60 protein-coding genes (1 of these 60 cut by a window edge) are annotated in these 54,997 nt (G+C 74.1%); 32 read left to right on the top strand and 28 right to left on the bottom strand.

Going from position 1 to position 54,997, the window contains the following annotated elements; all coding sequences use genetic code 11:
* From ABD994_RS13245 to ABD994_RS13230, 4 genes are all read right to left on the bottom strand, one after another.
* Positions 1-162, bottom strand: partial view of a GntR family transcriptional regulator gene (locus tag ABD994_RS13245; RefSeq protein WP_345415016.1) — the 5' end (the start) only. 513 nt of this gene lie to the left of the window's left edge; the window shows 162 of its 675 coding nt (coding positions 1-162); its start codon is at positions 160-162; the stop codon falls past the left edge of the window.
* 94 nt (positions 163-256) lie between these two features.
* Complete coding sequence (locus tag ABD994_RS13240; protein ID WP_345415014.1) at positions 257-1,591, bottom strand: MFS transporter; 1,335 nt, start codon at positions 1,589-1,591, stop codon at positions 257-259.
* A gap of 27 nt (positions 1,592-1,618) precedes the next feature.
* On the bottom strand, positions 1,619-2,440 hold the full coding sequence (locus tag ABD994_RS13235) for an IclR family transcriptional regulator (protein WP_345415012.1): 822 nt from the start codon (positions 2,438-2,440) through the stop codon (positions 1,619-1,621).
* Between the two features lie 96 nt (positions 2,441-2,536).
* Positions 2,537-3,715 carry a cytochrome P450 gene (locus tag ABD994_RS13230; protein WP_345415010.1) on the bottom strand — a complete coding sequence of 393 codons (1,179 nt, stop codon included), beginning with the start codon at positions 3,713-3,715 and terminating at the stop codon, positions 2,537-2,539.
* A 135-nt stretch (positions 3,716-3,850) separates the two neighbouring features.
* Here ABD994_RS13230 and ABD994_RS13225 point away from each other — a divergent pair, with 135 nt between their 5' ends.
* Both ABD994_RS13225 and ABD994_RS13220 read left to right on the top strand, forming a co-directional pair.
* Positions 3,851-5,056 carry an aromatic ring-hydroxylating dioxygenase subunit alpha gene (locus ABD994_RS13225; RefSeq protein ID WP_345415008.1) on the top strand — a complete coding sequence of 402 codons (1,206 nt, stop codon included), beginning with the start codon at positions 3,851-3,853 and terminating at the stop codon, positions 5,054-5,056.
* Positions 5,053-6,024: a PDR/VanB family oxidoreductase gene (locus ABD994_RS13220; RefSeq protein WP_345415006.1), complete on the top strand. Its 972-nt coding sequence runs from the start codon at positions 5,053-5,055 to the stop codon at positions 6,022-6,024. The genes ABD994_RS13225 and ABD994_RS13220 overlap by 4 nt, the downstream gene beginning before the upstream one ends.
* Here ABD994_RS13220 and ABD994_RS13215 read toward each other — a convergent pair whose 3' ends face one another.
* The gene (locus ABD994_RS13215; RefSeq protein ID WP_345415004.1) at positions 6,025-7,224 is read right to left on the bottom strand and encodes a PucR family transcriptional regulator; all 1,200 of its coding nucleotides are present in this window, start codon (positions 7,222-7,224) and stop codon (positions 6,025-6,027) included.
* A 97-nt stretch (positions 7,225-7,321) separates the two neighbouring features.
* On the opposite strand from ABD994_RS13215, the gene ABD994_RS13210 reads away from it, so the two are divergent.
* Positions 7,322-8,650: an MFS transporter gene (locus ABD994_RS13210; RefSeq protein WP_345415002.1), complete on the top strand. Its 1,329-nt coding sequence runs from the start codon at positions 7,322-7,324 to the stop codon at positions 8,648-8,650.
* On the opposite strand, the gene ABD994_RS13205 is transcribed toward ABD994_RS13210, so the two are convergent.
* The 3 genes from ABD994_RS13205 to ABD994_RS13195 form a co-directional block, all read right to left on the bottom strand.
* Positions 8,647-8,967: a hypothetical protein gene (locus ABD994_RS13205; RefSeq protein WP_345415000.1), complete on the bottom strand. Its 321-nt coding sequence runs from the start codon at positions 8,965-8,967 to the stop codon at positions 8,647-8,649. The genes ABD994_RS13210 and ABD994_RS13205 overlap by 4 nt on opposite strands.
* 80 nt (positions 8,968-9,047) lie before the next feature.
* Positions 9,048-9,662 carry a hypothetical protein gene (locus ABD994_RS13200; RefSeq protein WP_345414998.1) on the bottom strand — a complete coding sequence of 205 codons (615 nt, stop codon included), beginning with the start codon at positions 9,660-9,662 and terminating at the stop codon, positions 9,048-9,050.
* Positions 9,663-9,665: 3 nt separating this feature from the next.
* Complete coding sequence (locus ABD994_RS13195; RefSeq protein ID WP_345414996.1) at positions 9,666-10,172, bottom strand: hypothetical protein; 507 nt, start codon at positions 10,170-10,172, stop codon at positions 9,666-9,668.
* A 112-nt stretch (positions 10,173-10,284) separates the two neighbouring features.
* Between ABD994_RS13195 and ABD994_RS13190 the strand changes: the two genes are divergently transcribed.
* A complete protein-coding gene (locus tag ABD994_RS13190; RefSeq protein ID WP_345414994.1) occupies positions 10,285-10,563 on the top strand; it encodes a hypothetical protein in 279 nt (92 codons plus the stop codon).
* A 4-nt stretch (positions 10,564-10,567) separates the two neighbouring features.
* Here ABD994_RS13190 and ABD994_RS13185 read toward each other — a convergent pair whose 3' ends face one another.
* The 7 genes from ABD994_RS13185 to ABD994_RS13155 form a co-directional block, all read right to left on the bottom strand.
* Positions 10,568-11,632: a uroporphyrinogen decarboxylase family protein gene (locus tag ABD994_RS13185; protein WP_345414992.1), complete on the bottom strand. Its 1,065-nt coding sequence runs from the start codon at positions 11,630-11,632 to the stop codon at positions 10,568-10,570.
* Positions 11,632-12,516 (bottom strand): dioxygenase family protein, encoded by an 885-nt coding sequence (locus ABD994_RS13180; RefSeq protein ID WP_345414990.1) that lies wholly within the window; start codon positions 12,514-12,516, stop codon positions 11,632-11,634. Before ABD994_RS13180 ends, ABD994_RS13185 begins: the two co-directional genes overlap by 1 nt.
* Before the next feature lie 7 nt (positions 12,517-12,523).
* Positions 12,524-13,366 carry a citryl-CoA lyase gene (locus ABD994_RS13175; protein WP_345414988.1) on the bottom strand — a complete coding sequence of 281 codons (843 nt, stop codon included), beginning with the start codon at positions 13,364-13,366 and terminating at the stop codon, positions 12,524-12,526.
* Entirely contained in the window at positions 13,353-14,528 is a 1,176-nt protein-coding gene (locus ABD994_RS13170; protein WP_345414986.1) for a CaiB/BaiF CoA transferase family protein, read from the bottom strand. Before ABD994_RS13170 ends, ABD994_RS13175 begins: the two co-directional genes overlap by 14 nt.
* An 81-nt stretch (positions 14,529-14,609) precedes the next feature.
* Positions 14,610-14,813, bottom strand: a complete 204-nt coding sequence (locus tag ABD994_RS13165; RefSeq protein WP_345414984.1) for a ferredoxin — start codon at positions 14,811-14,813, stop codon at positions 14,610-14,612.
* A gap of 31 nt (positions 14,814-14,844) precedes the next feature.
* The gene (locus tag ABD994_RS13160) at positions 14,845-16,032 is read right to left on the bottom strand and encodes a cytochrome P450 (protein WP_345414982.1); all 1,188 of its coding nucleotides are present in this window, start codon (positions 16,030-16,032) and stop codon (positions 14,845-14,847) included.
* A gap of 91 nt (positions 16,033-16,123) precedes the next feature.
* On the bottom strand, positions 16,124-16,867 hold the full coding sequence (locus ABD994_RS13155) for an alpha/beta hydrolase (protein ID WP_345414980.1): 744 nt from the start codon (positions 16,865-16,867) through the stop codon (positions 16,124-16,126).
* Positions 16,868-17,025: 158 nt separating this feature from the next.
* On the opposite strand from ABD994_RS13155, the gene ABD994_RS13150 reads away from it, so the two are divergent.
* Positions 17,026-18,006 carry a VOC family protein gene (locus tag ABD994_RS13150; RefSeq protein WP_345414978.1) on the top strand — a complete coding sequence of 327 codons (981 nt, stop codon included), beginning with the start codon at positions 17,026-17,028 and terminating at the stop codon, positions 18,004-18,006.
* A gap of 7 nt (positions 18,007-18,013) precedes the next feature.
* On the opposite strand, the gene ABD994_RS13145 is transcribed toward ABD994_RS13150, so the two are convergent.
* Entirely contained in the window at positions 18,014-18,832 is an 819-nt protein-coding gene (locus ABD994_RS13145; RefSeq protein ID WP_345414976.1) for an IclR family transcriptional regulator domain-containing protein, read from the bottom strand.
* A gap of 240 nt (positions 18,833-19,072) precedes the next feature.
* On the opposite strand from ABD994_RS13145, the gene ABD994_RS13140 reads away from it, so the two are divergent.
* Complete coding sequence (locus ABD994_RS13140) at positions 19,073-20,500, top strand: amidohydrolase family protein (protein WP_345414974.1); 1,428 nt, start codon at positions 19,073-19,075, stop codon at positions 20,498-20,500.
* A 38-nt stretch (positions 20,501-20,538) separates the two neighbouring features.
* Here the strand turns inward: ABD994_RS13140 and ABD994_RS13135 are convergent, their stop codons facing one another.
* Both ABD994_RS13135 and ABD994_RS13130 read right to left on the bottom strand, forming a co-directional pair.
* Positions 20,539-21,717 (bottom strand): FAD-dependent monooxygenase, encoded by a 1,179-nt coding sequence (locus ABD994_RS13135; RefSeq protein ID WP_345414972.1) that lies wholly within the window; start codon positions 21,715-21,717, stop codon positions 20,539-20,541.
* An 85-nt stretch (positions 21,718-21,802) separates the two neighbouring features.
* A complete protein-coding gene (locus tag ABD994_RS13130) occupies positions 21,803-22,798 on the bottom strand; it encodes an AraC family transcriptional regulator (RefSeq protein ID WP_345414970.1) in 996 nt (331 codons plus the stop codon).
* 138 nt (positions 22,799-22,936) lie between these two features.
* Between ABD994_RS13130 and ABD994_RS13125 the strand changes: the two genes are divergently transcribed.
* From ABD994_RS13125 to ABD994_RS13115, 3 genes are all read left to right on the top strand, one after another.
* The gene (locus tag ABD994_RS13125) at positions 22,937-23,734 is read left to right on the top strand and encodes an alpha/beta fold hydrolase (protein WP_345414968.1); all 798 of its coding nucleotides are present in this window, start codon (positions 22,937-22,939) and stop codon (positions 23,732-23,734) included.
* Between the two features lie 2 nt (positions 23,735-23,736).
* A complete protein-coding gene (locus ABD994_RS13120) occupies positions 23,737-24,894 on the top strand; it encodes an LLM class flavin-dependent oxidoreductase (RefSeq protein ID WP_345414966.1) in 1,158 nt (385 codons plus the stop codon).
* Positions 24,895-24,992: 98 nt separating this feature from the next.
* Entirely contained in the window at positions 24,993-26,285 is a 1,293-nt protein-coding gene (locus tag ABD994_RS13115) for an MSMEG_0569 family flavin-dependent oxidoreductase (protein ID WP_345414964.1), read from the top strand.
* Between the two features lie 133 nt (positions 26,286-26,418).
* On the opposite strand, the gene ABD994_RS13110 is transcribed toward ABD994_RS13115, so the two are convergent.
* Positions 26,419-27,654, bottom strand: a complete 1,236-nt coding sequence (locus tag ABD994_RS13110; protein WP_345414962.1) for a fatty acid desaturase family protein — start codon at positions 27,652-27,654, stop codon at positions 26,419-26,421.
* 49 nt (positions 27,655-27,703) lie between these two features.
* Positions 27,704-28,828 (bottom strand): ferredoxin reductase, encoded by a 1,125-nt coding sequence (locus ABD994_RS13105; RefSeq protein WP_345414960.1) that lies wholly within the window; start codon positions 28,826-28,828, stop codon positions 27,704-27,706.
* A 169-nt stretch (positions 28,829-28,997) separates the two neighbouring features.
* Here ABD994_RS13105 and ABD994_RS13100 point away from each other — a divergent pair, with 169 nt between their 5' ends.
* From ABD994_RS13100 to ABD994_RS13090, 3 genes are read left to right on the top strand one after another with little or no spacing between them, the layout of a single operon-like run.
* Positions 28,998-29,777 carry a MerR family transcriptional regulator gene (locus ABD994_RS13100; RefSeq protein WP_345414958.1) on the top strand — a complete coding sequence of 260 codons (780 nt, stop codon included), beginning with the start codon at positions 28,998-29,000 and terminating at the stop codon, positions 29,775-29,777.
* The gene (locus ABD994_RS13095) at positions 29,774-30,787 is read left to right on the top strand and encodes a sigma-70 family RNA polymerase sigma factor (RefSeq protein ID WP_345414956.1); all 1,014 of its coding nucleotides are present in this window, start codon (positions 29,774-29,776) and stop codon (positions 30,785-30,787) included. Before ABD994_RS13100 ends, ABD994_RS13095 begins: the two co-directional genes overlap by 4 nt.
* The gene (locus ABD994_RS13090) at positions 30,784-31,617 is read left to right on the top strand and encodes a class I SAM-dependent methyltransferase (RefSeq protein ID WP_345414954.1); all 834 of its coding nucleotides are present in this window, start codon (positions 30,784-30,786) and stop codon (positions 31,615-31,617) included. The genes ABD994_RS13095 and ABD994_RS13090 overlap by 4 nt, the downstream gene beginning before the upstream one ends.
* A 9-nt stretch (positions 31,618-31,626) precedes the next feature.
* On the opposite strand, the gene ABD994_RS13085 is transcribed toward ABD994_RS13090, so the two are convergent.
* Positions 31,627-32,439, bottom strand: coding sequence for an SDR family NAD(P)-dependent oxidoreductase (locus ABD994_RS13085; protein WP_345414951.1), 813 nt, complete (start codon positions 32,437-32,439; stop codon positions 31,627-31,629).
* 140 nt (positions 32,440-32,579) lie between these two features.
* On the opposite strand from ABD994_RS13085, the gene ABD994_RS13080 reads away from it, so the two are divergent.
* The 5 genes from ABD994_RS13080 to ABD994_RS13060 are packed head-to-tail and all read left to right on the top strand — an operon-like array spanning position 32,580 to position 35,831.
* The gene (locus ABD994_RS13080) at positions 32,580-33,488 is read left to right on the top strand and encodes a VOC family protein (protein WP_345414949.1); all 909 of its coding nucleotides are present in this window, start codon (positions 32,580-32,582) and stop codon (positions 33,486-33,488) included.
* Entirely contained in the window at positions 33,485-33,949 is a 465-nt protein-coding gene (locus ABD994_RS13075) for an SRPBCC family protein (RefSeq protein ID WP_345414947.1), read from the top strand. Before ABD994_RS13080 ends, ABD994_RS13075 begins: the two co-directional genes overlap by 4 nt.
* Positions 33,950-33,970: 21 nt before the next feature.
* Positions 33,971-34,375: a nuclear transport factor 2 family protein gene (locus tag ABD994_RS13070; RefSeq protein ID WP_345414944.1), complete on the top strand. Its 405-nt coding sequence runs from the start codon at positions 33,971-33,973 to the stop codon at positions 34,373-34,375.
* Entirely contained in the window at positions 34,372-35,034 is a 663-nt protein-coding gene (locus ABD994_RS13065) for a class II aldolase/adducin family protein (protein WP_345414942.1), read from the top strand. Before ABD994_RS13070 ends, ABD994_RS13065 begins: the two co-directional genes overlap by 4 nt.
* A gap of 23 nt (positions 35,035-35,057) precedes the next feature.
* Positions 35,058-35,831 carry a GntR family transcriptional regulator gene (locus ABD994_RS13060; RefSeq protein WP_345414940.1) on the top strand — a complete coding sequence of 258 codons (774 nt, stop codon included), beginning with the start codon at positions 35,058-35,060 and terminating at the stop codon, positions 35,829-35,831.
* On the opposite strand, the gene ABD994_RS13055 is transcribed toward ABD994_RS13060, so the two are convergent.
* From ABD994_RS13055 to ABD994_RS13040, 4 genes are all read right to left on the bottom strand, one after another.
* Entirely contained in the window at positions 35,788-36,678 is an 891-nt protein-coding gene (locus ABD994_RS13055) for a VOC family protein (protein WP_345414938.1), read from the bottom strand. The genes ABD994_RS13060 and ABD994_RS13055 overlap by 44 nt on opposite strands.
* On the bottom strand, positions 36,666-37,583 hold the full coding sequence (locus ABD994_RS13050) for a fumarylacetoacetate hydrolase family protein (protein ID WP_345414936.1): 918 nt from the start codon (positions 37,581-37,583) through the stop codon (positions 36,666-36,668). Before ABD994_RS13050 ends, ABD994_RS13055 begins: the two co-directional genes overlap by 13 nt.
* Positions 37,584-37,591: 8 nt before the next feature.
* On the bottom strand, positions 37,592-38,710 hold the full coding sequence (locus ABD994_RS13045) for an alcohol dehydrogenase catalytic domain-containing protein (RefSeq protein ID WP_345414934.1): 1,119 nt from the start codon (positions 38,708-38,710) through the stop codon (positions 37,592-37,594).
* 75 nt (positions 38,711-38,785) lie between these two features.
* Positions 38,786-39,382 (bottom strand): dihydrofolate reductase family protein, encoded by a 597-nt coding sequence (locus ABD994_RS13040; protein WP_345414932.1) that lies wholly within the window; start codon positions 39,380-39,382, stop codon positions 38,786-38,788.
* A 114-nt stretch (positions 39,383-39,496) separates the two neighbouring features.
* On the opposite strand from ABD994_RS13040, the gene ABD994_RS13035 reads away from it, so the two are divergent.
* Entirely contained in the window at positions 39,497-40,708 is a 1,212-nt protein-coding gene (locus ABD994_RS13035; protein ID WP_345414930.1) for a pyridoxal phosphate-dependent aminotransferase, read from the top strand.
* 139 nt (positions 40,709-40,847) lie between these two features.
* Here the strand turns inward: ABD994_RS13035 and ABD994_RS13030 are convergent, their stop codons facing one another.
* On the bottom strand, positions 40,848-41,720 hold the full coding sequence (locus tag ABD994_RS13030; RefSeq protein WP_345414928.1) for an AurF N-oxygenase family protein: 873 nt from the start codon (positions 41,718-41,720) through the stop codon (positions 40,848-40,850).
* Positions 41,721-41,815: 95 nt separating this feature from the next.
* Between ABD994_RS13030 and ABD994_RS13025 the strand changes: the two genes are divergently transcribed.
* The gene (locus ABD994_RS13025; RefSeq protein ID WP_345414926.1) at positions 41,816-42,454 is read left to right on the top strand and encodes a TetR/AcrR family transcriptional regulator; all 639 of its coding nucleotides are present in this window, start codon (positions 41,816-41,818) and stop codon (positions 42,452-42,454) included.
* 27 nt (positions 42,455-42,481) lie between these two features.
* Here ABD994_RS13025 and ABD994_RS13020 read toward each other — a convergent pair whose 3' ends face one another.
* Positions 42,482-42,910 carry an ester cyclase gene (locus tag ABD994_RS13020; protein WP_345414924.1) on the bottom strand — a complete coding sequence of 143 codons (429 nt, stop codon included), beginning with the start codon at positions 42,908-42,910 and terminating at the stop codon, positions 42,482-42,484.
* 234 nt (positions 42,911-43,144) lie between these two features.
* On the opposite strand from ABD994_RS13020, the gene ABD994_RS13015 reads away from it, so the two are divergent.
* The 9 genes from ABD994_RS13015 (at position 43,145) to ABD994_RS12975 (ending at position 50,467) form a co-directional block, all read left to right on the top strand.
* Positions 43,145-43,321 (top strand): hypothetical protein, encoded by a 177-nt coding sequence (locus tag ABD994_RS13015; RefSeq protein ID WP_345414922.1) that lies wholly within the window; start codon positions 43,145-43,147, stop codon positions 43,319-43,321.
* A 16-nt stretch (positions 43,322-43,337) separates the two neighbouring features.
* Positions 43,338-43,988: a hypothetical protein gene (locus tag ABD994_RS13010; RefSeq protein WP_345414920.1), complete on the top strand. Its 651-nt coding sequence runs from the start codon at positions 43,338-43,340 to the stop codon at positions 43,986-43,988.
* A 19-nt stretch (positions 43,989-44,007) separates the two neighbouring features.
* Positions 44,008-44,460, top strand: a complete 453-nt coding sequence (locus ABD994_RS13005; RefSeq protein ID WP_345414918.1) for a hypothetical protein — start codon at positions 44,008-44,010, stop codon at positions 44,458-44,460.
* A gap of 103 nt (positions 44,461-44,563) precedes the next feature.
* A complete protein-coding gene (locus ABD994_RS13000; RefSeq protein ID WP_345414916.1) occupies positions 44,564-45,220 on the top strand; it encodes an HAD family hydrolase in 657 nt (218 codons plus the stop codon).
* Positions 45,221-45,288: 68 nt separating this feature from the next.
* The gene (locus tag ABD994_RS12995; RefSeq protein WP_345414914.1) at positions 45,289-46,488 is read left to right on the top strand and encodes a sedoheptulose 7-phosphate cyclase; all 1,200 of its coding nucleotides are present in this window, start codon (positions 45,289-45,291) and stop codon (positions 46,486-46,488) included.
* Entirely contained in the window at positions 46,485-47,321 is an 837-nt protein-coding gene (locus tag ABD994_RS12990; protein WP_345414912.1) for an O-methyltransferase, read from the top strand. Before ABD994_RS12995 ends, ABD994_RS12990 begins: the two co-directional genes overlap by 4 nt.
* Complete coding sequence (locus ABD994_RS12985) at positions 47,311-48,648, top strand: ATP-grasp domain-containing protein (protein ID WP_345414910.1); 1,338 nt, start codon at positions 47,311-47,313, stop codon at positions 48,646-48,648. Before ABD994_RS12990 ends, ABD994_RS12985 begins: the two co-directional genes overlap by 11 nt.
* A 1-nt stretch (position 48,649) precedes the next feature.
* On the top strand, positions 48,650-49,678 hold the full coding sequence (locus ABD994_RS12980; RefSeq protein ID WP_345414908.1) for a D-alanine--D-alanine ligase family protein: 1,029 nt from the start codon (positions 48,650-48,652) through the stop codon (positions 49,676-49,678).
* Positions 49,679-49,852: 174 nt separating this feature from the next.
* Positions 49,853-50,467, top strand: a complete 615-nt coding sequence (locus ABD994_RS12975) for a superoxide dismutase (RefSeq protein ID WP_345414906.1) — start codon at positions 49,853-49,855, stop codon at positions 50,465-50,467.
* Between the two features lie 100 nt (positions 50,468-50,567).
* Here the strand turns inward: ABD994_RS12975 and ABD994_RS12970 are convergent, their stop codons facing one another.
* Positions 50,568-51,587, bottom strand: a complete 1,020-nt coding sequence (locus tag ABD994_RS12970; RefSeq protein WP_345414904.1) for an acyl-CoA dehydrogenase family protein — start codon at positions 51,585-51,587, stop codon at positions 50,568-50,570.
* A 58-nt stretch (positions 51,588-51,645) separates the two neighbouring features.
* Here ABD994_RS12970 and ABD994_RS12965 point away from each other — a divergent pair, with 58 nt between their 5' ends.
* From ABD994_RS12965 to ABD994_RS12950, 4 genes are all read left to right on the top strand, one after another.
* Positions 51,646-52,365: a metal-dependent transcriptional regulator gene (locus ABD994_RS12965; protein ID WP_345414902.1), complete on the top strand. Its 720-nt coding sequence runs from the start codon at positions 51,646-51,648 to the stop codon at positions 52,363-52,365.
* Between the two features lie 78 nt (positions 52,366-52,443).
* Positions 52,444-52,674, top strand: coding sequence for a FeoA family protein (locus ABD994_RS12960; protein ID WP_345414900.1), 231 nt, complete (start codon positions 52,444-52,446; stop codon positions 52,672-52,674).
* 4 nt (positions 52,675-52,678) lie between these two features.
* A complete protein-coding gene (locus ABD994_RS12955) occupies positions 52,679-53,518 on the top strand; it encodes a FeoB small GTPase domain-containing protein (protein WP_345414898.1) in 840 nt (279 codons plus the stop codon).
* Positions 53,515-54,924 (top strand): nucleoside recognition domain-containing protein, encoded by a 1,410-nt coding sequence (locus ABD994_RS12950; RefSeq protein WP_345414896.1) that lies wholly within the window; start codon positions 53,515-53,517, stop codon positions 54,922-54,924. Before ABD994_RS12955 ends, ABD994_RS12950 begins: the two co-directional genes overlap by 4 nt.
* Positions 54,925-54,997 lie beyond the last annotated feature (73 nt).

Raw genomic sequence — 54,997 nt, 5'->3', positions numbered from 1 at the left:
CGCCTCGCGCACCGGCGTCGGGCTGACCCCCAGCTCGACGGCCAGCCGGTCGGGCCGCAGGAACGTGCCCGGCCGCAGCACACCGGACAGGATCCGCTCGCGCAGCTGCCGCGCCACCTGCTCCGGCAGCGCCGGGGCGTCGCCGAGCAGCGGGGCTGTCACGGCATCGACCATATCCTATGGGATCTGTCGCACCCACCCATGTGAGCAGTTGCGTCCCCCATAGGGGCCGCAACTGCTCACGAAGGGGTCGGGGTCAGGCGGCGGTCGCCACGGGCTCGCGGGCGGCGGCGCGGCGCACGAGCCGGTTCGCGGCCAGGGCGCCCAGGCCCGAGAGCAGGGTGATCACGACGAGGTAGGCCGAGGCGCCGGGCATGCCCAGCGGCGAGGCGAGCAGGAGCGTCGTGATGATCGGGGCGAGCGCGCCGCCGGCGATGGAGCCGAGCTGGTAGCCCACCGACGCGCCGCTGTAGCGCACCTCGGTCGGGTAGCACTCGGCGGCCAGCGCCCCGGACGGTCCCCACATCGGCGCCGACGCCCAGCGCGCGGCAGCCACGGCGAGGGCCACGAGCGCCAGCGCACCGGAGGCGAGCAGGGGCAGGAAGACGGCGGCGACGACCGCGGTGGCGATGCTGCCCGCGACGATCGTGCGGCTGATCCCCCAGCGGTCCGCGGCGGCGGAGAACCACAGGATGATCGGCACCTCGAGCACGGCCACGACGAGCACGATCGCGATCAGCGCCGCGCGCGGGAGCCCGAGGGTGCTGGTGCCGTACTGGATGGAGTAGGTCGCGGCCATGTAGCCGATGCCGGTGATGCCGGTGAACATCGCGATGCCGCAGAGCACCTGCGGGAAGTGGTGGCGCAGGACCGACACCAGGGGCAGGGCCATCGAGCCGGAGCGACGGACGGCGACGAACTCCGAGCTCTCCTCGATCCGCAGCCGGACCCACAGGCCCACGAGCACGAGCACGGCGCTGAGCAGGAACGGGATGCGCCAGCCCCACGTGCCGAACGCGCCGGCCGGGAGCGCCGCGGCCAGGACCAGGAAGACCGCGTTCGACGCGATGAGGCCGATCGGCACGCCGAGCTGCGGGAAGCTGCCGTAGAAGCTGCGCTTCGACTCCGGCGCGTGCTCGACCGAGATGAGCACCGCGCCGCCCCACTCGCCGCCGACCGCAAAGCCCTGGACGAGGCGCAGGACGACGAGCAGCACCGGGGCGAGCGCGCCGACGGCGGCGTAGGTCGGGAGCACGCCGATGAGGGTGGTGGCGACGCCCATGGTGACCAGCGTCGTGACGAGCGTGGCCTTGCGGCCGATGCGGTCGCCGAGGTGGCCGAAGATGACGCCACCGATCGGGCGGGCGATGAACCCGACGGCGAACGTCGCGAAGGCCGCGAGCGTGCCGGTCAGCGACGAGACCTGCGGGAAGAACTGCGGCGCGAACACCGTCACGGCCGCGAGGCCGTAGATGTAGAAGTCGTACCACTCGATCGACGTGCCGACGAGGCTCGCGAGCGCGACCTTGCGGACCTCCCGGCCCGAGCGCTCGGGGCTCTCCGGGGTGGTCGCGGGCGGGTCGTGGGACATGGGTTCTCCAGGGGTGCGGTGGTCGGGTCAGCGGGGGCGGGGCACGCGGCGGGCGCGGCCGGCGGCGAGCGCGTGCGAGACGCCCCCGGCGCTGGTGCGCACCAGGGGCGAGAGCACCGAGACGGGCGGGTTGCCGTGGTGGGCGACGACGGAGAGCGCCGCCACGACCTCGCCGGAGGCGTCGCGCACCGGCGCGGCGACCGAGGTCGCGTCGGAGGTGATCTGGCGGTCGCTGACGGCGTAGCCGCGCGTGCGCACGGCGGCGAGGGCCTCGCGGATCCTCGCCGGGTCGGTGAGCGTCCACGGGGTGTGGCGCGGGAACGGTCCCTCGAGGACGCGCTCCACCAGGTCCGGCGGCGCGTAGGCGAGCAGCACGAGCCCGACCCCGGTCGCGGTCATGGCCCACCGGCCGCCGACCCGGATGTGCACCTCGACGGCGCGGGTGCCCGCCAGGCGCTCGACGTAGACGATCTCGTCGTCCTCGCGCACGGCGAGCTGGACGTTCTCGCGGGTGACGGCGCAGAGGTCCTCCAGGTAGGGCAGCGCCCGCTCGCGCAGGCCCGGGCCGCGCGGTGCGAGCGCGCCGACCTCCCAGAGCCGCAGCCCCACCTGGTAGCGGCCGTCGCCGTCGCGCTCGAGCGCGCCCCAGGCCTCGAGCTCGGCGACGAGCCGGTGGGCCGTCGAGAGCGGCACACCGGACCGGCGCGAGATCTCGCTGAGGGTCAGGGTCGGGCGCTCGTCGGAGAACGCCTCGAGCAGGCGCAGCGCCCGGGCCACGACCGGCCCGGTCGACGGTCGCTCCGGGGGGAGCGCGGGGCCGGTCGGCACATCGGGGTGGGAGACGGCCATGTCCCCTCCGGTGGCGTCGGCGTACGGATCGCGGCGAGTGTGCGAGGCGTCACCCGACGCGACCAACGTCCGTTTCCGCATGCCGGAAGACCGGTGTCAGGCGGGTGTGAGCCGGACCGGGACCGTCGCGAACCCCCGCAGCCAGTTCGAGAGGCGGGGACGCGACGGGCCCGCGGGCTCGAGCCGCCCCACCCGGCGCGCGAGGGCGCCCAGCAGGGCCTCGGCCTCCATCCGCGCGATCACCTGTCCGACGCAGTTGTGGACGCCGCCGCCGAACGCGGTGTGGCCGGCGGCACGGCGGTGCAGGTCGAAGTCGTCCGGGGTGTCCCACCGCCGGGGGTCGCGGTTGGCGGCGCCGAGCATCATCAGCACCTTCTCGTCGGGCCGGACGACCGCGCCGGAGACCTCGACGTCCGTCGTCGCCGTGCGGCCGATGACCGGGCTCGGGGTGTGCAGGCGCAACCCCTCCTCGAACGCCGCGCGCGCCAGCCCCGGCTCCGCGCGCAGCGCCGCCCACTGGTCGGGGTGGCGGGCGAGTTCGTGGATGGTCGAGGCGAGGGCGAGGATCGTCGTGTCGATGCCCGCCGAGAGGAACGAGCGGACCAGCAGCGCCGCGTCCCCGACGGTGATGTCGCCCGCGTCCGCGTGGGCGTAGATCGCGGCGCCGATCCCGTCGTCGGTCAGCGCCTCGCGCCGCATCTGCCAGGCCACGTACTCCCGGGCCGCGCCCGCGCGGCGCTCGGCCTCGGCGCGCAGCTCGTTGTGCGGTCCCTGCGACTCGAAGTTCAGCGCCGCGTAGGGCAGCAGGTGCTCCCGGCCCTCGGGTGCCATCCCCACGGCGTCGGGCAGGACGGTCATCGGGAAGCGCTCGGCGAGGGTGGTGGCGGCATCGACGTCGCGGGCGTCCAGCGCCTCGTCGACGATCCGCGCCGCCGCCGCGGCGAACCGCTCGGCCAGCCCGGCCAGCGCCCGCGGCGCCAGGACCCGGTTCATCACCCGGCGGGCGGGCGTGTGCTCCGGCGGGTCGGTGTCGAGCAGCACGCTCGGCGGGCGCCAGCCCTCCCCGCGGCGGATGTCGGCCAGCCCGGTGCCCGCGGCGGACGACCACGTCGCGGGGTCGCGGAAGATCGCCGCGACGTCGGCGTGCCGCCCGGCGGCCCACACCCCGTGGGCGGTCAGCCACACGAGCGGCGCGGCCTCGCGGATCGCGGTGTCCGCCGGCACGGGGTCGGCCAGGACGTCGAGGGCGAAGGGGTCCACCGCGAGCTCCACCACGGGGTGCAGGGAACCACCGCGCGCCGGCCGGCGGGCACGCCGGCGGGCCGGTCTCCCGCATGCCGGGAGACGTCGTGGCGGGCGCCGGGGCGTCGTCCGCACCCTCGCGGTCACCGCACGACCCGAGGAGCCCGCGTGACCACCAGCCCAGATCTCACCGCACCCGACACCTTCGCCCGCCGCGAGTGGCCCCGCGCCGCCTGGTACGCCGCCGCGTACGACGTCGAGGTGGGCGCGCACCTGCTCCCGCGCACGGTCGCGGGCGCGTCGCTGGTGCTGTTCCGCACCCCGTCCGGGGAGGCCCGGGCACTGGAGAACGCGTGCTGGCACCGGCTGCTGCCGCTCTCGGAGGGCAAGCTGCTCGGCGACGAGGTCATGTGCGGCTACCACGGGCTGCGCTACGACGCCGACGGCCGCTGCACGTTCATGCCCTCCCAGCGCACGATCAACCCGTCGGCGCGGGTGCGCTCCTACCCGGTGGTCGAGCGCCACCGGTTCGTCTGGGTGTGGACCGGTGACCCGGCCGACGCCGACCCGGCGACGGTCCCGGACCTGCACTGGAACGACGACCCGGAGTGGGCCGGCGACGGGCGGCTCATCCACGTCGACTGCAACTACAAGCTGATCGTCGACAACCTCATGGACCTCACCCACGAGACGTTCGTGCACGGCGGGAGCATCGGGCACCGCTCGGTGGCCGAGTCGCCGTTCGAGGTCACCCACGGCAAGGGCACGGTGACCGTCACCCGCTGGATGATCGACGTGGAGGCGCCGCCGTTCTGGGCCCGGCAGCTGGAGTGGCGGGGCGCGCCGGCGGGCAACGTCGACCGCTGGCAGATCATCCACTTCACCCCGCCCGGGACGATCGCCATCGACGTCGGCGTCGCCCCCACGGGCACCGGCGCGCCCGAGGGCGACCGGTCGGCGGGCGTCAACGGCTTCGTGCTCAACACGATGACCCCGGAGACCGGCACGTCCACCCACTACTTCTGGGCGTTCGCGCGCAACTACGCGCTGGGCGACCAGCGCATCACCACGCTGCTGCGCGACGGGGTCAGCGGCGTGTTCGCCGAGGACGAGGAGGTGCTCGCCGCCCAGCAGCGCGCGATCGACGCCCACCCCGACAAGGACTTCGCGAACCTCAACATCGACGGCGGCGCGATGTGGGCGCGCCGGATGATCGACCTGATGCTCGCCGCCGAGGACGCCTCGTACGCCGAGGCCGGGGCCCGGGCCGAGCGCGAGATCGCCGAGCACGACCGCCGCGACCCCGGCGCGGGCGCCGAGCGGGAGGTCGCTCGCGCCCGGGCCGAGGCCGAGGCCGCACGGGGCCGGGCGTGAGCGCGCTGGTCGGCGCCGTCGTCCGCGACGCCCGGGAGGTCGCCGAGGGCGTGCGCCAGCTCGACCTCGTGCCCGACGACGGCGTGCGTCCCGTCCCGGCGGGCGCCCACGTCGACCTCGCGCTGCAGGTCGACGGGCTGCCGGTGACGCGCTCCTACTCCGTCGTCGGGGCGTCGCCGGTGGACGGCGCGTACCGGATCGCGGTGAAGCTGGTCGACGACAGCCGGGGCGGCTCGCGTCGGGTGCACGCCCTCGTGCCCGGCGAGCGGCTGGCGATGCGCCACCCCGTCAGCGACTTCGCCCTCGACCCGCACCGCCCCGGGCACCTGCTCGTCGCGGGCGGCATCGGCATCACGCCGCTGGTGGGCATGGCGGAGGTCCTCGTCCGCCGCGGCGGGCCCGTCCGGCTGGCCTGGGCCGGGCGCCGGGCCGCAGCGCTGCCCTACGTCGAGCAGCTGCGCGACCTGCTCGGCGACGGGTCGGTGTGCCTCGCGGTCTCCGAGCGGGGAGAGCGGCTCGACGTGGCGGCCGAGGTCGCGCGGCTGCACACGGACGGGGAGGCGTACGTGTGCGGCCCGCCCCGGCTCACCGACGCGGTGCGCGCGGCGTGGCGGGAGCAGGGCCGGCCGGCGCACCGGCTGCGCACCGAGACCTTCGGCACCGCGGGCCGCCACCCCACCGAGCCGTTCGACGTCGAGGTCCGCGACCACGGCGTGACGGTGCACGTGCCGCGCGACCGCACCCTGCTCGCGGCGCTCGCCGACGCGGGCGTCGAGGTCGTGGCCGACTGCCTGCGCGGCGAGTGCGGCCTGTGCACGGTGACGCTGCTCGACACCGGCGACCGGGCCGTGGACCACCGCGACGTGTTCCTCGACGCCGACGAGCAGGAGACCGGCGCGCGGCTCTGCGCGTGCGTGTCGCGGTCGGTCGGCGGCCGGATCGCCATCGACACCGGGTACCGGCCCTGATCAGTCCTCCTCGTCGCCCGGTGCGGCGAGCGCCAGGCCCAGGAGCAGGCGGTCGCGGGCGTCGGTGAGCCGGCGGCCGGTGAGGGTCTCGAGGCGCGCCAGGCGGTACATCACCGTGTTGCGGTGGCAGTACAGGACGCCCGCCGCGCGGGACGGTGAGCCGTCGGCGTCGAGCACCGCGCGCAGGGTGTCGAGCAGGGTCGCGCGCTCCCGGGTCGGCAGGTCGAGCAGGTCGCCCAGGGCCGCGCGGCGCAGGCGCGGGGCGAGGTCGGGTGCCTCGGCGAGCAGCGCCTCGGGCAGCCGCTCGTCGAGGCCGGTGACGGCGCCGGCGCCCGCCGGGAGGGTGCGCGCGGCGAGGCGGGCCCACCGGTGCGCGAGGTCGAGACGGCCCAGCCCGGCCACCGGCGGCGACACCCCCACCGGCCCGCACGCCCGCCGCCGCAGCGCCTCGCTCACCGCGGGCAGGGCGGCGGCCGCGTCCTCGGCCGGGACGACGACGCCGACCAGCTCCGCCGAGCGCGCGTGCCACAGCGACGGCGCGATCCCGGCGAGCGCGTCCGCCGGCGACGGCAGCGGGTCGTCCTCGCCCTCGGCGATCGGCGCGACGACGCACAGCAGCTCGGCGTCCTCGGGCACGTCGAGCAGGCGGGCCGCGTCGCGCACCACCGCCGGCTCGTGGCCCCGCCCGGCGAGCAGGCCCTCGAGCACGGCCCAGCGCCGCCCCAGCTCGAGCCCGCGCAGCCGCGCCTCCTCGCGGCGGTAGGCGTCGACGAGGCGGTCGGAGCTCGCGTCGAGGATGCGCCAGACGTCGTCCGCGATCGCCGGGAGCGCCGCGTCGTGGACGCCGTCGAAGCGCGTGCGCGCCACCTCGCGCATCCGCTCCCACACCAGCCGCCCGCACTGGCGGTAGGCGCGCAGCACCACCTCGAGGGGCACGCCCTGCCGGGCCCGCCGCCGCCCGGTGTCGACGGTCAGCGCGGCGGCGTCGACGTCGGCGGGCAGGTCGCCCGCGAGCTGGGTGAGCAGCCGCTCGAGGCTCGCGCGGCACGTCGCCCGCAGGTCGTCGTCCACCGGGACGCCGAGCACGTCGTAGACGTCCTCGCCCTCGAGGATGCGGCCGGTCAGGCAGTCGGCGAGGTCGTCGACGTCGGTGAGCAGGGCGCGGCAGAGCACCGTCAGGGTGTCGGCGGTGACGGCCACCGCGACAGCTTGCCGTGCCACGCGCTGTGCGGTCCACGTCACATGTTGTGCTCGGCGCCCATGTCGTCCGATCTCGACAGCGGCGACGATCCAGGGCATGACGGCGACGGGTGCGGAATCGGGAGCAGGCGTGGGCCGCCGCGAGGTCCGCCGGACCTCGATGGTCAGCCTGCTCGGCTCGACCATCGAGTGGTATGACTTCTTCATCTACGGGACCGCCGCCGCGCTGGTCCTCAACACCGCGTTCTTCCCGAGCGTCGACCCGTTCGTCGGGACGCTCGCGGCCTTCAGCTCCTTCGCCGTCGGGTTCCTCGCGCGCCCGATCGGCGGGATCATCTGGGGCCACTTCGGGGACCGCATCGGGCGCAAGAAGGCGCTGGTCTCGGCGCTGTTCCTCATGGGGGCGTCGACGACGCTCGTCGGCCTGCTCCCCAGCTACGCGACGATCGGGGTCGCCGCGCCGGTGCTGCTGTTCGTCCTGCGGATCCTGCAGGGGCTGGCGGTCGGTGGGCAGTGGGGCGGCGCGGTCCTCATCGCCACCGAGTACGCCCCGCCGCACCGCAAGGGCTTCTACGGCAGCTTCCCGCAGCTCGGCGTCCCGATCGCCGTGATCGTGTCCAACGGCCTGTTCCTCGCCCTCGAGGCCGGGCTCGGCGAGGAGGCGTTCGAGTCCTGGGGCTGGCGGGTGCCGTTCCTGCTCTCGATCCTGCTGATCGGCGTCGCCCTCTACGCGCAGCTGCGGCTGGAGGAGACCCCGGCGTTCAAGGAGATCGCCGCCAGGGACGTCTCGGGGGCCGAGGGCGCCCCGAAGAAGCGCTCGCCGATCATCGAGGTGCTGCGCTCGCACCCCAAGCAGGTGATCCTCGCCGCCGGGTCGTTCATCGCGGTCAACGGCGGCTTCTACATCTACATCGTCTACGCGCTGTCCTACGGCGTGAAGGTGCTCGACCTGCCCGAGTCGACGATGCTCGTCGGGATCCTTGGCTCGAGCGCGGTGAACCTCGCGCTGATCCCGCTGTTCGCGCTGCTGTCGGACCGGGTGGGCCGACGGCCGGTCTACCTCGCCGGCGCGGTCGGCACGGTCGTCGCCGCGTTCCCGGTGTTCTGGCTGATCGACACCAGGTCGACGTTCCTGATCTTCCTCGGGCTGCTGATCGGCGGCATCGCCAACTCGGCGATGTACGGGCCGCAGGCGGCGCTCTTCGCCGAGCTGTTCAGCGCCGAGGTGCGCTACTCCGGCGCGTCGCTGGGCTACCAGATCGGCGCGGTGCTCGGCGGCGGGCTCGCCCCGCTCATCGCCGCCTCGCTGTACGAGGCGACCGGCACCTCGGCGTCGACGTCGTGGTACCTGCTCGCGATGGGCGTCGTCACCGCGGTCTCGGCCTGGCTGCTGCACGAGACGCACCGGCCGAAGGAGTTCGTCTAACCCGGCCGCTTCGCCGGCTTGCCCCGCCACGCCAGTGACCGCGCGTCGAGCTCGCGCACCAGCGGGTCGCCCTCGATGAGCATCCGCTCCCCCTGGGCGACGGCGTGGGCGAGGCGCTCGTCGTCGAGCCGGCGGTACGCCGCGCCGCGGGCCCGGCCGAGCACGTCGTACCAGCACCCGCCGACGGCGTCGTCGAGCAGGACGCGGCCGAAGCAGTGGTCGCGGCGGATGACCCAGCCGCCCCGCGCGGCCGCCGCCGGGAGCTCGTCGTCGACGAGCTCCCGGTAGCGGGCGAGCAGGGCGTCGCGATCGGCCATGACCCCGGCTACCCGGGTTACTGGCTGGTATCGCTCGCTGAGCGAGCGATACCAGCCAGTAACCGTCGTCGGGCGGGGGCTCAGCGTCGCCGCTTGGCCTCGTCCTCCGCCTCGGCCAGCTCGAGGGCCTCAGCCTTCTTCTCCGCCGCCTCCCGCTCGGCGGCGACGGCCTCGGACTCCTCCGCCACGCGCGTCTTCCGGGCCTCCTGGGCGTGGGCGTCGACGCGCTCCTGCGCCTTCGCCTCGTCGCGCTCGGCCTGCTCCTTGCGCTGCTGCTCGCGCTGCTCCGCCTGCTGGACCCGCTGCCGGCGCTCCTTCTCCAGCTCCTGCTGCTGGTCGCGCTTCTGCTCGCGGACCTGCTCGCGCTGCTGCTGGTCGGCCTCGCGGCGCTGCCGCAGGCGGTCGTCGGCCACCTCGCGACGGGCGTCTGCGGCCCGGTCGCGCTCGGCGGCCTCGCTGCGCTGCCGCACCCGCGCGTCCTTGATCCGTCCGTCCGCGGACAGCTCGGGGTCGCCGAGCACGGAGCCCAGCACGCCGCGCACGGTGGCCTCGACGCTGTCGAACGCCAGCGCCGGGCCCCACTCCTTGTTGCCGCCGTTGCCGGTGACCTGGGCCAGCAGGTCGACGGGCACGCGGGCCACGCCGAAGCCGACCGACACGATCGTCCGGGGCACCACGGCCAGGGGGTTCGCCATGGGTCAGTCCTCCTCGAGGGTCTCGATCGCGTCCGCGTCCCGGCGCGCCCGCTCCGCCCGGACCTCCTCGTCCCGCGCGCGACCCTCGGCGTCCGCGCGCTCGCGCACGGCGTCCACCTCGTCGCGGCGCAGCTCCTGCTCGCGGGCCTGCGCGACCTGCTCGGTCGCCTGCTTCCGGACCGCGGTGTCCTGCGCGGCCCGCTGCTGCTCGGCGCGCCGGTCCTGCTCCGCGCGCTCCTCGCGCGCCGCGGTCGCGTCCTCGACGGCGATCCGCTCGCGCTCGACCGCGAGCTCCTCCTCCTTGGCCTTCGCCTCGGCCTCCTCGCGCTTCTGCGCGGCGAACTCGTCGGCGCGCTTCGCCTCCTTGGCGACGTCGGCCTTCTCCTGCTGCAGCTCGCCCTCGGCGCGCAGGTCCTGGTTGTCGGTGATCGCTCCGGCCGCCTGCTTGGCGGCGCCCGCGATGCGCTGACCCACGCGCGTCGCCTTGCTGGACTCGGCGGGATCGGCCATCTGCCCCTCCTCCTACTGACCGGTACGGCTCGACGCGTGGTACCCACTGCGTCGACCGGAGGATCACCCGGCCCACCGCGTGCGTGGCCGCGCGAACGGGCACGCTCCGGAGGTGACGACGACAGCACCCGCCCCGGCCCGTCCCACCCCGCCCGACCCCCAGCGGGTGCGCCACAGCGGGCCCGACGGCATCGCCCTCCCGATCCCGTTCCTGGGCACGATCGAGCTGTCCCGCGCCGAGCTCGCCTACGTCGGGGGGATCGCGGGGCTCGCCGCCCTGGGGCTGCTGGAGTGGCCGATCGCGCTCGTCATCGCCGGCGGCCACGTGCTCGCCGCCGACCGCTCCAGCAAGACGGTGCGGGACCTGGGCGACGCGATGACCGAGGCCTGAGGCGTCACCTCGGGGTCGGCACGCCCTCCCCGGAGGACCGGAGCTCGGCCCGCAGCCGCTTCGCCGCGTCGGCGAGGGCGCGCATCTTGCCGTAGGCCGCCTCGCGCGGCAGGTACTTCAGCCCGCAGTCGGGCGCGAGCACGAGCTGCTCGGGCGGGAACAGTTCGAACGCCCGCCGGGCCCGCGAGGCCACGACGCCCGGGCTCTCGACCGCCGGGTCCGACAGGTCGAGCACCCCGAGGATGATCGTCTTGTCGGTCAGGTCCCTCAGCACCCCGAGGTCGAGCCCGGACTGCGCGGTCTCGATCGAGATCTGCTTGACCGGCGTCCCCGCCAGCTCGGGCAGGAACGAGTAGCCCTCGGGACGCTCGTGGATGATCGCCGCGTAGCCGAAGCAGATGTGCACCGCGGTGGTGCCCGTGACGCCGTCGAGCGCGGCGTTCAGCGCCTCGAGCCCGTAGGCGCGCGCCGCGTCGGGCCGGGCCTGCATGTACGGCTCGTCGATCTGCACGACGTCCGCGCCGGCCGCGAACAGGTCGCGGATCTCGGCGTTCACCACCGCCGCGTACGCCATCGCGGCCGCGCCCGGGTCGCCGTAGTGGTCGTCCTGGGCCTGCTGGGACATCGTGAACGGCCCCGGCACGGTCATCTTGATCGTGCGGTCGGTCGCCGAGCGCAGGAAGTGCAGGTCGTCGACCTGGATCGCCTGCGGCCGGCTGATCGGACCGGTGATGCGCGGGACCGGGTTGGGGTGCCCGCTGCGGTCCAGCGCCGTGCCGGGGTTGTCGACGTCGACGCCGTCGAGCGCGGTCGCGAAGTGGTTCGAGTAGCTCTCCCGGCGGATCTCGCCGTCGGTGAGGACGTCGAGCCCGGCCTTCTCCTGCGCCCGCACCGCGAGCAGCGTCGCGTCGTCCTGGGCCTGCGCGAGGAACTCCGGCGCGACCCGCCACAGCTCCTTCGCGCGCACCCGGGGCGGGAAGCGGTCGGCGAGCTTGCCGCGGTCGATGAGCCAGTCGGGCTGGGCGTAGCTGCCGACCAGGGACGTCGGCAGCAGCGGCAGCTCGGCCATCAGGGGGTCTCCTCGCGGGTGGGCTGCAGGACGAAGTCGTACGCGGCCTCGTACCACGGCTCGGCGCTCCGGCCGCCGTCCGGCGTCGGGCCCGGCTCGCGCTCGACGAACGGCACGATCAGCTCGCGCTTGACCCCGAACACGACGTCGCTGTCGAGGTACTGCGCGCCCTCGCGGAACAGGTGGGTGATCAGCGGCTCGTAGCCGGGCACGTTGAGCAGGAAGTGCACGTGGGCGGGCCGGTAGTGGCTGATGTCGGTCTGGTGGATGAGCGCGCCGACCGGGCCGTCCATGGGGATCGCGTAGCCGAGCGGCGCGATCGTGCGCACGCAGTAGGTGCCGTCGGCGCGCGAGGTGTACTTGGCCCGCAGGCGCGCCTCGTCGACCGGGAGCTGCGACTCGTAGGCGCCGTCGTCGTCGGCCTGCCACACGTCGAGCACCGCGCCGGGCACCGGGGCGCCGTCGAGCGACCGCACGGTGCCGTGGACGTAGAGCGGCACCCCGCTGATGCCCTCGGACATGTCGGCGCCGTAGCCGAGCTCCGGCGAGCCCTCGATGTGGAACGGGCCGAGCACCGTCGCGGGCGTGGCGCCCTCGGTGAAGCGGTTGTTCTGCTGCACGACGAGCATCGACAGCCCGAGCACGTCGGAGGCGAGGATGAACTCCTCGCGCTTGTCGTCGCTGATCTGGCCGGTCTCGGTGAGCCACCGGATGGCGGCCATCCACTCCGCCTCGGTCAGCTGGGTCTCGCGGGCGAACGCGTGCAGGTGGCGGACCAGCGCGCTCATCAGCTCCGCGGTGCGCGGGTCGTGCGCGGTGCCCCACCGGGCGGCGGCGAGGTCGGTGATCGTGTCCTCGGTGACCGTGACGGGTGTCTGCGTCATCGCATCCTCACAGCGGTGGTGGCTCGTAGGGATCAGCATCGACCGGTCGGTTGTTGAGGTCCACCGACAGGAAGACGTCGTTCGCGACGGGGTGGCGCAGCTCCTCGGCGAGCTGGCCGATCAGTCCCGCGCACCGGGCGAGCAGGGCGAAGGCCCGCAGCAGCTCGAGCGGCAGGCGCAGGTCGGCCAGGGCGGCCCCGCAGACGCCCGCGCCGTTGAGCGGGAGCTGCTTGCCGAGCACCTCGGCGTGCACCCGCCCGATCGCGGCGAACAGCGCGAGGTGCGGGCCGGTGACGCCCTCCTCGGCGGCGATCGCCATCAACCGGGGCGTGCGCGGGTCGCCGTCCTTGTGGACGTGGTGCCCCAGGCCGGGGACGAACTTCCCGGCCTCGCGCTGCCGCCGGACGGTCGCGCGCGCGAGGTCGTCCCAGCCGGCGTCGTCGGTCGGCAGCCCGGACCCGATGGTCGAGCTCCGCTCCGCTGCGTCTCCGGCTGCGGCGACCAGGACGTCGTGCAGGAACCGGCCGCAGTCCTCGGTGACGCCCAGGAAGCGCGACCCGCCGGCGAGCAGGCCGGCCGCGAGGGCGCCCTGCACGGAGTCCGGCGCCGACAGGTACGCCAGCCGGCTGATGATCGCCGTGGGCGTGTAGCCGTGGTCGGCCAGCGCGGCGAGCACCGCCTCGAACACCCGGGTCTCCCCCGGCGTCGGGCGGCGCTGGGTCGCCAGCCAGAACGCGAGCTCGCCGAACGAGACCTCGCCCATGACGTCGTTCGCGAGGTCGTGGCCGAGCAGCGTGATGGCGTCGCGCGACGAGGCGCCCAGCGCGGTCGGGTACTCAGGCACGGTCACTCAGCCACTTCCGCAGCTCGGTCCCGTGCTCGTCGAGCTCGGGCGGCGGCAGCTCGTAGGACACCGGGGTGTCGGAGAAGCGGATGGGGTTGCGGGTGGTGGGCACCGCCCGGTCGCCCTCCCCCACCTCGACGACCGGCCCGAGACCGAAGCGCTCGGCGATGGCGAAGCCGCCGGCGACCGAGTTGATCGGCCCGCACGGCACGCCGGCGTTCACCAGCAGGTCGAACCACTCCTCGGCGCCCTTGGCCGCGAGCGCCTCGACGAGGATGGGCTTGAGCTCCTCGCGGTGCTCGGTGCGGTCGGCGTTGCGCAGGAACCGCGGGTCGTCGGCCAGCTCGGGGCGGCCGAGGACCTGGACGAGCTTGCGGAACAGGCCGTCGTTGGCCGCGGCGATGACGATGTCGTTGTCCGCGGTGGGCAGCGGCTCGTAGGGCACGACGCTCGGGTGCGCGTTGCCCATGCGCGTCGGGACGACGCCGCCCGCGGCGTACGCCGAGCTCTGGTTGACCATGCCCGACATCGCCGACGCCAGGAGCGAGAGCTCGACGTGCTGGCCGCGCCCGGTGGCGTCGCGGTGGCGCAGCGCGGCGAGGATGCCGATGAGCGCGTCCTTGCCCGCCATGACGTCGAAGATCGAGATGCCGGCGCGGAACGGCGGCCCGTCGGGCGCGCCGGTGAGGCTCATCAGCCCGGAGACGGCCTGGACCATGAGGTCGTAGCCGGGGACGTGCGCCCCGCCGGTGGAGCCGAAGCCCGAGATCGAGGCGTAGACGAGGCCCGGGTTGTCGGCCGAGACCGACGCGTAGTCCAGCCCGTACTTCGCCATGCCGCCCGGACGCAGGTTCTCGATGAGGATGTCGGCCCGGCGCGCGAGCTCCTTGGCGACGGCGACGTCGTCCTCGTCGCGCAGGTCGAGCGCGATCGACCGCTTCCCGCGGTTGATCCCGAGGTAGTAGGTCGAGACCCCGTCGCGGGAGGGCGGCGTCCACGTCCGCGTCTCGTCGCCCTGGTGGGACTCGACCTTCACCACCTCGGCGCCGAGGTCGGCGAGCAGCATCGTGGCGTAGGGCCCGGCGAGCACCCGCGAGAAGTCGGCCACCAGCAGCCCGCTCAACGGGCCGCCGCCCGGCTGCGCACCGGACGGGTCCTCCACCGCCATTCCCGCCTCCGTCCGTCCAGCGGACACCTGTCCGCCACTGCGCGAGCCTGCTCCCGGCCCCCGAGATCGTCAACCCCGACGTCAGGACGCGCCCGTCACGCGCAGCGCGGCCACCGGGCACACCGCCGCGGCGCCCCGGGCGGCGTCCTCGAGCTCCGCGGGCAGCTCCACGCCGTCGTAGTGGTGGGTCAGGAACCCGTGGTCGTCCAGCTCGAAGATCTCGGGCGCGCGCGCCTCGCACTGCCCGTGGCCCTCGCAGCGGTCGTAGTCCGCCTCGATGCGCATCGTCGGCTCCCCCGGTGGTGGTCGGGTCTCCTCATCCGGTGTGGACCCTCACCGGCACCGAGGAGAAGGCACGGATGAGGTTGTTCAGGCCGCGCTCGGGCCGGCCGAGCTCGAAGCGCGTCACCGTGCGGGCCAGCGCCTCGAGCAGGGCCGCCACCTCCATCTTGGCGAGGCCCTGCCCGGCGCAGCCGTGCTCGCCGTACCCGAAGCCGAGCTGTTCCGGGGCCTCCGGGCGGGCCACGTCGAACACGTCGGGGTCGGCGAAGTGCCGCTCGTCGCGGTTGGCCGACGCGTAGAGGACCAGCACGCGCGACCCGGCCGGCACGGCGACGCCGCCGATCTCCGTGTCACGCGCGGCGAGGCGGCCGAATCCACGGATCGGTGACTCCAGCCGGACGATCTCCTGGACGGCGTTCGGGATCAGCCCGGGCTCGGCGCGCAGCCGGTCCCACTGCTCGGGGTGGGTGCCGAGGAGCCAGATCGCGCTGCCGACGGCGCTGATCGTGGTGTCCAGCGACGGGGCGAGGTAGTCGAGCATGAGCATCATCGCCTGCTCCTCGGTCACCTCCCCGCGGTCGCGCGCCTCGAGGACGCCCGCGCCGAGGCTGCCGGGCAGCACGTTGCCGTCCCGGACCAGCGCCGCGCCGTAGGCGGCCATCTCGCCGCACTGCGGCAGGGCGGCCCGGGCCCGCTCGTTCAGCGGACCGAACGAGTCGAAGTTGGCCCCGGCCCACCGCAGCAGGTGCTCGCGGCCCTCCTCCGGCCAGCCGATGAAGTCCGGGACGACCGACAGCGGCAGGGCGCGCGCGAGGTCGCCGACGGCGTCGAACGACCCTCGCGCGACGAGCCCCGCGACGAGCTCCTCGGCGGCCTCGGTGACCGTGTGGCGCACGGGGCGCAGGGCCCGTGGCGTGAGCCGGTGGGCCACGATGCGGCGCAGGTGGGCGTGGTGCTCGCCGTCACTGGCCAGCGTGCACCCGAGGATGGCCGCGTTGGCCGGCTCGTTGAGCGCGATGCCCGACGCGGACCGGAAGACCTCCGGGGCGGCCAGCACGGCCTTCGCGTCGTCGTACCGGGCGACCGCCCACGCGTCGTGCGCCGTCAGGTACACCGCGGGGCCGAGCTCGCGCAGCGCACGGTAGTGCTCGTAGGGCTCGAGCAGGGCCGCGTCGGTGTAGACGTCGGCGTCGTACTGCGGGCTCGTCGCGGTCGTCGTCATCGGCGTACCTCCGGGGTCGTCCTGCTGGCGAGCCGGAACGGACACGTGTCCGTCAGCCGAACGACGACCTTCCCCAGGCCTTCCGCCCGTGTCAACCGTCACGACCGGGCGTCCCGGCGGCGAGGCGGCGCAGGAGGTCCGCGGCCGCGTCCAGCTCGTCGTCGGCGACCTCGTGGGCGCGGCCGGGCTGTACCCGCAGCTCCACCGCGGCGCCGTGGTCGCGCAGCAGCGCGGCGAGCTCCTCGGTGGCCGCCAGCGGCACCCAGGCATCGGCGTCGCCGTTGGTGAGCAGCACCGGTAGGCCCGTGAGGTCCCCGGGCGGCCGCGGCCGGGCGGCGCCGGGCGGGCCGAACGCGGCCCCGGTCCAGACCAGCGCCCCCGCCCAGCGCCGCGGCCGGCGCAGGAGGTGGTCGGCGGCGAGACAGGCCCCCTGCGAGAACCCGCCCAGCACCAGTGAGCCGGCGCCGTGCCCGTGGACGGCGAGGGCGTCGGCGAGGGCGTCGACGACCTCTGCGGCCCGGTCCCGCTCGTCGAGCGTCTCCTCCGGCGGGTCGTGGACGCGTCCCGCGTACCAGGAGCGGTCCGGCGCGGCCGGGAGGACCCAGGTGACCGCGAGGTCGGGCAGGCGCGCCGCGAGCCGGCCCAGAACGTGCTCCTGCATCCATGCCGGGTCCTGGTCGCGGCCGTGCAGCAGCACGACCGCGAGCGTCCCGGCGCCCGGCGGCGCCCCGAGCACCGCGACCCCGGCGGCGTCGAGGGCCGTCGCGCCGTCCGGCCCAGCGGCTGGCGGCCGGCGGACACCGCCGTCCTCGACCTCACCGACCTCGTCGTCCACGTGGAGCACCTCCGGTGCCGAGGACGGCCCACCGTCGTCCGCCGACCACCCGCGCCGTGCCGCGAGCGGAGACGTCCGTGCACTGTAGAGAGAGGCACGAGACCTGGGCCACAGCTAGCGTCGGGTCGCGAGTGCACACGACGAGCAGGAGGTCCCCGGTGTCCCACATCCGCGGTTCCCACCACACGACGCTCTCGGTGGGCGGTGCCCAGGAGGACGTCGACTTCCACGTCGGGGCCCTGGGCATGCGGTTCATCAAGCGCACGGTGCTGTTCGACGGCTCGCTGCCGATCTACCACCTGTACTACTCCAACGCGGCCGGCGACCCGTCGGCGGTGCTGACGACGTTCCCGTGGCGCCAGGCCGGGCTCGTCGGCCGCCGCGGCACCAACCAGGCCCGCGAGGTCCTGCTCTCGGTCCCGGCCGACTCGCTGGACTTCTGGGAGCGGCGGCTCACCGAGCACCGCGTCGAGGTCACCAGCACCGAGGTGTTCGACCGCCGCCGGCTGCTGTTCGCCCACCCCTGCGGCATCGAGTACGCGATGGTCCCGACCGACGGCGACCCGCGCGTCGGCCACCCCGGGCAGGGCGTGCCGCCCGAGTACGCGATCCACGGCATCCACGGCGTGGGCATCCACGTCGCCACACCCGAGCGCATGGTCGAGTTCTCCGAGGAGGTGTTCCACTCCCAGGGCAAGCTGATCGAGGACGGGGACCGCGCCGCCTACCAGGTGGGCCAGGACAGCCACGGCAACCACGTCGAGCTCATCGCCGACTCCGCCGACGACCAGGGCACCTGGCGCTACGGGTCGGGCACCTTCCACCACGTCGCCTGGAACCTCGAGACGCTCGAGAACCAGGACGAGCTGAAGTTCGAGATCGAGGGCAACGGCTACACCGACATCTCCGAGCTCAAGGACCGCAAGTACTTCAAGTCCGTCTACGTGCGCACCCCGGCCGGGGCGCTGTTCGAGCTGGCGGTGACCCACGCCGAGGGCGGCTGGACCTGCGACGAGTCCCCGCACGAGCTCGGGCAGCGCTTCCAGCTGCCCGAGCAGTTCGAGCACCGCCGCGAGGAGATCTTCGCGAAGCTCGAGCCGATCGAGACCCCGGCGGCCCCCGACGAGGAGGAGGCCTGACCGCTGCTCAGGAGGCGGGCACGGTGACCCGCGGCAGTGCCGCGCGTCGGGCGAAGTCCGCGGAGATCTCGCCTGCGGCCGAGAGCAGCAGCGGCAGGTGGTGCTCGAGGAGGTGCTCCACCGACGTCTCGGCCGCGTGGCAGTTGACGTTGACCCCGGCGATCACCCGGCCCTCGCCGTCGCGCAGCGGCGCGGCGACCGAGCGGATCCCCGGGGCCAGCTGCTCGTCGGTGAGCGCCCACCCGCGCGCCCGCACCTCGCGCAGCACCGCGTCGCGCTCCTCGCGGTCGGGGCACCAGCGCGGCGTGAGCCCCGAGCGGGTCGGTTCGGCGAGGACGCGCTCGAGCTCGGCGGGCGGCAGCGCCGCGAGCTGCACCTTGCCCAGCGACGTCGGCAGCGCGGGGAAGCGCGTGCCGATCTGCACGGTCAGCGCCACGATCTTGGGCACGGCCACCCGGGCGACGTAGACGATGTCGGAGCCGTCGAGCTGGGCGACCGAGCACGACTCGCCCGTGCGCTCGACCAGGCGCTCGAGGTGGGGCCGCGCGACCTCCCACAGGCCCAGCGCGTCGACGTAGGCGACCCCGAGGTCGAGCACCCGCGGCGTCAGCGCGAAGCCGCGCTCGCCGACGCGGACGTAGCCCAGCTCGGCGAGGGTGAGCAGGATGCGCCGCGCGGTCGGGCGGGCGAGCCCGGTCGCCGCGGCGACCTCGGCGAGGGTCATCTCCGGGCGCACGGCCGCTCGGTGGGCGCCGAAGGCGGTGATCACGTCGAGCCCGCGGGCCAGCGACTCGATGAAGTCCGGTCCCGCTCCGTCACGCGGCACGTCCGCTCCGTCCTGCCGGGTCGGCGGAGCGTAACCCGCGTGACCGCCTGGCGGACAGTCCGCGTCGGCGCCGGCCGGCGAGGCACTCCTCAGCGTGTCGTTGACAGCTGTACCAGTCCCGGAGAACAGTGACCGCCATCATGTGACCGTTCACCGGACACCCGTCCGCGCGGTCGCCCGCCTTCGGCGCGGCAGCTCTGCTTCGCTCCGTGCCGCCCTCACCGCCGAGGAGCGTCTCCCATGGCCCAGACCCCCCGCCCGGTCGTCCTGCGTGGCGGCACGGTGCTCACCGTGGACGCCGGCCACACGGTGCTCGAGGGGCACGACGTGCTCGTCGTCGACGGCCGCATCGCCGGGATCGGCGTCGACCTGGCGGTGCCCGAGGGCACCGACGAGATCGACGCCCGCGGCGGCGTCGTCATGCCGGGGATGATCGACACCCACCGGCACATGTGGCAGACCGCCCTGCGCGGCTACGGCGCGGACTGGACGCTCACGCAGTACTTCGTCTGGAACTACCTCGAGCACGGGCGGCGCTTCCGGCCCGAGGACATCCACGCCGGCGACCTCCTCGCGGCGCTCGAGGCGATCGAGGCCGGGGTCACCACCTGCGTCGACTGGTCCCACAACCTCCAGACCCCGCAGCACGCGGACGCCGCGGTCGACGCCCTGGCGTCGGTGCCGGGACGGTTCGTGCTGGCCTACGGCAACATCCAGGACGCCCCGGCGCACTGGACCGCCGACCCCGGCTTCCGCGACGTCCTCGAGCGCCGCCGCGGCGACGTCGACGGCTTCCAGCTGGCGTTCGACGTCACCGGCGACCCGACGTTCCCGGAGAAGCCGGCGTTCGAGGTCGCCCGCGAGCTCGACCTGCCGGTCACCACCCACGCCGGTGTCTGGGGCGCGACCAACGACGACGGCATCCGCCTCATGCACGAGCACGGCTTCATGGGCCCGGAGACGATCTACGTCCACGCGGCGACGCTGACCGCGGACTCCTACCAGCGCATGGCGGCCACGGGCGGCTCGGTGTCGGTGTCGACCGAGAGCGAGCAGAGCGCCGGCCAGGGCTACCCGCCCTCCTGGGTGCTGCGCACGCACGCCATCCCGATGTCGCTGTCGATGGACACCTCGATGTGGTGGAGCGGCGACCTGTTCTCGGCCATGCGCTCGACGCTCAGCGCGGACCGCTCGCGCGAGCACCTCGAGGCGCACGCCGAGGGCGAGACGGTGACCCACCACGCGCTGCGCGCCGAGCACGTCGTCGACATGGCCACCATGGGCGGTGCGCGAGCCCTCGGGCGCGACGCGGAGATCGGCAGCGTCGAGGTGGGCAAGAAGGCCGACCTCGTGCTCGTGCGCAACGAGCACTCGCCGGTCGGGTTCCCCGTCCTGCACCCCTACGGCCACGTCGTCTTCCAGGCGCAGCGCGGTGACGTCGAGGCCGTGCTGGTCGACGGCCGGGTGGTCAAGCGCGACCACCGCCTGGTCGACGTCGACCTCGCCGCCGCGCGCCGCGCCGTCGAGCAGACCGTCGAGCACCTGCGCTCCGAGCTCGGCGAGGAGGCCTGGCAGCAGGGCATGAACCCCGACATCCCCGAGACCAAGGTCCTCGACAACCCGTACACCTACACCGAGTACCGGTCGGCGGCGACGCACGGCGCCTGACCCCGCGGCCGTCGACCCGGTCGAGGGCCGGCGGCCGCTCAGTCCGGGTCGACGCCGGCGTAGGCGTGCGCGAACCAGCGCCGCAGCAGCGGGTCGCGCTGCAGCGACGACACCCAACCCTCGCGCAGGCCGAGCCCGAACCCGTCGCGCTCGTCGCCCGCACCCGGCGGGGCGGTCATGATGCGCAGGAACCAGTCGGAGAACGCCTGGGTCCGCCAGATCGCGGGCAGGCGGGTCTCGCTGTAGCGCTCGGCGCGGGTCGGGTCACCGTCCGGCCCGAACCGCTCGATCAGCCCGTGGGCCAGCTCGACGGCGTCGAAGATCGCGAGGTTCATGCCCTTCCCGCCCGCGGGCGTGATCAGGTGCGCGGCGTCGCCGACGAGGAAGACCCTCCCCTGCTGCATCGGCGTCGTCACCCGCGTCCGCAGGTCGAGGACGTCGACCTCGGGGAGCTCGACGTCCCGCAGGGCGTCCCCCACCCCGAGGCGCCCGCCGATCTCGTCGCGGATGTGGTCCTGGGGCCAGTCGGCGGGCGACTGGTCACCGGGCACCTCGAGGTAGAGCCGTGTGACCTCCGGCAACCGGCGCATGTGGGCGGCGTAGCCGCGCGGGTGGGCGGCGTAGATCGTGTGGTCGACCAGCGGCGGCATCGCCGCGCTGATCACGAGGAAACGCATGGGGTGTCGACGATCGTGCCGGGTGACGGTGCCGGTCAGCGACCGCGCGACCGCGCTGCCCGCGCCGTCGCACCCGACCACCACCGCCGCCTCCAGCTCGCACGGTCCGTCGGGGCCGGTGGCACGGAGCGTGGCGCCGTGGGCGTCCTGCTCGACGTCGGTGACGCGGTGGCCGAACAGCACCTCGCCGCCGCGCTCGAGCAGCGACGTCGCGACCCGGTCGACCAGGGTGTGCTGGGGGAACACGTAGTGCGGGCGGCCCCCGGTCAGGGCGCCGTAGTCGATGAGCGCCGACTCGTCGGCGGTCCGGAACTCGCACCGGTGGTTCTCGGCGGCGAACTCCAGCACGGTGCCCGCGAGGCCCTCCTCGGCCAGCAGCTGCACGGTGCGGTACTCGATGATGCCGGCCTTGGGCAGCGTGCCCAGCTCCTCGCGGGGCTGGGACTCGACCACCGTCGTCGCGACCCCCGCCCGCTGCAGCAGCCACGCGAGGATCAGCCCCGCCGGCCCGGCCCCCGCGACGACCACGTCCGTGCGCACGACGCCACCTTCGCCCGCCGCGGCCCCGGTCCGCAGCGCGGCTCCCGGCGAGCGGGAGGGAGATCGGTTGGTCGACCGGCTCGGATCAGCGCCGCAGGGTGGACGACGGGGCCTCCCCGAACCGCGCCCGGTACGCGGCGGCGAAGCGGCCGAGGTGCGAGAAACCGTGCCGCATCGCGACCGCCGCGACGCCCTCGCCGGGTACCGCGGCGAGCAGGTCCTCGCGCGCGGCCTCGAGGCGCCGCCCTCGGAGGTAGGCCATCGGGGTGGTACCGAGCTCGCGACGGAAGGCCGCGTGCAGCGCCCGCTCGCTGGTACCGGCGCAGGCGGCGAGGTCGGCCACGGTCAGCGTGCTGTCGTGGGCGGCGTCGACGAGGTCGAGCACCCGGCGCATCACGCGCCGCGGGGCGGGCGGGGTGCGACGGAAGATCCGGTCGCGGTGGTTGTGCCGCGTGCCGAGCAGCAGCGCGGTGACCACGGCGTGCTCGACCTCGCTCGCCAGCACCGCCGGGACGTGACCGGGTGAGTGCGCGAGCAGCGCCCGCAGGCTCGCCACCGCCCCGACCACGGCGCGACCGGTGCCGTCGACGTCCAGTCCCGGCTCGAACTCCAGGGGCGCGTCGGGGACGTCCTCGACCAGGCCCCGGAGCCCCCGCTCGAGCCGCTCGCGCTCGACCGCGACCATGAACTGCTCGGTCCCCGGCCCCCAGCTCATGTCGACGCGTTCGGCGTAGTCGAGGACCGCACCGCGGCGGCGGTCGCCGGTGGTGGTCCGGCGGCCGGTCGCGAACGACACCGCCCCGCGCGGGACGAAGCTGATCGTCACCCAGGGGATCGGCGGCGTGCAGGTGACCGTGACGGGCGAGCGGTAGCGCGACCGGAGCACGCCGACCCCGCCCACCCGGCGCCAGGACACCGCGGCGTCGAAGTCCTCGACGTCGTCGTCGACGGTCATCGCGTGGCCGCACCCGAGGAACTCGATCGTCCGCGACCGGGCCACCGCGGGGCGCGAGGTGCGGATGTCGACGGTGTCCGCCGCGCCGAGCTCGGGGCGCGCCAGGTCCTCGGTGAAGAACGACATCGGTGTCCTCCGTCCCGCGGGATCCGCTGCAGGAACCGGCCGACGGCGGCGGTCAGCGGATCGTGCCGGACCCGGCCACTTCCTAGTGTCCGCACTCACATCCTGACGCGACAGCCCGCCGGTTGACCAGGAGGACCCATGACCCTGACCGACGTCGACCCGGTCACGCCGCCGGTCCAGCGGCGCGGCGCGGGAGGCGGAGAGATCGCCTACCGCCGCGCCGGGCAGGGCCACCCGGTGCTGCTCCTGCACTCCGCGGGCGGCGCGAACGAGTGGGGGCCGCTGCAGCTCGGGCTCGCCGGCGTCGGGGATCTCGTCGCTCCCGACCACCCCGGCTTCGGGCTCTCCGACGACCTCCCCGAGCTGCACACGGTCGACGACCTCGTCTACCACTACCTCGACCTGCTCGACGGTCTCGGCCTCGCCCAGGTGGACGTCGTGGGCGTGTCCTTCGGCGGCTGGGTCGCCGCGGAGCTCGCGATGCACTCCCCCGAGCGCGTCCGCCGCCTCGTGCTCGGCGCCGCGGTGGGTCTGCGCATCCCCGAGGCGCCGATCGCGGACCTGTTCCTCATGAACCCGCCGCAGCTGATGCGCGCGCTGTTCCACGACGAGGCCCTGGTGACCGCGGCGCTCTCGGCCGAGCCCACCACCGACCAGATCCTCGCCACCTACCGCGACCTCGGCGCCCTGGCACGCTTCGGGTGGCACCCGTTCCTCAACGACCCGAAGCTCGAGCGCCGCCTGCACCGCATCACCGCGCCGACCCTCGTGCTCGCCGCCGGCGAGGACCGCCTCGTCCCCCGCGACCACGCCGAGCGCTACGCCGCGCGGATCCCGCACGCGCGGCTGCAGGTCGTCGAGGACTGCGGCCACGCCCTGCACGGCGAGCGGCCCGCCGAGGTCACCGCCGCCGTCGTCGAGCACCTGGGGAGCTGAACATGAAGGTCAACTTCTTCCACCTGATGCCCTACCCGTACCTGCCCGACGACTTCGACGACGTCGAGAAGTACCCCTCGCCGTCGCTGACCTTCTCCAACGCCCACTTCGACCCGGCCGTCGGCGTGGACCTGTACCACCGCTACCTCGACGAGCTCGAGTACGCGGAGTCGGTGGGGTTCGACGGCATCGTCGTCAACGAGCACCACCAGTCGGCGTACGGGACCATGCCCTCGCCCAACATCATGGCCGCGGCGCTGGCCCGCCGGACGAGCCGCGCGACGATCATGGTGCTGGGCAACGCGATCCCGCTGCGCGGCAACCCGTTGCGGGTGGCCGAGGAGATCGCGATGCTCGACCACCTGACGAAGGGCCGACTGCTGTCGGGGTTCGTGCGCGGGATCGGCTGGGAGCACTTCGGGCACAGCATCAACCCCGCCGACTCGCGGTCCCGCTTCAACGAGGCCCACGACCTGATCAAGAAGGCGTGGACCGAGCCGGGGCCGTTCAGCTGGTACGGGCAGCACTACGAGTACCGCTACGTCAACATCTGGCCCCGCCCGCTGCAGCAGCCGCACCCGCCGATCGCGGTGCCGGGCGCCGGGAGCCCGGAGACGATGCGCTGGGTGGCCGAGAACCACTACACCTACGTCTCGGTCTACGCGCCGACCCGGGTCGTGAAGACCTGGTTCGACGGTTACCGTGCCGCGGCCGCCGACCTGGGGTACGTGCCCGAGCCCGAGAAGATCGGGATGGCGCTGCCGGTCTTCGTCGGCGAGGACGACGCGTCGGCCCACCGCGAGGCCCGCCAGTACGTCGAGTGGCTGTTCCACCGGGGGCTACGGCAGGGCCTGGAGATCGTCTTCCCGCCCGGCTACATGAGCCCGGCGGCCATGAAGGGCCTGCTCAAGGCCAACCTCAAGGCCTACCCGGAGCTGTCCTACGAGGAGCTCCTCGAGCACGGGTACGTCGTCGTCGGCGGCCCCGAGCAGGTCCGCAACCGGCTCGGGGAGCTGCGCGACGAGCTCGGGTTCGGCCAGCTCATGGCGATGCTGACCATCGGGGCCATGCCGGCGGAGATGGTCCGACGGAACACCGAGATCTTCGCCGCCGAGGTCATCCCGGAGCTGAAGAGGGCCCCGGCGACCGTCCCGGGCTGACCGTTACACGCGGCAACGAGCGCGCAGTCCGGACGCAATCACCCCGCAACCGATCCCGCTGATCGTGAGGAGGACACCGAGCGACACGGGGAGCGATCATGGAGTTGTCGGGCGGGCACTGGCCGGTCGTCGTCGTGGGGGGCGGGCAGGCCGGGCTGTCGATGAGCCGGTGCCTGGGGCGTCGGGGCATCGACCACGTCGTGCTCGAGCGGGCCGAGGTGGCGCACTCCTGGAAGACCTATCGCTGGGACACGTTCTGCCTGGTCACCCCCAACTGGCAGTGCCAGCTTCCCGACTTCCCCTACGCCGGTGACGACCCGCACGGCTTCATGGTCCGCGACCAGATCGTCGACTACCTCGAGGCCTACCGGACGTTCGTCGACCCGCCGATCGTCGAGGGCGTCGAGGTCACGCGGGTCACGCGCGACGACCGCGGCACCTACCGGGTGGCCACGAGCGCGGGCGACCTCTCCGCCGACCAGGTCGTGGTGGCGACCGGCGGCTACCACACGCCGATCACCCCGCCGCTGTCCCAGCCGCTGCCCGAGGAGATCCACCAGGTGCAGTCGCAGGACTACCGGTCGGGCGCGCAGCTGCCGCCCGGGGAGGTGCTGGTGGTGGGCTCGGGGCAGTCCGGGGCCCAGATCGCCGAGGACCTGCACCTCGAGGGCCGGACGGTGCACCTCGCCGTGGGCGGGGCGCCCCGCGTCGCGCGCTTCTACCGGGGACGGGACGTCACCGACTGGCTCGCGGCGATGGGCTACTACGACATGCCCGTCACCGAGCACCCGCGCCGCGAGGCGGTGCGCGCCCAGGCCAACCACTACGTCACCGGCCGCGACGGCGGCCGCGACATCGACCTGCGCGCCCACGCGCAGGACGGCATGAGGCTCTACGGCCTCCTCGCCGACCACCGCGACGGCGTCCTGCACTTCAAGCCCGACCTCACCGAGCGCCTCGACCACGCCGACGAGGTCTCCGAGTCGATCAAGGACACCATCGACCGGTACATCGCCGACGCGGGCATCGACGCACCACCCGAGCCGCGGTACTCCCCCGTGTGGCGGCCGGCCGGGGAGACCCTCGAGCTCGACCTCGCCACGTCGGGCATCACCTCGGTGGTCTGGTGCATCGGTTTCCGCCAGGACTTCGGGTGGGTCGACGTGCCGGTCTTCACGGGGAGCGGCGCCCCGGCCCACAGCCGCGGCGTCACGAGCTCGCCCGGCCTGTACTTCCTGGGCCTGCCGTGGCTGTGGACCTGGGGGTCCGGGCGCTTCTCCGGGGTCGGACGCGACGCGGAGTTCCTCGCCGACCGCATCCGCTCCCAGCGCGGCCTGACGGGTACCGGCCCCCGCGGCGACGTGTGCAACGTGCTCGCCCTGGGCTCCTGACCCGTTCCGAGCGAGGGGCACCCTCGCTCGGATAGATCGGTGAGGGGCGCCCCCCGCCCACTTCAGGAGGACGGCGGACTCGCGGCCTGCGCAGGCTGACCCGCCCGCGCAGGCCGCGACCCGGCGGGGAGCCTCAGGCCGACGGCGAACCGGAGGGGTCCGGGTGTCCCGGGGTGTTGGCCGGCGCGGGCGGCGTCTGCCCCGCCTGCGGCGTCTGGTCGCCGGTCGAGGCCACCGCCCCGGCGTGGCGCGGCAGCCCGAGGGACTGCCGCCGCTGCGAGGCCTCGCGCATCTTCTTCGCCGGCAACGAGAGCCGCCAGATCGAGCGCGTCGCCTGCCAGAACTGCCGCGGGAACGACCCCGTGGTGTAGGGCAGGTCGTACTTCTCGCACAGCGCGCGGACGCGCTCCTGGATCGCCGGGTACCGGTTGGACGGCAGGTCCGGGTACAGGTGGTGCTCGATCTGGTAGCCGAGGCTGCCGGACATGACGTGCATCAGCCGGTTGCCGGTGAAGTTGGCCGACCCGAGCAGCTGGCGCAGATACCACTCGCCCTGCGTCTCGTTCTCCAGCTCCTCCTCGGTGAACACCTCGGCGCCGTCGGGGAAGTGACCGCAGAAGATGATCGCGTAGGACCAGACGTTGCGGATCAGGTTCGCCGTCAGGTTGGCGGTGGCCGTCGGCCGGAAGTTCTTGCCCGTGAGCGCCGGGAAGAGGATGTAGTCCTTGCCGATCTGGCGGGCCTGCTTGACGAGGATCCCGCGGAACTTCTTCTTGAACTCCTCGGGGTCCTCGAGCTGCCACTTCACGAGGCCGTCGATGTCGAGGTCGTGCAGCGAGACGCCGTACTCGAACGCCAGCATCAGCATCGCGTTCACGACGGGCTGGGTCAGGTAGTACGGGTGCCACGGCTGGTCGGACCGGACGCGAAGGATCTCGTACCCGACGTCCTTGTCCTTGCCGATGACGTTCGTGTACGTGTGGTGCAGGTAGTTGTGGGAGTGCTTCCACTGGTCGGCGGGGCAGACGTTGTCCCACTCCCACGTCGACGAGTGGACCTCGGGATCGTTCATCCAGTCCCACTGGCCGTGCATGACGTTGTGGCCGATCTCCATGTTCTCGAGGATCTTGGCCACGGACAGCGTCAGGGCACCGGCCCACCACAGCTCGCGGCGGTGGCTGCCGAACAGCATCGCCCGCGCGGCCACGTTGAGGCGGCGCTGGATGGTGATGAGGCGCCGGATGTAGGCGGCGTCCTCGTCACCGAGCTTCTCCTCGAAGTCGGCGCGGATCTGGTCGAACTCGCGACCGAGCGCCTCGACGTCGGCCTCGCTGAGGTGGGCGAACTCCTTGACGTCCGCGATGGCCATGGGCGTTCCTCCGTAGGACGACGTGGTCGGTCGGCTGGTGTGTCGGGGGCTAGATGTCGAGGACGACGTCGCCGGCGGCGGCCCCGACGCACGTCTGGACCTTGATGGCGTCCCAGTCGGCGCCACCGCTGCCGTCGGCCTTCTGCTCGGTGCCGTCGCGCAGGTCGCGCACGACGCCCTCGCGCAGCGGGACGACGCAGGTGTGGCAGATGCCCATCCGGCATCCGAAGGGCATCTGCAGGCCGGCCTGCTCACCGGCCTCGAGCAGCGTGGTGGCGCCGTCGATCTCGACCTCGACGTCGGACTGCGCGAAGCGCACCGTGCCGCCCTCGGTCTCGCCGCCGGCGAGGTCGACCGAGAAGCGCTCGACGTGGAGCTGGTCGGACAGCCCGGCGTCCTCGAAGACCCGCTCGGCGTCGTCGAGCAGGGCGTTGGGCCCGCAGACCCAGGTCTCGCGCTCGCGCCAGTCGGGGCAGAGCTCGGAGAGGTTGTCGAGGTCGAGGTGACCGTCGCTGCGGGTGTACTGCTTGTGCAGCCGCAGGTTCTCGTGCTTCTCCGCGAGCCGGTCGAGCTCCTCGCGGAAGATGAGGCTCTCCTCGTCGGGCGCGGAGTGCGCGACGAGGACGTCGGGCATCGTGTCGCGACGGTCGAGCGTGCGCAGCATCGCCATGATCGGCGTGACGCCGCTGCCGCCGGTGAGGAACAGGATCTTCTTGGGCGGCGGGTCGGGCAGGACGAACTCGCCGCGGGGCGGCGCCAGGCGCACGATCGTGCCCGGCTCGAGGCCCTCGACGAGGTGCTTCGACAGGAAGCCCTCGGGCATCGCCTTGACCGTGACCGAGAGGTGGCCCTGGTCCTTCTTCGGCGGCGACGTCAGCGAGTACGACCGCCAGTGGAAGCGGCCGTCGACCGAGACGGCGATGCCCACGTACTGGCCGGCCTGGTGGTCGAACGACCAGCCCCAGCCCGGCTTGATGACGAGGGTGACGGCGTCGTCGGTCTCGGGGACGACCTTGACGACCTTGCCGCGCAGCTCGCGCGCCGACCACAGGGGATTGATCAGCGACAGGTAGTCGTCGGGCAACAACGGGGTGGTGAAGCGGGAGGCGACCTTGCGCAGACGACGGACCCCGCGGGGCAGTCGTCCAGGAGTGGTGCCCTCGGCATCGCTCACGGTGCTCACCTCCATGACACTACACGGAACCGTCGGTACCCAGAACCGCGAGTAACGGCTACTGTGCCGTACGCCTCCGGTATGACCACACGACGACCACACGAAACACCGCCGGGTGTCATATGTCGTCCAGCGGTGTCACGAGCCACGGACAGTACGGTGGCCGTCCGTGGACACCGGGCACGGGATGACCGTCGACGTGCTCGCCCGGCGGGCGGGCATGACGGTGCGCAACGTCCGCGCGCACGCGGCGCGCGGGCTGCTCCCGCCCCCGCACCTCGAGGGTCGCACGGGCTACTACGGGCCGGAGCACCTCGCCCGCCTCGACCTCATCACACAGCTGCAGGACCAGGGCTTCGCGCTGTCCGCGATCGAGCGCCTCGTCGCGTCGACCCCGCGGCAGTCCGCCGAGGAGGCGCTGTCCCAGTACCTGCACATGCTCGCCCCCTGGACCCCGGAGCCCCCGCTGGAGATGGCGGCCGGCGAGGTCACGGGCTGGCTCGGCGTCGACGTCAGCGACGAGACGTGGGACGCCCTGGTGGGGGCGAGCCTGCTCCAGCAGCTCGGCGGCGGGCGCGTCCGCGTCCCCAACCCCGGACTCGTGCGGGCCGGCGCGGAGGCCATGCGTCTGGGGATGCCGGCCGAGGCCCTCATCGTCATGCGCGAGGAGCTCACGACCCACGTCGGCGCGGTGACCGCGCGCTTCGTCGACCTCTTCCGCCGCACGGTGTGGGCGGAGTACCGCGCCGAGGGCCTGCCGGTCGAGCGCGCGCAGCAGGTCCGCGACGTCGTCGGCGCCCTGCAGCCCGTGGCCGCGCAGGCGCTGCTGTCGACGTTCCGGGAGTCGATGCCCGCGGCCATCTCGCTGTTCCTCGACGAGGTGTCCGACGCCCTCGAGCAGGACGCGGGTCCCGCGGCGGAGCCGGGTCGGGCAGACTCCGGCGGGTGAGCGAGACGACGGTCACCACCCCGGACGACCTCGCGCTCGCCCGCGGCGGCGACGACGACGCGTTCGGCCGGCTCGTCGCGCCGTTGCGCCGCGAGCTGCACGCGCACTGCTACCGGATGCTGGCCTCCGCCCACGACGCCGACGACGCGCTGCAGGAGACGCTGGTGCGGGCGTGGCGGAAGCTCGCGGGCTTCGAGGGCCGCAGCACGCTGCGCACCTGGCTCTACACGGTCGCCACGCGCACCTGCCTCGACCTCGTCGACGCCCGCGGCCGGCGCGCGCTGCCGATGGACCTGGGGCCGGCGAGCGAGCGCCCGGTCGTCGGCGACGTGCCGCTCACCGAGCTCGCCTGGCTCGGCCCCTACCCCGACGCCCCCGACGCGCGGGCCGAGGAGCGCGAGGCGGTGGAGCTCGCGTTCGTCGCTGCCCTCCAGCACCTGCCGGGCAACCAGCGCGCGGCGCTCGTGCTGTTCGAGGTCCTGGGCTTCTCGGCCGCCGAGATCGCCACGATCATGGACACGTCGACGGCGTCGGTGAACTCCGCGCTGCAGCGCGCCCGCCGCCTGGTCGCCGAGAAGGTGCCCGAGCGCAGCCAGCAGCGCACGCTGCGGGAGATCGACGACGCCCGGCTGCGCGACGTCGTCGCCGGCTACTCCTCGGCGCTCGAGCGCGGCGACGCGGACGCGCTCGTCGCGCTGCTCACCGAGGACGTCACGTGGTCGATGCCGCCGATGGGCCACTGGTACGCGGGCCTGGCGCCGGTGACGGCCTTCGCGCTCGCCGTGCCGCTCTCCGGCGACTGCGGGTCGTGGCGCCACCTCCCGGTCACCGCCAACGGCCAGCCCGCGGTGGCGAGCTACCTGCGCCCGCCCGACGCGCCCGCCGGCGCGCCGCACCGGCCGTGGTCGATCGACGTGCTCACGCTGCGCGGCGACCGGATCGCCGGCGTCACCTCGTTCATCGGGGCGGGGCACCACGCCCGCTTCGGCCTGCCGGAGGTCCTGCCGTGAACGCCGCCGCGAGCCCCAACGCCGACCAGCACGCGGCCTGGAACGGCCCGACCGGCACGATCTGGACGTCGTGGGCCGACCGCTTCGACGCCGGCGTCGCCGCGCACCACGCCGCGCTCATGGACGCCGCCGAGATCTGCCCCGCCGAGGCCGTCCTCGACGTCGGGTGCGGGGCCGGGCGCACCTCGCTCGACGCGGCCCGCGCGGCGGTCAACGGGCCCGTCACCGGCGTCGACATCGCGACGGGCCTGCTGACCATCGCGCGCCACCGCGCCGTCGAGGCCGGGGTGGGCAACGTCGTGTTCCGCGAGGCCGACGCCCAGACCCACCCCTTCCCGCCCGCCGACCTCGACGTCGTCGTCAGCCGGCACGGGACGATGTTCTTCGCCGACCCCGTGGCCGCGTTCGCCAACCTCGCGGTCGGCCTGCGCCCGGGCGGGCGGCTGGCGCTGCTGACGTGGCGGGGGATCGAGCACCAGGAGTGGATGCGGTCGTTCCTGTCGGTCGCCGGCGTGCGCAACGCCCCGCCGAGCGACGCGCCGAGCCCGCTCTCGCTCTCCGAGCCCGAGCGCGTGCACCGGATCCTGGGCGCGGCGGGCCTCGCCGACGTCACCCTGACCGCGCACCGGGCGCCCATGTACTACGGCGCCGACACCGACGACGCGTTCGCCTTCGTCGCGGACCTCCAGGCCGGCCTGATGGGCGACCTGCGCGCGGAGGACCGCGACCGCGTCCTCGGCGCCCTGCGCGAGGACCTGCGCGCCCACGAGGGGCCCGACGGCGTCACCTACGACTCGGCGTGCTGGATCGTGCGGGCCCGCAGGCCCTGAGCACCGTGGTCAGCGGAAGCCCGCGGTGACCCCGCCGTCGACCGAGAAGTTCTGCCCCGTGACCCACACCGACTCGTCGGAGGCCAGGTAGACGGCGAGGTGGGCGATGTCGGGCCCGGTGCCCGGCCGCCGGATGAGGTGCATGCCCAGCTGGAAGTTCCGCAGCTCCTCACCGACGAACATGTCGGTGGCCGGGGAGGTGACGAACCCCGGCGAGATCGCGTTGGCGCGCACGCCCCGCTCCGCGCCCTCGGCGGCCAGCGAGCGCGTCATGGCGATGACCCCGCCCTTGGCCGCGGAGTGCGCCACCTGCCCGAGCGGCGCGATGCCCCGCAGCCCCGACATGGAGGCGGTGTTGATGATCGAGGCGTTGCCGGAGGCCAGCAGGTGCCGCCACGCCGGCTGGGTGGTGTGGAAGACGATGTCGAGCTCGACGTGCAGGACGTGGCGCCACAGGTCGAGGGTCATGTCGTCGAACGGGGCGAAGCCGGCGCCGGCGGCGTTGTTGTAGAGGACGTCGATGCCGCCGAGGCGCTCGGCGCCCTCGTCCACCCAGCGCGCCGCGGCGGCCGGGTCGGCGAGGTCGACCGTGCTGCCGGTGACGTCGAACTCCTGGTCGGCGAGCACGCCGGCCGTGCGCTCCGCGGCCCCGGCCTGCACGTCGCAGCCCACGACCCGGGCACCCTCGCGGACGAACACCTCCTGGGCCGCCTCCCCCTGCCCGCCCGCGGTCCCGGTGAGGAGGACCCGCTTGCCGGCCAGGCGGCCCGCCGGGGTCGGGCGGTCGGCGGTGGGCGACGCGGCGGCACGGGAGGTGGTCACGTCCAGACTGTGCACACTTGCGACTCGCAGCGTCAACCGCTCGGGGACGTCGGATCGACGTCGGCGACGCGGTTGACAGCAGCTCGAACTGTATGCAGTGTGTCGACCCTGACGTTCTCGCAGAGGCGGGAGGACCCGGCGTGATCGAGCTGACCGACATCGCCTACGTCCGCTCCGGGGCGGCCGACCTCGAGGGGGCGGTGCGCTTCGCGACGGACGTGGTGGGGCTGCAGCACGTCGACGGCGGCGAGCCGGGCGTGGCGCACCTGCGTGCGGACGGCCGGCACCACTGCCTGGCGTTCGTCGAGGGCGTCTCCGGCGTCATCGCGTCGGCGTTCACGGTCGCCGACCCGGGCGCGCTCGCCCTCGCCGAGACGGAGCTGGAGACCCGGGGCTTCCGGGTGTGGCGCGGCTCCGCCGACGACGCGCGCTCGCGGCGGGTGGGCGAGGTGATCGGGTTCGACGACCCGTTCGGCAACCGCATCGAGCTGGTGTGCGGGCAGCAGACCCTCGCGTCGCCGGTGGTGCCGGGACGGGGGTCGGGCATCACCGAGTTCGGCCACCTGTGCCTCGACGCCCCCGACGTCGCCGACGCCCACCGCTTCTGGTCGACGACGTTCAACGCCCGCGCCTCGGACTGGATCGGCGACGCCGCGTGCCTCATGCGCATCGACGAGGTGCACCACAAGCTCGCGGTGTTCCGGGGCGACGAGCCGGGGCTCTGCCACGTCAACTTCCAGGTCGCCGAGCTGGACGACGTCTTCCGCAACTGGCACCACCTGCAGGAGCGCGGCGTCGAGATCGAGATGGGCCCCGGGCGCCACCCGCAGTCCGGCGCGGTCTTCCTCTACTTCCTCGGACCCGAGGGCCTGACCTACGAGTACTCGTACGGCGTCCGCCGGATCACCGACGAGGCGGCCTGGCGCCCGCGGTACTTCGACCCGGCCGAGCCCGGCTCGATCGACATGTGGCTCGGGCCGACGCAGAAGCCGCTGACACAACCCCAGGCCCCGCATCCGCAGCTGGTCCCGGAGGGGATCCGTCCATGATCTTCGTGACCCACGCGCTGCCCGTGAACGAGCCCGGCCAGCCGCTGATCACCCGCGACGCCCTGTGGGACGGGCTCGTGCGCAAGGCGGAGAACGCGCTGCCGTTCGTCCCCGCGATCACCGACTGCACCGTGACCGCGCGGCACGGCGAGACGGTGTTCGACCGCGACATCGTGCTGCAGGGCGAGCAGTTCACCGAGCGGATCACCCTCGAGCGCCCGTACCGCGTGGTCTTCAGCCGCATCGCCGGGCCGGTGCTGGGCACGATCGCGAACGAGATCGAGGGGGACAGCTCGGAGGAGCTCACGCTGCGCTTCAGCTTCGCGCTGGTCGTGGCGGGCGAGCCGGGCGGCTCGGCGGGCGAGCAGGCCCACGCCGACCGCATGACCGGCATGTACCAGGCCGCGGTCGCGGCCACGCTCGACGCCGTGCGCAAGATCGCCGCCGGCGCCCCCGTCTGAGTCCACCAGCGAGGAGCCCCCATGTCCGACTGGGTCACCGACTACTACGCCGACGTCGACGCGCTGCGCCTGGAGCCGTTCGTCGCCCGCCACGCGGAGGACGCCGAGGTGATCTTCGGCAACCAGCCGCCCACGCGGGGCATCGCCGCCATCCACGACGCCTTCGAGGGGTTCTGGGCGATGATCGGCGGGATGCGCCACGAGGTGCACCACCGCTGGGACGAGAACGACGGGCGGACCGCGGTCCTCGAGGTCACCACCCACTACACGACCAAGGGCGGGGCGCACGTGCCGCTGCCGTGCGTCTCGATCCTCGACCGCGACGACGAGTACAAGGTCACCTCGCTGCGCATCCACATCGACCTCGCGCCCCTGTTCGCGGCGATGCAGGAGGAGTCGGAGCAGGCGGCCGCGCCCGTCGCGTGACCGACGCCGGGGTCCGGGACGAGGTCGCCCTCGCCGCCCGGGTGCTCGCCCGCCACGGGCTGGTGACCGCGTTCGGGCACGTCTCGGCGCGCCGCGGCGACCGGGTCGTGGTCACGCCCCCCATCGCGCCCGGCGACGTCACGGCCGACGCGCTGGTGTCCGTCGACCTCGGCGCCGCCCTCGCGAGCGGGGAGCTGCCGGCCGGCGCCGCGCCCGAGACGTGGGCGCACCTCGCGGTCTACCGGGCACGCCCGGACGTCGCCGCCGTCGCGCGCGCCCAGCCGGAGGCGGCCTTCGCGGCCGCGGCGGTCACCACGGGCCTGGCCCCGCTGCACGGGCAGGCGGCGTGGCTGGGCCGGCGTGTCCCCGTGCACGCGACCGCGCGCCTGCTGCGCTCCCCCGCCCTCGCCGACGACGCGGCCCGCACCCTCGGTGACGCCGACGCCGTCCTGCTGCGCGGCAACGGAGCGCTCACCGTCGGGGACTCCCCCGGCGTCGCCGTCGCCCGCATGTGGCTGCTCGACGCGGCCTGCCGGGTGCACCTGGGCACGGCCGGGCACCATCCGCAGGTGCTCGACGACGACGACGTCGACGCCTGGCGGGCCGCCGCACCACCGCTGCTCGCGCGGCTGTGGCGTCACCTCGCGGGGCTCCCGTGAGCACGTCTGCATACACTCGCGGCGTGTCGATCGGCGAGTTGCTGGGCGGCCGGGACGGTCTGCGCATCACCGATCCCCGGCAGACGAGCGTCAGCGTGCACGCCTACCTGCGCGACCTGATCATCAGCGGCGTCCTCCCGCCGGACACCCAGCTCAAGCAGGCCGAGCTCGCCCGGGTGCTCGCGGTGTCCCGCACGCCCCTGCGCGAGGCGTTCCGCATGCTGCAGGAGGAAGGGCTCATCTCCGCGGAGCCCAACCAGCGCAGCCGCGTCGTCGGGCTCGACGCCGACGAGCTCGACTCGCTCTACGCCGCCCGCGTCACGCTCGAGGCGCTCGGCGCGCGGCTGACCGCCGGGGCGCTGACCCGCGACGAGGCCCGCAGCGCGACCGCGGCGTTCCGCGAGATGGAGCGCACCTACCGGGCCGGCGACATGGCCAGCTGGACCGTGGCGCACCGCAGCTTCCACCGGCTGCTGGTCGGGCGGTGCGGGACGACGGTCCTGCGCACGATCAACTCCTACGCCGAGCAGAGCGAGCGCTACGTGCGCATCGACCAGGCGCAGCACCGCACCGACTTCCCGGCCCGCCAACGCGAGCACCAGGCGATCTTCGACGCGGTCCGCGACGGCGACGCGGACGCCGCGACCGCGGCGATGGCCGCCCACCTCGCCGGCACCGCCCGGCGCGTGGTGGACGGCCACGCGCCGGGCCACGGCACGCCGTGCGTGGACGCCGCGATGGAGCTGCTGGTCCCTAGTGGTCCAGGCTCGGCGGGTCGATCGGCCCCCACTGGTTGACCGTCGCCATGTCGACCTCCCAGGTCCGCGGGCCCATCGGCACCTCCTCGTGCCAGGGACGCGGCTCCCAGTAGCCCTTGGCCTCGTCGTGCACGACGTCGATCTGGGTGAACAGCTCGATGACGTTGCCGTCGGGGTCGCGGTGGTAGGTGAACAGGTTGTGGCCCGGGCCGTGGCGCCCCGGCCCCCAGTGCAGCCGGTAGTCGTGCTGCGCGAGGTGGTCGAGCATCGAGATCAGGTGGTTCGGGTCGCGCATCTCGTAGGCGATGTGGTGCATGCCCGAGTACTTCTGGCTGGCCATGAAGTTGGCGGCGTGGTGGTCGGCGTTGCAGCGCAGGAAGACGAAGAAGTCGCCGACGGTGTCCGACCACCGGAACCCCAGGAGGTCCTGGTAGAAGGCCTGCAGGGTGTCCAGCTGCGGGGTGTAGGCCGCGACGTGGCCGAGCTTCGTGGGCCGCAGCGGGGTGCGGTCGGCGACGCCGCTGCCGTCCTGCGCCGCCATGAGGTGCAGGGCCACCCCGGTGGCCGGCTCGGGGAGCACGAGCACGTCGGGCGTCCCGGGGCCGATGTCGCTGCGCCGCTCGGTGGCGTACCCGGCCTCCTTGAGCCGCTGCTCGGCGCTGTCGAGGTCCTCCCAGATCTCGTAGCCGACCACCTGGCGGGCCTTCGCGGCGCCCTGCGTGACGACCACGCAGTGGTGGTCGGCGCCGGTGGTGAGGAAGGCGCCCCGGTCGTCGCCCTCGACGAGCGCGAAGTCCAGGACCCGCGTGTAGTACTCGACGAGCCGCTCGACATCGGGGGTCTCGAAGCCGACGTAGCCGAGCTTCGAGACGTTCACCGTACCCATGACACGTCCTCCCGTTCGCTGACCGTGTTGCGGAGCGCCCCGACCCCGTCGACCTCGGCGACCACCTCGTCGCCCGCGGCCAGGAAGTCGCCGCGCGGGAAGCCGACGCCCGCGGGCGTCCCGGTGGCGAGCACGTCGCCGGGCTCGAGCGTGACCGCTCGGCTGGCCGCGGCAATCAGCTCCGCGATCGGGGTGACCATGTCCGCGGTGCTCGAGTCCTGCTTCACGACGCCGTTGACGGTCAGCCGCAGCGCGGTGTCCTGCGGGTCGTCGACCATCCAGGCCGGCACGATCCCGGGGCCGAGCGGGCAGAACGTGTCACCTGCCTTGGCCGAGACCCAGTCGTGCCCGAACGGCGGCGCGACGGCGTGGGCGCGGTCGAGCAGGTCGCGCGACGAGACGTCGTTGACCACGGTCCAGCCGGCGACGACCTCGAGCGCCCGCTCCACCGGCACGTCGACGCACCGCCGCCCGATCACCGCGGCGAGCTCGACCTCCCAGTCGATCTTCCGGCCGGCCCGGGCGGGCAGCACGATCGCGTCGCCGGGCCCGATGACCGAGGTCGTCGGCGGCTTGAAGAAGAAGTAGGGCTCGACGGGCCCCTCGGGGCGGGGCACGCCCATCTCGGCGAGGTGCGCGTAGTAGTTCGCGCCGGCGCACAGCACCTTGGGCGGGAAGCGCAGCGGCGCGAGCAGCACCGCACCCTCGACGGGGTCGAGGCGGTCGGGGTCGAGGCCGCGCAGGAGCGGGGCGAGGGTGTCCCACTCGCCCAGCACCTCGAGCAGGGTGCGCCCGGCGAGCTCCTCGGGTGCCCGCCGCACCTCCCCTCCCACGGCCACGCCCACCTCGGCCTTCGCCGGGTCACCCTGGTGGTGGGTGACGAGCATCCACGGGGGCTCGCGCACGGGTCCTCCTAGTCTCGCGGGACGGCGGCGTCGGTGATCAGCACGATCCGGCCCATGTTGTCGTCGGCCTCGAGGAATCGGTGGGCCTCGGCGGCCGCGGCGAGCGGGAACGCGCGGTCGACCACCGGGCGGAAGCCTCGCCCGACCTCCGACCACAGCTCCCGCGCGCTGGCGTCGTTGCCGGTGCGCACCCCGAGGACCCGCTGGTTGAGCGTGTAGAGCCGCGCCAGGTTCAGCGGCACCGTCCCGCCGAGGAACGCCCCGGACGACACCACGGTGCCGCGCGGCGCGAGGACGTCGGTGACGCGGGCGAAGATCTCCGGCTCGCCGAGGTCGTCGACGGCCACCGCGACCCCGTCCCCACCGGTCAGCGCGCGGACGTCGTCGACGAACGAGTCCGACGTCGGGTCGAGCGCCGCCTCGAGCCCGAGCCCGAGCAGGCGCTCGCGCTTCCACGCCGCGCGCGAGGTGCCGATGACGCGGGCGCCGAGGTGGCGGGCGAGCTCGGCCGTCGTCGCCCCGAGCGCCGAGGCCGCGCCGACGACGAGCACCCAGTCGCCCGACCGCAGGCCGGCCCGGCGGAGCTGGTTCATCGCGACCGGGCCCGCGAGCGCGACGCCCGCCGCGGTCGCGGGGTCGAGGTCGTCGGGGATGGCCCAGACGGCGGCCGCCGGCACCGCGGTGTACTCGGCGTAGGCGCCCCGGCCGTGGACGCCGGCGATGTGCAGGCGGGGGCACGCCTCCTTGTCGCCCTCGGCACAGGCCGCACAGTCGCCGCACCCGAGCACCGGCCAGACGGCGACGTGCTGGCCGACCTCGACGCCCGTGACGTCGGCGCCGACCGCGACCACCGTCCCCGCGTGCTCGACCCCCAGCACGTGCGGCAGCGCGGGCTTGACCGGGTGGCGCCCGGCGCGCAGCGACACGTCGAGGAAGCGCCCGACGCACACCGCCGCGACCCGCACGAGGACGTCGCCGGGGCCCGGCTCCGGCGTCGGCACGGTGTCGACCGTCAGCACGTCGGGCGGGCCGAAGCGGTCGAACACGACCGCGGACATCGTCGCGGGGACCGCGGACGGAACGGTGGGCCAGACCGCGGGCACCGGACTCGCGGAGAGGGTCGGCATCGACGGGCTCCCTTCGATGGGAGGGCCATAGTGCACACACTTTGGGGCCCCGCGCAATGCGCTCCCCCGCCGCGCTCACCCCACCCGGCGCACCCGGAAGCGCAGGTGCGTGACGCGGCGCGAGCGGGCGACCAGATAGGGGTCGTCGAGCAGCGTCTCCGGCGCGTCCTCGCCGAAGAAGCGCTTGCCGCGGCCCAGCACGACCGGCGCGAGGTCGATCTCCACCTCGTCCACCAGGCCCGCACGCAGCGCCTGCCCGCCGACGTCACCGGCCGTGACGGTCACGTCGCCGTCGCCGGCGAGCTCCCGCGCCGCCGCCACCGCGGCCTCGACGCCCTCGGTGACGAACGTGAAGGGCGCCGTGCCGTAGTGGGCCCAGTCGGTCGGCACGGTGTGGGTGAGCACGACGACGTGCTCGCCGGCCGGCGGGCGACCCTCCCAGCCGTTGGTGTGGTCGAACAGGTGCCGCCCGACCACCCCGGCCCGGACGCGCCCCCAGTGCTCGCGCATCCACGCCGCACTCTCCGGCGCCGTGCGGAAGGGGCGCTGCTCGTCGCCGGCGTGCACGTCGGTGTCGCCGGCGGTGAACCAGTCGAAGATCGGCCCCACGGAGTCGTCGGGACGTGCGATGAACCCGTCGAGCGACATCGTCGCCACCAGCACCACGGCCATCCGCTTATTCAACCACAGAGTTGAACAACCGGAGGGCCCGGTCACACGTCCCCGTTTGGTAGACCGGTGCACGGCACGGAGTCGTGCCGGATCGACGCGCGAGGGGTAGTGCCAGTGGAGTTCCGCCAGTCGAACAAGCTCCGCGACGTCTGTTACGAGATCCGCGGCCCGGTGGTCGAGCAGGCGAACCTGCTGGAGGAGGCGGGCCACAGCGTCCTGCGCCTCAACACCGGCAACCCGGCGCTGTTCGACTTCGAGGCGCCCGAGGAGATCGTCCAGGACATGATCCGGATGCTCCCCCAGGCGCACGGCTACACCGACTCGCGCGGTGTCCTGCCGGCCCGGCGCGCGGTGGCGGGGCGCTACCAGGCGCGGGGGCTCGACGTGGACGTCGACGACGTCTTCCTCGGCAACGGCGTCTCGGAGCTCATCTCGATGGCCGTGCAGGCGCTGGTCGAGGACGGCGACGAGGTGCTCGTGCCCGCGCCGGACTACCCGCTGTGGACCGCGGTGGTGACCCTCGCGGGCGGGCGCGCCGTGCACTACCGCTGCGACGAGTCGGCCGACTGGGCGCCCGACCTCGACGACGTCGCCGCCAAGATGAGCGACCGCACCAAGGCGCTCGTCATCATCAACCCGAACAACCCGACCGGCGCGGTGTACTCGCAGGAGGTCCTCGAGGGCCTGCTCGACCTCGCCCGCCGGCACGGCCTGATGGTGATGGCCGACGAGATCTACGACCAGGTGCTCTACGACGACGCCGTGCACCACGACGTCGCCTCCCTGGCGGACGACCTGGTCGTGCTGACGTTCTCCGGGCTCTCGAAGACCCACCGCGTCGCGGGCTTCCGTTCCGGCTGGCTGGTCGTCACCGGGCCGCGCCAGCACGCGCGCGACTACCTCGAGGGCCTGGCGATGCTGGCCTCGATGCGGCTGTGCGCCAACACGCCCGCGCAGTACGCGATCCAGGCCGCGCTCGGCGGGCGCCAGAGCATCGCCGACCTCACCGCGCCGGGCGGGCGGCTGCACGAGCAGCGGGACATGGCGTACGAGAAGCTGAACGCCATCCCGGGCGTCTCGTGCGTGAAACCCCGCGGCGCGCTCTACGCCTTCCCGCGCCTCGACCCGGACGTCTACCCGATCAAGGACGACGAGCAGTTCGTGCTCGACCTCCTGCGCGAGGAGAAGATCCAGGTCGTGCAGGGCACGGGCTTCAACTGGCCCACGCCCGACCACTTCCGGATCCTGACCCTCCCCCACGCGGCGACGCTGGACGACGCGATCACGCGGATCGGCGCCTTCCTCGAGACCTACCGGCAGGGCTGAGGGGATCGCACGGGTCGTGCGAGCAACGCGGCATTGCTGGCACCGGGCGCCAGGATCGCCACATCCTCGCCGGGACGACACGCGGGGCGGATCAGCGTGGCGTCCACGCTGACACTGATCGTCAGGAAATCCACCACGATCACAGCAGGCCCGCGCGGCGCCAGAGCGGCCGCGAAGCCGTGCTGATCACCCCCAGGTCGGTGAAGTCGCGGACGAGCCGGCCCGTCGCGGAGCGCAGGAGCGCGCGGCGGTGCGGGCTGGTGCGGGCCGCGCGGGCGCCGTCACGCGGGTCGATGCCGACGGCGGCGTAGACCCGCGGGTCGACCAGGGCGCCGACCAGCAGCCCGGCCACTCCCGCGACGGTCAGCGACGCGGCCGCCCGCGTGGCCGGACCGGCCGCGGCCCAGCGCGCGGCCAGCTCGTCGCGGGCGAAGGAGACGTGCCGTGCCTCCTCGACGACGTGGATGCGGCTCACGTCGCGGACCAGCGGCTGCACGGCGTCGTCGCGCACGGTGGCGCGCTGGAAGTCGTCGAGGACCTCCTCGGCGATCAGCGCGGCGGCGAAGATCTCGACGGGGTGCGCGACCGTCGCGAAGGCCGAGCCGACACGCCGCACCGCCGCCGGCGGCCCGTAGGCCGGCACATCGAGCACGTCGAGGAGACGGGCGAACATCAGCGAGTGCCGGCACTCGTCGGCGATCTCGGTGAGCCCGTAGCGGGCCCGGGCGCCCCGGGGCGACTGGCCGTCGGCCACCCGCAGGAGCGTGCGCATGAGGACGTTCTCCTTCCACACCGCGGCCGCGAGCACGCTCGCCGCTTCGTGGCGGGAGAGCTCGAGACGCTGCGCGGCGGACAGCCGCGCCCACAGCGGTGTCCCGTAGAGGCTGACCTGCTCCCACGGCTGCCACGGCGCTCCGGGCACGGGCTCGGCGGTCCAGTCGAGCGCGCGCCAGTCGCCGGCGGGCTCGTCGGACGCGATCAGCAGGCGGTCGGCGACGGGCGTGGCGGTCATGGTGGTTCCCCCGGGATCTATACGCTTGTACAGAACGCAGTGAAGCGCACGATCTATACGTTTGTCTAGGACGCTTGTCCGAACGGAGGTCCGCCGTGCCCCGAGGTCATCGCGACGCCCTGCTCGCGGCGGCGCGCGTCCTGCTGCGCCGTCGCGGCCTGCGGGCCACCACCGCCCGCGACCTGGTCGAGGAGTCGGGCACCAACCTCGCCTCGATCGGCTACCACTTCGGCAGCAAGGACGCACTGATGGCGACGGCGCTGGCCGGGGCGTGCGCGGAGTGGACCGCACGGCCCAACGCCGCCGCGGCGGCGGCCACGGGACGCGCGGGCGACGAGCCCGGCGACGCCCTGCTCGCCGCGATCCGCGCCATGCTGGGCGACCTGACCGAGCGCCGGTCGGAGATCCTCGCGTTCACCGAGGGCGTGGTCGCCCACGGGCGCGGCGACGTCGTCGGGGAGACCCTGCCCGCGTCGACGGAGCAGTCGCTGGACGCCGTGGCGGCGACGATGCAGGCCGCCGCGCCGGGCCTGCCGGCCGAGCTCGCGGGCGCCGGCGCGGCGGTCGTCGTGGCACTGCACGACGGCCTCGCGCAGATGTCCACGCTCGCGCCGGAGCGCGTGCCCGAGCCCGACGTCGTCGCCCTCGTGCTCGCGGCCTTCGGTGCCGTCCTCGCACCCTCGCTCGGCGTGGATCCCGAGCAGCTCCGCGCGATCGCTCGCGGCGGCTCGTGAGGGGCCGCGGGCGATGCGGCCCCACCCTCAGGACGGCGGTGGCACGACTCCGAGCTGGACGAACAGCCCGAGCATGTCCGAGCACGACCACCGCTCGACGATCGCGCCGTCCCGGAAGTGCAGGATCGTGATGCCGGGCAGGGCGATGGAAGTGCCGGTCGCCGGGATGCCCATGAAGTCGCCCTCGTGGTTGCCGGTGAGAGTGAACCGGCACGTGAGCCGGTCGCCCGAGCCGAACACCTCGTGCAGTTCCAGCTTGTTACCGGGGAACGCGGCGAAGATCCCTTCGTAGAACGCCTGGACGCCCGCCCTGTCCAGCGGCTCCGGGGTGTACCCGTGCAGCCGGATGTCGTTGTCGTAGACCTTCAGATAACCGGCCAGGTCGCCCGCGTTCCACCGCTCGACGGCGGTCGCGAGGGCGGCCTCGTTGCGCGTGTTCTGCTCGGTCGTCGTCATCGAGGCCTCCTCGCTCACGCTGCGGCGCCGTGCACACCGGCATTGGCGTGACACACAGCACACGATAGCAGAGTCCGAACACACAGAGTGATCAACCGAGCATCTCGATGATCATCGTGCCTTTCCTGATGCTCGACGTCAGCGTGGACGCCACGCTGGCACCTCCGCGAGCCCTACCGGAACTCCAAGTATCAGGTACCGTCAGTACCGGACACCGATCCGAGGAGGACATCCATGCTGGGTGACATCGCCGGCACCGCGCCCCTGCGCGAGGCCCTGGAGACCACCAACGACCTGCTCGCGCAGGTGCTCGAGGAGCTCAAGCGCGTCAACGCCGACGGGCTGGTGACGATCGCCGACGAGCTGCGGGCCATCAACGACGCGCTGCCGGCCGCCGACCGGGCCGCCTGAGCGCCAGGATGAGCCCGTGGACGCGACGGGCCCCGTGCCGCAGCGCGGGTCCGTCGCGCCCGACCTCCGCCGCGAGTTCGGCACGCTCGGCCTGTGGTGGGCCGCGGTGGACGTCGCGGCGCGGGCCCGCGAGGACGGGCGCGCCCGGCTCCACCGGCTCTCCGACGACTACCGCCCCCGCGACGCGCTGACGACCGGCGGGCGGCCGGCCGCGCACGACGCCGCGCGGGCGTTCGCGCGGCAGGTCGGGCTCGACCCCGACGCCGCGCCCCTGCGCCGGGACCTCGGGGCCCTCGACGCCGCGATCGCCGGGCGGCTCGTCCCGTCCGGGGCGGTCGCCGACGCCCTGCTCGCCGTGGCCGTGACGACGGGCGTCTCCCTGGGCGCCGTCGACGCGGCCGCCGTCGACGGACCGCCCCGCCTGCGCACCACCGGCCCGGGCGAGACCGTCGGCCGCGGGCGCCGCGCCCGGCCCCTCGCCGCCGGCACGATCGTCGTCGCCGACGACCACCGCGCCCTCGCCCCGCTCTACGCCGCCCCGCCGCGCGACCTCGATCCCCACCGGGCCCGCCGCGTCGTGCTGTGGGCCGTCGAGGTCCCCGACGCGCCGCCGCTCGAGACCGAGGAGGCCGTGTGGAACGCGGCCCGGTTCCTGACCGGCGAGTAGGTGTCTACCGTCGGCAGGCGTGACGATCGCCGACGACCGCGTCACCACGCCGACCACCACGAGCGTCGACGAGCACGCCGCCCGCACGTCGCTCCGCGCCCAGATCGCCCGCCTCGAGCACCGGCTCACCGCCGCGACGCCGGCCGGACAGGCCGCGGCGGCGGCCCGTGCCGCGCCCGTCGACGGCCCCCGCGTCCTCGACCTCGGCGAGCTGGAGCTCGTGCGCGACGACCTCGTCGTGCGCGCGGGCATCGCCGACCGCGTCGCCGCCGACCACGCCCGCGCCGTCTCGGACGCCCGGGCACGGCTCGACGCCCTGCTCGCCGACCCCGCCGCGCACCGCGGTGCCGTGGTCACCGCCGAGGACATCGGCGAGCCGGGCTGCCGGCGCTGGAGCGTCCGCCCGGTGCTCGGGCCCGTCGGCCGTCTCGCGGGCTGGTGGCGCGTGCGGGTCTCCTCGGGCTGCCCTTGACGCGGTGAGGCGTGCGCCACGCGCAGGAGGGCGTTTCGGCTCACCCGCCCCGGGGACCCGCACTCCGGCGCAAGGACCGCGCCCCCCGAGGAAGGGACGACCGGTGAGGGCACTCCTGTTCGGCTCGATCAGCAGCGTCGCGGACACGTCGGAGATCCAGCGCGAGGCCTTCAACGGCGCGTTCGCCGAGCACGGCCTCGACTGGCGGTGGGACCGCGACGACTACCGCTCCCGTCTCGACAAGGCCGGCGGCCAGGAACGCATCGCCGAGGAGGCCCGGCGCCGCGGCGAGGACGTCGACGCGGCCGCCGTGCACGCCACCAAGTCGCGCCGCTTCCAGGAGGAGCTGCGCCGCCGGGGCGTCGCGCCGCGCGACGGCGTGCTCGACACGCTGCGCACCGCGAAGAGCAACGGCTGGAAGATCGGCTTCGTCACGACGACCTCGATCGACAACGTGACCGCCGTCCTCGACGCCCTGCCCGTCGACCCCGGCGACTTCGACGTCATCGTGACCTCCGACCAGGTCGACGAGCCCAAGCCCGACCCCGCCGCGTACCGGTTCGCCCTCGACGCGCTCGGCGTCGACGCCGGCGACGCGGTCGCCGTCGAGGACAACCCCGACGGCGTGCGCGCCGCGGCCGCCGCGGGCGTCACCGTGCTCGCGTTCCCGAACGAGAACACCGCCGGGTCCGACTTCCCCGACGCCGCCCGCCGCGTCGACCACCTGGCCTCGGACGAGGTCCCCGAGCTCGCCGCCTGATCTCCCGCCCGACCCCCGCCGCACCCCACCAGCCCCGTGACACCACACGGACGGGAGACCACGCGCCCATGACCGCCCAGCCGACCCTCACGGCCACCGAGACCGCCTTCCACGTCGAGGGCTACCAGAAGATCGACTACTCGCTGGTCATCACCGAAGGCGTCTTCGCGCCGGAGAACACCGCGCTCGCCGACGCCTACCGCCCCTACGGCCGCTGCCTGGCCGTGGTCGACGAGACCGTCGCCGGCCTCTACGGCGACGTGATGCGCGCCTACTTCGAGCACCACGGCATCGCCCTCACCCTCTTCGCCATCCACATCGACGAGGGCCAGAAGACGATGCGGACCGCCGAGCGGATCATCGACGCGTTCGGCGAGTTCGGCCTCGTGCGCACCGAGCCCGTCCTCGTCGTCGGTGGCGGCCTGACCACCGACGTCGCCGGCTTCGCGTGCTCGATCTTCCGGCGGGCGACCAACTACATCCGCATCCCGACGACGCTGATCGGCCTGGTGGACGCGAGCGTCGCGATCAAGGTGGCGGTCAACCACGGCAAGGCCAAGAACCGCCTGGGCGCCTTCCACGCCTCCCAGCAGGTGTTCCTCGACTTCTCGTTCCTCGCGACCCTGCCCGCCCCGCAGGTCCGCAACGGGATGGCCGAGCTCATCAAGATCGCGGTGGTGGGCAACGAGGGCATCTTCGAGCTGCTCGAGAAGTACGGCGAGGACCTCCTGGCGACGCGTTTCGGGCACCTCGAGGGCTCGGAGGAGCTGCGGGAGGTCACGCACCGGCTGACGTGGGACGCCATCGAGACGATGCTGCGCCTCGAGGTGCCGAACCTCCAGGAGCTCGACCTCGATCGCGTGATCGCCTTCGGCCACACCTGGAGCCCGACGCTCGAGCTGGCCGGTGACCAGCCGTTCTTCCACGGGCACGCCATCGCCATCGACATGGCGGTCTCGACGACGCTCGCGCAGCGGCGCGGCTACATCACGATCTCCGACCGCGACCGGGTGCTGGGGCTCATGAGCCGGCTCGGGCTCTCGCTCGACAGCCCGCTGCTCACCCCCGAGCTGCTGGCCAAGGCCACCGACGCGATCCTGCAGACCCGCGACGGCCTGCTGCGCGCCGCGGTCCCGCACCCGATCGGGACGTGCCACTTCGTCAACGACCTCGACGCCGGTGAGCTCGAGGAGGCCCTCGCGGCGCACCGGGCGCTGGTCGCGGACCTCCCGCGGGCGGGGGCGGGCGTCGACGCGTTCCGGCGATGAGCGCGCTGCCGCACCAGGTGGCGACGCCGCGGCCGGTGACCCCAGTCGGCATCCTCGCCGCGCTGCTCGACCGGGTCGCCGACGGCCTCGACGGCCTGCACGACGCGGCCGCCGTACCCGACGACGTCCGGGCCGATCTCGACCGCGCCCGGGAGCTTGCCGGCGGCCTCGACCCCTACCTCGAACGGTGCACGACCCCGGAGTCGGACGCCCTGGCCCGGCTCGCCGCCGGGACGCGTGCGCACGACTGGACCGACCGCGACGGCGAGGCCGTGTTCCTGGAGCAGGAGATGCTCTCGGGACACGTCGAGGGCCAGGCGCTGAAGATGCTGGTGGCCGCGACGCGGGCCCGGCGGGTCCTCGAGATCGGACTGTTCACCGGCTACTCGGCACTGGCCATGGCCGAGGCGCTGCCCGAGGACGGGGAGCTCGTCGCGTGCGAGCTCGACCCCGAGGCCGCCGACCTCGCCCGCCGCGCGTTCGCCGGGTCGCCCGCGGGCCGGCGCATCACCGTCGAGGTCGGGCCCGCCGCGGACACGCTCGCCGCGCTCGCCGCGCGGGGCGAGGTGTTCGACCTCGTGTTCGTCGACGCCGACAAGGCCGGCTACGCGGGCTACCTCACGACGCTGCTCGACGACGGCCTGCTCGCGCCGCACGGCCTCGTCTGCGTGGACAACACCCTGTTGCAGGGCGAGCCGTGGCTCTCCACGCCGCCGGGCGTCAACGGCGCCGCGATCGCCGACTTCAACGCCGGCGTCGCCGCCGACCCGCGGGTCGAGCAGGTGGTCCTGCCGCTGCGCGACGGCCTGACCCTCATCCGCCGTGCCGGGTGACCGCCTCCGGCGCGTCGTCCGGCACGCCCCGCGGACGCTCGGGGCGCTCGCGCTGCTGACGGTGCCGCTGCCGGTGACGCTCGCCGTCACGGCGGCGGCGCTGGTGCGCTCGCGGCTGGCACCGCCGCGCCGGGCGACGGCGGAGACGCCGCGGACGGTGCTGGTCAGCGGCGGCAAGATGACCAAGGCGCTCGCGCTCGCGCGCGCGTTCCACGCCGCCGGGCACCGGGTGGTCATGGTCGAGTCGGCCCGCTACCGCTTCACCGGCCACCGCTTCTCCCGCGCCGTCGACGCCTTCCACGTCGTGCCCGCGCCGGGCGCGCCCGGCTACGTCGAGGCGCTGCGGGACGTGGTCGTCGCCGAGGGCGTGGACGTGTTCGTGCCGGTCTGCAGCCCGGCCGCCAGCTGGTACGACGCGCTGGCCAAGCCGGTGCTCTCGGAGTTCTGCGAGGTGCTGCACCCCGACCCGCAGGTGCTGCGCACCCTCGACGACAAGGACCGCTTCGCGGCGGCCGCCCAGGACCTCGGCCTGCCGGTGCCCGACACCCACCGCGTCACCGACCCCGCGGAGGTCGAGGCGTTCGACTTCGACCGCGAGCCGGGGCCGTGGATCCTCAAGAGCGTCCCGTACGACCCGGTGGCGCGCCTCGACCTGACCACGCTGCCCCGACCGACCGCGGCGCAGACCGCCGCGCTGGTGCGCGACAAGCCGATGTCGGCCGACGCCCCGTGGATCCTCCAGGAGTTCACGCCCGGCACCGAGTACTGCACGCACGCCACGGTGCGCGACGGGCGGGTGCAGGTCTGGGCGTGCTGCGAGTCGTCGGCGTTCCAGCTCAACTACGCGATGGTCGACAAGCCCGAGATCGCGGCGTGGGTGCACCGCTTCGTCGGCGCCCTCGGGGTCACCGGGCAGGTGTCGTTCGACTTCATCGAGACCGACGACGGCCGCCTCGTCGCCCTGGAGTGCAACCCGCGCACCCACTCGGCGATCACGATGTTCCACCGCGACGCGCAGGCCCTGGCCCGGGCCTACCTCACCGACGTCGACGGGCCGCCGCTGACGCCCAGCCCCGACAGCCGCCCGACCTACTGGCTCTACCACGAGCTGTGGCGGATGCTGTCCCGTCCGGCGACGATCCCCGAACGGCTCGCCGTCCTGCGCGCGGGCACCGACGCCGTGTTCGACCGCGACGACCCGCTCCCGTTCCTGCTGCTGCACCACCTGCAGATCCCGTCGCTGCTCGTGGGCAACCTCGTCGCCGGCAGGCCCTGGCTCCGCGTCGACGTCAACATCGGCAAGCTCGTCGAGCCGGCCGGGGACTGAGATGACCCTCCGCGTCCTGCACCTCGCCGGGTCCGCCGTCAGCGACTTCCACGCGGACCTCTCGCTGACCTACGCCCGTGGCTGCCTGGCCGCCACGGCCGACCCCGACCGCTACGAGGCCGTCCCGGCCTACGTCTCGCCCGACGGGCGGTGGCGCTTCCCGGGCACGTTCGACGCCGACGCGATCACCGCCGCGCCGGTGCTGGACCCGCCGGACGCCCTGGCCCACCTCGGTCGCCTGCGTCCCGACGTCGTGCTCCCCCAGATGTTCTGCCGGCCCGGCATGACGTCCTACCGCGCGCTGTTCGACGTCCTGCGGATCCCGCTGGTCGGCAACACGGGCGACGTCATGGCGATCGGCGCGAGCAAGGCCGCGGCGAAGGCGATGGTCGCCGCGGCGGGGGTCGACGTGGCGGCGGGCGAGGTCCTGCACCGCGGCGAGCGCCCGACCGTGGCCCCGCCCGCGGTGGTCAAGCCCGAGGACGCCGACAACTCCCTCGGGGTGACGCTCGTGCGCGCGCCCGGGGAGTACGAGGCCGCGCTCGCGGAGGCCTTCGCCCACGCCGAGCGGGTGCTCGTCGAGGAGTTCGTGCCGCTGGGGCGCGAGGTGCGCTGCGGGATCGTCGAGCGCGACGGCGAGCTCGTCGGGCTGCCGCTGGAGGAGTACCGCCTCGACGCCGACGCCCGCCCGATCCGCGGGTACGCCGACAAGCTCGCCCCGGCCACGGGCGGCGGGCTGCGCCTGGTGGCCAAGGACAACCCGGACGTCGTGCTCGTCGACCCCGACGACCCCCTGACCGCCCGTGTCCACGACGTCGCCCGCCGCGCCCACGTCGCGCTGGGCTGCCGCGACCACTCGCTGTTCGACCTGCGCGTCGACCCGGCGGGACGCCCGGTGTTCCTCGAGGCGAGCCTCTACTGCTCGTTCTCCCCGCAGAGCGTGCTGGCCGTCATGGCCCGCGCCGGCGGGATCGGGCTCGACGAGCTGCTGGCGATCGGCATCCGGGGTGCGCTCGCGCGGGCCGTGTGACCGCGGGCACGGATCGCCGCGTCGAGGGTCCGGGACCGCGCGCCGGGTAGCCGATCGGACCGCCCCTCCGTCGCGACCCGCGCCCACCGAGGTGTTGGAGTTGCACAAGAGGGGCAACAGCATCACGCTGGCTTCCACATGGCCGGTGCACCTGCCGAACGGATGGAGACACCGATGGCGGAGTACACGCTCCCCGACCTGCCCTACGACTACGGCGCCCTCGAGCCGCACATCTCGGGCAAGATCATGGAGCTGCACCACGACAAGCACCACAACACCTACGTCACGGGCCTGAACGCCGCGATCGACGCCCTCGCCGAGGCGCGGGACCAGGACACGATCGGCACGACGGCCCTGCTGTGGGAGAAGAACCTCGCCTTCAACTACGGCGGGCACATCAACCACTCGATCTTCTGGAACAACCTGAGCCCCGACGGCGGCGACAAGCCCACCGGCGAGCTGGCCTCGGCGATCGACCGCGACTTCGGGTCGTTCGACAAGTTCCAGAAGCACTTCACGTCGGTGGCCACGACGATCCAGGGCTCCGGCTGGTCGATCCTCGGCGTCGACACGCTCACCGGGAAGCTGCGCATCTTCCAGCTCTACGACCAGCAGGCCAACGTGCCGCTGGGCATCGTCCCGGTCGTGATGCTGGACATGTGGGAGCACGCCTTCTACCTGGACTACCAGAACGTCAAGCCGGACTACGTCAAGGCCTGGTGGAACGTCGTCAACTGGGCCGACGCGGCGAAGCGCTACGAGCACGCGCAGGGGCTGCAGATCGCCTGAGCCCTACCCCGGTCTCGCGTGGTGATCGTTCCGACAGACGTCCCACCGCGCGGTGCGCGGCGACCCCCCGACCCTCCTCGGCCGGGGGGTCGTCGTGTGTTCAGCTCAGCTCGTGGAGCAGCTCGTCGCGGATCTCCGGGCGGCCGGCGGCGACGAGGGTGAACGCGGCCTCGCGGGCCAGCCGGCGGGCCGGGTGGCGCCCGACGATCGCGCGGCTGCCGACCGCGACGGTCAGGGCCGCGGCCGCCCGGACCGCCGTCGCCGACGCCGCCGCGCGGCCCGCCGGCATCCGCGGCGGTTCGCCGAGCCCGGTGTCGAGGGCGTCGCGGGCGTCGTCGAGCTCGGCCCCCAGCGCCGCGGCCACCGACGGCTCCCCGGCCTCGCCCACCAGCTCGGCGCACCGCCCGGCCACCCCGAGCGCCAGGCACCCGTTGACCCGCGCGCTGAAGTGCTGGCCCGCGAGGAAGTCCGCGCGCGAGCGCAGCGAGACCACGGCGTCCTCGGGCACGAACCACCCGTCGACGTCGAGACGCACGGTGCGGCTGCCGTTCGCCGCGGCCAGCTCCAGGGGGTGCACGGTGACGCCCGGGGCCGGCAGCGCCGGGACCAGCGCGGCCACGACCCGGGCCTCGTCGTCGCCGGCGTCGGCCGTCGCCGCGTCGCGGGCGGAGATCTGCAACAGGTCGACGATGCCCCAGCCGGTGACCAGCGGGGCGACGCCGTCGAGGCGCCACCCCCCGTCGACGGCGGTGGCCCACAGCTTCGGCGGCTGCGGGATCGCCCCGGCGAAGGCGACGCCGCAGCGCGTGTCGCCGCGCACCGCGGCCGCCAGGTGCCGGTCGCGCAGCTCGACGCGGTCGGTGGCCGCGAGGGCCCGCACGACGCCGTGGTGCTGCATCCACGTGAACGTCGTGGTCAGGCACGCACCGGCCAGCGCCTCGACCGCGCCGACGAACTCCTCGAGCGGGACGCCGTCGTCGGCGGCCAGGCCGTAGAGGCCGGCGTCGGCGAGGGCCCGGAAGTGGCCCTCCGGGATCGTCGCTGTCGCGTCGACCTCGTCCGCGGCGGGCAGCAGCACGTCCCGCGCGACCTCGCGCGCCCGGTCCACCGCGTCGGCCATGATCCGAGGTTAGCCGCGCGCGCCGGGGTGCGGACCGCACCCGACTACCCTCGGACCCATGGCCGGGACCGACGGGGCACGCACCGCGGCCGTCGACGACTACATCAAGGCCATCTACGGCGTCGACGAGCGCGGCCAGGGCCCGGCGTCGACCACGGCGCTCGCGAAGCGGCTCGGGGTCGGCGCGTCGTCGGTGTCGGGGATGCTGCGCAAGCTCGCCGAGCAGGGCCTCGTCGAGCACCGCCCCTACGGCGGGGTCCGGCTCACCGACACCGGGCGGCGCGCCGCGCTCGACGTGGTCCGCCGCCACCGGCTGCTCGAGACCTACCTGGTCCAGGAGCTCGGCTACGGCTGGGACGAGGTGCACGTCGAGGCCGAGGTGCTCGAGCACGCCGTGTCGCCGACCCTGCTCGACCGCATGGACGCCCGCCTGGGCCACCCCCGCTTCGACCCGCACGGCGACCCGATCCCGGCCGCCGACGGCACGGTCGCCGAGTTCGAGGGACGGCGCCTGGCCACCCTCGAGCCCGGGGACGGCGGGCGGCTCGTGCGCGTCGACGACGGCGACCCGGCGATGCTCGCCTGGCTGCGCGAGCAGGAGGTCGCGCTGGGCGTGGGCGTCGAGCTGCTGGCCCGCCGCCCGTTCGGCGGCCCGTTCCTCGTGCGCCTCACCCCGGGCGACACCCCCCGCGAGCTCGACCTCGGACCCGAGCTCGCCGACGCTCTCTGGGTCGATGAAGTGGTCCGAGGGGTGTTCCATCGGGACTCCGCATCGTAGAGTTCGGCCAGCCGAACTTTCGGGTGCCAGCCGTCCGAACACACGGACGACCGGGCCGGCGCGAACGGGGTGGGTGCGATGACGCTCGACGAGATGCCGCGCGACCAGCGCGGCGTGGTCACCGCGCTCGACACCCGCGGCGCCGAGCGACGCCGACTCATGGACCTCGGGCTGCTGCCCGGCGCCGCGGTGCACGCGGAGCTGACCAGCCCCCTGGGCGACCCGGTGGCCTACGAGGTGCGGGGCACGCTCGTCGTGCTGCGCCGCCAGCAGGCCCGCACGGTGCACGTCGAGCTCGAGGAGCGCTGAGGTCATGGCGGCCCCCCTGCCCGCGCCGGGCGTCGGGCCGCCGCCGGACGAGGGTGCGGCGAGCGGTCCCTGCGGCTCCTGCGCGGCCGCCCCGGGACGGTTGATGCGCCTCGGCCTCGCGCCGGGCCGGCACGACCACGTCGTCGCCCTCGCGGGCAACCCCAACACCGGCAAGAGCACCGTCTTCAACGCCCTGACCGGGCTGCGCCAGCACGTCGGCAACTGGTCGGGCAAGACCGTCTCGCGCGCCGAGGGCGGCTTCACCTACGGCGGCGCCCGCTACCGCATCGTCGACCTGCCCGGCACGTACTCACTGCTGTCCACCAGCACCGACGAGGACGTCGCCCGCGACGCCCTGCTCTTCGGCCGGCCCGACGTCACCGTCGCCGTCGCCGACGCCACGCGCCTGGAGCGCAACCTGCCGCTGGTGCTGCAGGTCCGCCAGATCACCGGCCGCGTCGTCGTCGCGCTCAACCTCGTCGACGAGGCCGCCCGCCACGGCATCACCGTCGACACCCGCCACCTCTCCCGCGAGCTGGGGGTCCCCGTCGTCGCGACGGCCGCCCGCCGCGGCGACGGCCTGCCCGAGCTGCTGGCCGCGATCGCCCAGGTGGCGACCACCGACGACCCGCCCCCGCCCCTCGCCCTGGTCCACCACGACCCGGCGCTCGAGGAGGCCGTCGCGACGCTCGCGGCGCGCGTCGAGGAGCGCTTCCCCGGCCTGCCCAACAGCCGGTGGGTCGCGCTGCGCCTGCTCGAGGGCGACCCGGGGATCGAGGAGGCCGTGCGCGCCGGGACGCTCGGCGAGCTGGCCGGTGCCCCGACCCCGGAGGCGGCCGCGTGAGCAGCGATCTCCTCCAGGAGGCCGGGCGGCTGCGCGACGGCCTGGGCGACGACTTCCGCGACCGCGTCGTCGAGTCGCTCTACACCGACGCCGCGCGCATGGCGGCGACCAGCGTCGACCGCGAGGACGCCCGGGCCCGGCTGACCGTCGACCGCGCGCTCGACCGCGTGCTGACCCACCGCATGTGGGGCTTCCTCGCGATGGGCGTGCTGTTCTTCGCCGTCTTCTGGTTCACCATCGCCGGCGCCGCGGTGCCCTCGGACCTGCTCTACGTGCTGCTCGTGGAGGACGTGCACTCCTGGCTGTCGGGCCTGTTCGCCGCCGTCGGCGCGCCGTGGTGGGTCACCGGGCTGCTCGTCGACGGCGTGTACCTGGCCACCGCGTGGGTGGTCGCGGTGATGCTGCCGCCGATGGCGATCTTCTTCCCGCTGTTCACCCTGCTCGAGGACTTCGGCTACCTGCCGCGGGTGGCGTTCAACCTCGACCGGCTCTTCGCCCGCTCGGGCGCTCACGGCAAGCAGGCGCTGACGATGATGATGGGCTACGGCTGCAACGCCGCCGGCGTCACCGCCACGCGCATCATCGACAGCCGCCGCGAGCGCCTCATCGCCGTCATCACCAACAACTTCAGCATCTGCAACGGGCGCTGGCCGACGCTGATCCTCATGGGCACGATCTTCGTCGGGGCCGTGGTGCCGCCGTGGCTCGCCGGGTTCGTCGCCGCGGGCAGCGTCGTCGCGGTGGTGCTCGTCGGCATCGGCGTCACCCTGGCCGTGTCGTGGCTGCTCTCGCGCACGGTGCTGCGCGGCGAGAGCTCGGTCTACTCGCTCGAGCTGCCGCCGTACCGGCCGCCGCAGGTCTGGCGCACGCTCTACACCAGCATCATCGACCGCACGCTCAAGGTGCTGCGCCGCGCGGTGGTCATGGCCGCCCCGGCCGGCGCCGTGATCTGGCTGATCGGCAACGTCCACCTCGGCGACGCGAGCGTCGCCGGGCACCTCGTCACGGCGCTCCAGCCGATCGGCTGGGTGATCGGCCTCAACGGCGTCATCCTGCTCGCCTACCTGGTCGCCGTGCCGGCCAACGAGATCATCATCCCGACGATCGTCATGCTGACGCTGACGCTCGGGGCCAACAGCCTCGGCGCGGCCCCCGGCGTGATGCTGGAGCTGGGCGACGACCAGCAGATCGGCACGGTGCTGACCACCGTCGGCGGCTGGACGCTGCTGACCGCGGTGAACCTCATGCTGTTCACGCTGCTTCACAACCCCTGCAGCACCACGGTGATGACCATCTGGCACGAGACGCGCAGCGTGCGCTGGACCGCCGTCGCGACCCTGCTGCCCCTGGCCCTCGGCTTCGCGGTCTGCGCCGCGACCGCCGGGCTCTGGCGCCTCCTGACGTGAGCAGGCGCGGCCCCTGTCGGGCCTGTGCTGTCTCAGCACATCTGGAGCAGGTCTGTCTCAGCACATCGGAGAC

Origin of the sequence: Actinomycetospora chlora (assembly GCF_039542135.1) — a bacterium.
Lineage (GTDB): Bacteria > Actinomycetota > Actinomycetes > Mycobacteriales > Pseudonocardiaceae > Actinomycetospora > Actinomycetospora chlora.
The sequence above is the reverse complement of the archived record's forward strand: the minus strand, read 5'-3'. Positions and strand labels throughout refer to the sequence as shown.

Excerpts from the sequence above, each read along its gene's own strand:
- ABD994_RS13240 (WP_345415014.1), bottom strand. The coding sequence starts at position 1,591 with ATGTCCCACGACCCGCCCGCGACCACCCCGGAGAGCCCCGAGCGCTCG.
- ABD994_RS13235 (WP_345415012.1), bottom strand. The coding sequence starts at position 2,440 with ATGGCCGTCTCCCACCCCGATGTGCCGACCGGCCCCGCGCTCCCCCCG.
- ABD994_RS13210 (WP_345415002.1), top strand. The coding sequence starts at position 7,322 with ATGACGGCGACGGGTGCGGAATCGGGAGCAGGCGTGGGCCGCCGCGAG.
- ABD994_RS13205 (WP_345415000.1), bottom strand. The coding sequence starts at position 8,967 with ATGGCCGATCGCGACGCCCTGCTCGCCCGCTACCGGGAGCTCGTCGAC.
- ABD994_RS13200 (WP_345414998.1), bottom strand. The coding sequence starts at position 9,662 with ATGGCGAACCCCCTGGCCGTGGTGCCCCGGACGATCGTGTCGGTCGGC.
- ABD994_RS13195 (WP_345414996.1), bottom strand. The coding sequence starts at position 10,172 with ATGGCCGATCCCGCCGAGTCCAGCAAGGCGACGCGCGTGGGTCAGCGC.
- ABD994_RS13185 (WP_345414992.1), bottom strand. The coding sequence starts at position 11,632 with ATGGCCGAGCTGCCGCTGCTGCCGACGTCCCTGGTCGGCAGCTACGCC.
- ABD994_RS13180 (WP_345414990.1), bottom strand. The coding sequence starts at position 12,516 with ATGACGCAGACACCCGTCACGGTCACCGAGGACACGATCACCGACCTC.
- ABD994_RS13170 (WP_345414986.1), bottom strand. The coding sequence starts at position 14,528 with ATGGCGGTGGAGGACCCGTCCGGTGCGCAGCCGGGCGGCGGCCCGTTG.
- ABD994_RS13165 (WP_345414984.1), bottom strand. The coding sequence starts at position 14,813 with ATGCGCATCGAGGCGGACTACGACCGCTGCGAGGGCCACGGGCAGTGC.
- ABD994_RS13160 (WP_345414982.1), bottom strand. The coding sequence starts at position 16,032 with ATGACGACGACCGCGACGAGCCCGCAGTACGACGCCGACGTCTACACC.
- ABD994_RS13140 (WP_345414974.1), top strand. The coding sequence starts at position 19,073 with ATGGCCCAGACCCCCCGCCCGGTCGTCCTGCGTGGCGGCACGGTGCTC.
- ABD994_RS13130 (WP_345414970.1), bottom strand. The coding sequence starts at position 22,798 with ATGTCGTTCTTCACCGAGGACCTGGCGCGCCCCGAGCTCGGCGCGGCG.
- ABD994_RS13125 (WP_345414968.1), top strand. The coding sequence starts at position 22,937 with ATGACCCTGACCGACGTCGACCCGGTCACGCCGCCGGTCCAGCGGCGC.
- ABD994_RS13120 (WP_345414966.1), top strand. The coding sequence starts at position 23,737 with ATGAAGGTCAACTTCTTCCACCTGATGCCCTACCCGTACCTGCCCGAC.
- ABD994_RS13115 (WP_345414964.1), top strand. The coding sequence starts at position 24,993 with ATGGAGTTGTCGGGCGGGCACTGGCCGGTCGTCGTCGTGGGGGGCGGG.
- ABD994_RS13110 (WP_345414962.1), bottom strand. The coding sequence starts at position 27,654 with ATGGCCATCGCGGACGTCAAGGAGTTCGCCCACCTCAGCGAGGCCGAC.
- ABD994_RS13075 (WP_345414947.1), top strand. The coding sequence starts at position 33,485 with ATGATCTTCGTGACCCACGCGCTGCCCGTGAACGAGCCCGGCCAGCCG.
- ABD994_RS13070 (WP_345414944.1), top strand. The coding sequence starts at position 33,971 with ATGTCCGACTGGGTCACCGACTACTACGCCGACGTCGACGCGCTGCGC.
- ABD994_RS13055 (WP_345414938.1), bottom strand. The coding sequence starts at position 36,678 with ATGGGTACGGTGAACGTCTCGAAGCTCGGCTACGTCGGCTTCGAGACC.
- ABD994_RS13045 (WP_345414934.1), bottom strand. The coding sequence starts at position 38,710 with ATGCCGACCCTCTCCGCGAGTCCGGTGCCCGCGGTCTGGCCCACCGTT.
- ABD994_RS13040 (WP_345414932.1), bottom strand. The coding sequence starts at position 39,382 with ATGGCCGTGGTGCTGGTGGCGACGATGTCGCTCGACGGGTTCATCGCA.
- ABD994_RS13030 (WP_345414928.1), bottom strand. The coding sequence starts at position 41,720 with ATGACCGCCACGCCCGTCGCCGACCGCCTGCTGATCGCGTCCGACGAG.
- ABD994_RS13020 (WP_345414924.1), bottom strand. The coding sequence starts at position 42,910 with ATGACGACGACCGAGCAGAACACGCGCAACGAGGCCGCCCTCGCGACC.
- ABD994_RS13015 (WP_345414922.1), top strand. The coding sequence starts at position 43,145 with ATGCTGGGTGACATCGCCGGCACCGCGCCCCTGCGCGAGGCCCTGGAG.
- ABD994_RS12995 (WP_345414914.1), top strand. The coding sequence starts at position 45,289 with ATGACCGCCCAGCCGACCCTCACGGCCACCGAGACCGCCTTCCACGTC.
- ABD994_RS12990 (WP_345414912.1), top strand. The coding sequence starts at position 46,485 with ATGAGCGCGCTGCCGCACCAGGTGGCGACGCCGCGGCCGGTGACCCCA.
- ABD994_RS12980 (WP_345414908.1), top strand. The coding sequence starts at position 48,650 with ATGACCCTCCGCGTCCTGCACCTCGCCGGGTCCGCCGTCAGCGACTTC.
- ABD994_RS12975 (WP_345414906.1), top strand. The coding sequence starts at position 49,853 with ATGGCGGAGTACACGCTCCCCGACCTGCCCTACGACTACGGCGCCCTC.
- ABD994_RS12970 (WP_345414904.1), bottom strand. The coding sequence starts at position 51,587 with ATGGCCGACGCGGTGGACCGGGCGCGCGAGGTCGCGCGGGACGTGCTG.
- ABD994_RS12965 (WP_345414902.1), top strand. The coding sequence starts at position 51,646 with ATGGCCGGGACCGACGGGGCACGCACCGCGGCCGTCGACGACTACATC.
- ABD994_RS12960 (WP_345414900.1), top strand. The coding sequence starts at position 52,444 with ATGACGCTCGACGAGATGCCGCGCGACCAGCGCGGCGTGGTCACCGCG.
- ABD994_RS12955 (WP_345414898.1), top strand. The coding sequence starts at position 52,679 with ATGGCGGCCCCCCTGCCCGCGCCGGGCGTCGGGCCGCCGCCGGACGAG.